This window comes from Vibrio sp. RE86 (assembly GCF_013114545.1).
In the GTDB taxonomy this organism is placed as follows: Bacteria; Pseudomonadota; Gammaproteobacteria; order Enterobacterales; family Vibrionaceae; genus Vibrio.
In genome coordinates this window covers 115,343-173,013 of the sequence record NZ_VTXI01000004.1, presented here as the reverse complement: position 1 = coordinate 173,013, position 57,671 = coordinate 115,343, and the positions used below count along the sequence as shown (strand labels likewise).

The 57,671-nt window shown below is 45.2% G+C and carries 52 protein-coding genes (2 of these 52 running past the window's edge); 42 read left to right on the top strand and 10 right to left on the bottom strand.

Annotation, left to right across the window (positions count from 1 at the left end; genetic code table 11):
* The 9 genes from F0231_RS05975 to F0231_RS05935 form a co-directional block, all read left to right on the top strand.
* Positions 1–699 carry the 3' portion of a response regulator gene (locus F0231_RS05975; RefSeq protein WP_171758807.1) on the top strand. Its footprint begins 24 nt before the window's first position, so the window shows 699 of its 723 coding nt (coding positions 25–723); its start codon lies off the left edge, out of view; its stop codon occupies positions 697–699.
* Positions 689–2,140: an ATP-binding protein gene (locus F0231_RS05970; protein WP_171758806.1), complete on the top strand. Its 1,452-nt coding sequence runs from the start codon at positions 689–691 to the stop codon at positions 2,138–2,140. Before F0231_RS05975 ends, F0231_RS05970 begins: the two co-directional genes overlap by 11 nt.
* A gap of 143 nt (positions 2,141–2,283) precedes the next feature.
* Positions 2,284–3,531 carry an ABC transporter substrate-binding protein gene (locus F0231_RS05965; protein ID WP_171758805.1) on the top strand — a complete coding sequence of 416 codons (1,248 nt, stop codon included), beginning with the start codon at positions 2,284–2,286 and terminating at the stop codon, positions 3,529–3,531.
* Positions 3,532–3,667: 136 nt separating this feature from the next.
* Entirely contained in the window at positions 3,668–4,591 is a 924-nt protein-coding gene (locus F0231_RS05960; protein ID WP_171758804.1) for a carbohydrate ABC transporter permease, read from the top strand.
* The gene (locus F0231_RS05955; protein ID WP_171758803.1) at positions 4,588–5,445 is read left to right on the top strand and encodes a carbohydrate ABC transporter permease; all 858 of its coding nucleotides are present in this window, start codon (positions 4,588–4,590) and stop codon (positions 5,443–5,445) included. Before F0231_RS05960 ends, F0231_RS05955 begins: the two co-directional genes overlap by 4 nt.
* A 5-nt stretch (positions 5,446–5,450) precedes the next feature.
* A complete protein-coding gene (locus F0231_RS05950; protein WP_171758802.1) occupies positions 5,451–6,566 on the top strand; it encodes an ABC transporter ATP-binding protein in 1,116 nt (371 codons plus the stop codon).
* Between the two features lie 440 nt (positions 6,567–7,006).
* Complete coding sequence (locus F0231_RS05945; protein WP_171758801.1) at positions 7,007–8,002, top strand: TRAP transporter substrate-binding protein; 996 nt, start codon at positions 7,007–7,009, stop codon at positions 8,000–8,002.
* A 97-nt stretch (positions 8,003–8,099) separates the two neighbouring features.
* Complete coding sequence (locus tag F0231_RS05940; RefSeq protein WP_171758800.1) at positions 8,100–8,771, top strand: TRAP transporter small permease; 672 nt, start codon at positions 8,100–8,102, stop codon at positions 8,769–8,771.
* A gap of 3 nt (positions 8,772–8,774) precedes the next feature.
* Positions 8,775–10,136 (top strand): TRAP transporter large permease, encoded by a 1,362-nt coding sequence (locus F0231_RS05935; RefSeq protein ID WP_171758799.1) that lies wholly within the window; start codon positions 8,775–8,777, stop codon positions 10,134–10,136.
* 87 nt (positions 10,137–10,223) lie between these two features.
* On the opposite strand, the gene F0231_RS05930 is transcribed toward F0231_RS05935, so the two are convergent.
* The 3 genes from F0231_RS05930 to F0231_RS05920 all read right to left on the bottom strand — a co-directional run bounded on the left by F0231_RS05930 (position 10,224) and on the right by F0231_RS05920 (position 13,770).
* Positions 10,224–10,562 carry a hypothetical protein gene (locus F0231_RS05930; protein WP_171758798.1) on the bottom strand — a complete coding sequence of 113 codons (339 nt, stop codon included), beginning with the start codon at positions 10,560–10,562 and terminating at the stop codon, positions 10,224–10,226.
* Between the two features lie 66 nt (positions 10,563–10,628).
* Positions 10,629–11,969, bottom strand: a complete 1,341-nt coding sequence (locus tag F0231_RS05925) for a sigma-54 dependent transcriptional regulator (protein ID WP_171758797.1) — start codon at positions 11,967–11,969, stop codon at positions 10,629–10,631.
* Between the two features lie 13 nt (positions 11,970–11,982).
* On the bottom strand, positions 11,983–13,770 hold the full coding sequence (locus F0231_RS05920) for an ATP-binding protein (RefSeq protein WP_171758796.1): 1,788 nt from the start codon (positions 13,768–13,770) through the stop codon (positions 11,983–11,985).
* Positions 13,771–14,276: 506 nt separating this feature from the next.
* Between F0231_RS05920 and tig the strand changes: the two genes are divergently transcribed.
* The 15 genes from tig to F0231_RS05845 all read left to right on the top strand — a co-directional run bounded on the left by tig (position 14,277) and on the right by F0231_RS05845 (position 31,108).
* Positions 14,277–15,581: a trigger factor gene (gene tig, locus F0231_RS05915; RefSeq protein WP_171758795.1), complete on the top strand. Its 1,305-nt coding sequence runs from the start codon at positions 14,277–14,279 to the stop codon at positions 15,579–15,581.
* 105 nt (positions 15,582–15,686) lie between these two features.
* Positions 15,687–16,313, top strand: a complete 627-nt coding sequence (gene clpP, locus F0231_RS05910) for an ATP-dependent Clp endopeptidase proteolytic subunit ClpP (RefSeq protein WP_171758794.1) — start codon at positions 15,687–15,689, stop codon at positions 16,311–16,313.
* 64 nt (positions 16,314–16,377) lie between these two features.
* Complete coding sequence (gene clpX, locus F0231_RS05905) at positions 16,378–17,661, top strand: ATP-dependent protease ATP-binding subunit ClpX (protein ID WP_171758793.1); 1,284 nt, start codon at positions 16,378–16,380, stop codon at positions 17,659–17,661.
* Positions 17,662–17,790: 129 nt separating this feature from the next.
* On the top strand, positions 17,791–20,142 hold the full coding sequence (lon, locus tag F0231_RS05900; protein WP_171758792.1) for an endopeptidase La: 2,352 nt from the start codon (positions 17,791–17,793) through the stop codon (positions 20,140–20,142).
* 193 nt (positions 20,143–20,335) lie between these two features.
* Entirely contained in the window at positions 20,336–20,608 is a 273-nt protein-coding gene (locus F0231_RS05895; protein ID WP_004414742.1) for an HU family DNA-binding protein, read from the top strand.
* 176 nt (positions 20,609–20,784) lie between these two features.
* Positions 20,785–22,644: a peptidylprolyl isomerase gene (gene ppiD, locus F0231_RS05890; RefSeq protein WP_171758791.1), complete on the top strand. Its 1,860-nt coding sequence runs from the start codon at positions 20,785–20,787 to the stop codon at positions 22,642–22,644.
* 179 nt (positions 22,645–22,823) lie between these two features.
* A complete protein-coding gene (locus F0231_RS05885; protein WP_253825736.1) occupies positions 22,824–23,069 on the top strand; it encodes a helix-hairpin-helix domain-containing protein in 246 nt (81 codons plus the stop codon).
* Between the two features lie 144 nt (positions 23,070–23,213).
* Positions 23,214–23,894 carry a (d)CMP kinase gene (gene cmk / locus F0231_RS05880; protein ID WP_171758789.1) on the top strand — a complete coding sequence of 227 codons (681 nt, stop codon included), beginning with the start codon at positions 23,214–23,216 and terminating at the stop codon, positions 23,892–23,894.
* Positions 23,895–23,996: 102 nt separating this feature from the next.
* Positions 23,997–25,667, top strand: coding sequence for a 30S ribosomal protein S1 (gene rpsA, locus F0231_RS05875; RefSeq protein WP_171758788.1), 1,671 nt, complete (start codon positions 23,997–23,999; stop codon positions 25,665–25,667).
* 211 nt (positions 25,668–25,878) lie between these two features.
* Positions 25,879–26,160, top strand: a complete 282-nt coding sequence (ihfB, locus tag F0231_RS05870) for an integration host factor subunit beta (protein WP_171758787.1) — start codon at positions 25,879–25,881, stop codon at positions 26,158–26,160.
* A gap of 139 nt (positions 26,161–26,299) precedes the next feature.
* The gene (locus F0231_RS05865) at positions 26,300–26,578 is read left to right on the top strand and encodes a LapA family protein (RefSeq protein ID WP_171758786.1); all 279 of its coding nucleotides are present in this window, start codon (positions 26,300–26,302) and stop codon (positions 26,576–26,578) included.
* Positions 26,579–26,606: 28 nt separating this feature from the next.
* Positions 26,607–27,776 (top strand): lipopolysaccharide assembly protein LapB, encoded by a 1,170-nt coding sequence (lapB, locus tag F0231_RS05860; protein WP_171758785.1) that lies wholly within the window; start codon positions 26,607–26,609, stop codon positions 27,774–27,776.
* Positions 27,777–27,866: 90 nt separating this feature from the next.
* Positions 27,867–28,562: an orotidine-5'-phosphate decarboxylase gene (gene pyrF, locus F0231_RS05855; protein ID WP_171758784.1), complete on the top strand. Its 696-nt coding sequence runs from the start codon at positions 27,867–27,869 to the stop codon at positions 28,560–28,562.
* 173 nt (positions 28,563–28,735) lie between these two features.
* On the top strand, positions 28,736–29,914 hold the full coding sequence (locus F0231_RS05850; RefSeq protein ID WP_171758783.1) for a hypothetical protein: 1,179 nt from the start codon (positions 28,736–28,738) through the stop codon (positions 29,912–29,914).
* Between the two features lie 15 nt (positions 29,915–29,929).
* Positions 29,930–31,108, top strand: coding sequence for a hypothetical protein (locus F0231_RS05845; RefSeq protein WP_171758782.1), 1,179 nt, complete (start codon positions 29,930–29,932; stop codon positions 31,106–31,108).
* A gap of 47 nt (positions 31,109–31,155) precedes the next feature.
* On the opposite strand, the gene F0231_RS05840 is transcribed toward F0231_RS05845, so the two are convergent.
* Positions 31,156–31,926, bottom strand: coding sequence for a tRNA isopentenyl-2-thiomethyl-A-37 hydroxylase MiaE (locus F0231_RS05840; RefSeq protein WP_171758781.1), 771 nt, complete (start codon positions 31,924–31,926; stop codon positions 31,156–31,158).
* A 76-nt stretch (positions 31,927–32,002) separates the two neighbouring features.
* Positions 32,003–32,767, bottom strand: a complete 765-nt coding sequence (locus F0231_RS05835; protein ID WP_171758780.1) for a DNA repair protein — start codon at positions 32,765–32,767, stop codon at positions 32,003–32,005.
* A gap of 297 nt (positions 32,768–33,064) precedes the next feature.
* Here F0231_RS05835 and cysB point away from each other — a divergent pair, with 297 nt between their 5' ends.
* From cysB to F0231_RS05805, 6 genes are all read left to right on the top strand, one after another.
* On the top strand, positions 33,065–34,039 hold the full coding sequence (gene cysB, locus F0231_RS05830; RefSeq protein WP_171758779.1) for an HTH-type transcriptional regulator CysB: 975 nt from the start codon (positions 33,065–33,067) through the stop codon (positions 34,037–34,039).
* A gap of 54 nt (positions 34,040–34,093) precedes the next feature.
* Positions 34,094–35,293 (top strand): methyltransferase, encoded by a 1,200-nt coding sequence (locus tag F0231_RS05825; protein WP_171758778.1) that lies wholly within the window; start codon positions 34,094–34,096, stop codon positions 35,291–35,293.
* 324 nt (positions 35,294–35,617) lie between these two features.
* Entirely contained in the window at positions 35,618–36,583 is a 966-nt protein-coding gene (locus tag F0231_RS05820) for an ABC transporter substrate-binding protein (RefSeq protein ID WP_171758887.1), read from the top strand.
* Between the two features lie 72 nt (positions 36,584–36,655).
* Positions 36,656–37,600, top strand: a complete 945-nt coding sequence (locus tag F0231_RS05815; RefSeq protein ID WP_171758777.1) for an ABC transporter permease — start codon at positions 36,656–36,658, stop codon at positions 37,598–37,600.
* Positions 37,597–38,391 carry an ABC transporter ATP-binding protein gene (locus tag F0231_RS05810; RefSeq protein WP_171758776.1) on the top strand — a complete coding sequence of 265 codons (795 nt, stop codon included), beginning with the start codon at positions 37,597–37,599 and terminating at the stop codon, positions 38,389–38,391. Before F0231_RS05815 ends, F0231_RS05810 begins: the two co-directional genes overlap by 4 nt.
* A 138-nt stretch (positions 38,392–38,529) precedes the next feature.
* Positions 38,530–39,990 (top strand): sensor domain-containing diguanylate cyclase, encoded by a 1,461-nt coding sequence (locus F0231_RS05805; RefSeq protein ID WP_171758775.1) that lies wholly within the window; start codon positions 38,530–38,532, stop codon positions 39,988–39,990.
* Here the strand turns inward: F0231_RS05805 and dusC are convergent.
* Together dusC and F0231_RS21120 are read right to left on the bottom strand one after the other, a co-directional pair.
* Positions 39,987–40,940: a tRNA dihydrouridine(16) synthase DusC gene (gene dusC, locus F0231_RS05800; RefSeq protein ID WP_171758774.1), complete on the bottom strand. Its 954-nt coding sequence runs from the start codon at positions 40,938–40,940 to the stop codon at positions 39,987–39,989. The genes F0231_RS05805 and dusC overlap by 4 nt on opposite strands.
* 54 nt (positions 40,941–40,994) lie before the next feature.
* Complete coding sequence (locus F0231_RS21120; protein WP_171758773.1) at positions 40,995–41,546, bottom strand: type II secretion system protein; 552 nt, start codon at positions 41,544–41,546, stop codon at positions 40,995–40,997.
* Positions 41,547–41,810: 264 nt separating this feature from the next.
* Between F0231_RS21120 and F0231_RS05790 the strand changes: the two genes are divergently transcribed.
* The 4 genes from F0231_RS05790 (at position 41,811) to serS (ending at position 45,869) form a co-directional block, all read left to right on the top strand.
* Entirely contained in the window at positions 41,811–42,425 is a 615-nt protein-coding gene (locus tag F0231_RS05790; RefSeq protein ID WP_171758772.1) for a YecA family protein, read from the top strand.
* Positions 42,426–42,519: 94 nt separating this feature from the next.
* Positions 42,520–43,116 carry an outer membrane lipoprotein chaperone LolA gene (lolA, locus tag F0231_RS05785; protein WP_171758771.1) on the top strand — a complete coding sequence of 199 codons (597 nt, stop codon included), beginning with the start codon at positions 42,520–42,522 and terminating at the stop codon, positions 43,114–43,116.
* A gap of 2 nt (positions 43,117–43,118) precedes the next feature.
* A complete protein-coding gene (locus F0231_RS05780; protein WP_171758770.1) occupies positions 43,119–44,465 on the top strand; it encodes an AAA family ATPase in 1,347 nt (448 codons plus the stop codon).
* Positions 44,466–44,561: 96 nt separating this feature from the next.
* On the top strand, positions 44,562–45,869 hold the full coding sequence (gene serS / locus F0231_RS05775) for a serine--tRNA ligase (RefSeq protein ID WP_171758769.1): 1,308 nt from the start codon (positions 44,562–44,564) through the stop codon (positions 45,867–45,869).
* A 130-nt stretch (positions 45,870–45,999) separates the two neighbouring features.
* On the opposite strand, the gene ansA is transcribed toward serS, so the two are convergent.
* On the bottom strand, positions 46,000–47,016 hold the full coding sequence (gene ansA, locus F0231_RS05770; RefSeq protein ID WP_171758768.1) for an asparaginase: 1,017 nt from the start codon (positions 47,014–47,016) through the stop codon (positions 46,000–46,002).
* A 158-nt stretch (positions 47,017–47,174) separates the two neighbouring features.
* On the bottom strand, positions 47,175–49,025 hold the full coding sequence (gene sppA / locus F0231_RS05765; RefSeq protein WP_171758767.1) for a signal peptide peptidase SppA: 1,851 nt from the start codon (positions 49,023–49,025) through the stop codon (positions 47,175–47,177).
* A 199-nt stretch (positions 49,026–49,224) separates the two neighbouring features.
* Here sppA and F0231_RS05760 point away from each other — a divergent pair, with 199 nt between their 5' ends.
* A complete protein-coding gene (locus tag F0231_RS05760) occupies positions 49,225–51,237 on the top strand; it encodes an NADPH-dependent 2,4-dienoyl-CoA reductase (protein WP_171758766.1) in 2,013 nt (670 codons plus the stop codon).
* 61 nt (positions 51,238–51,298) lie between these two features.
* Here the strand turns inward: F0231_RS05760 and purU are convergent, their stop codons facing one another.
* Positions 51,299–52,132, bottom strand: a complete 834-nt coding sequence (gene purU / locus F0231_RS05755; protein ID WP_171758765.1) for a formyltetrahydrofolate deformylase — start codon at positions 52,130–52,132, stop codon at positions 51,299–51,301.
* A gap of 197 nt (positions 52,133–52,329) precedes the next feature.
* Between purU and F0231_RS05750 the strand changes: the two genes are divergently transcribed.
* The 7 genes from F0231_RS05750 to fadD all read left to right on the top strand — a co-directional run.
* A complete protein-coding gene (locus F0231_RS05750) occupies positions 52,330–52,533 on the top strand; it encodes a hypothetical protein (RefSeq protein WP_171758764.1) in 204 nt (67 codons plus the stop codon).
* A 93-nt stretch (positions 52,534–52,626) separates the two neighbouring features.
* Positions 52,627–54,543 carry an ATP-dependent DNA helicase gene (locus tag F0231_RS05745; RefSeq protein ID WP_171758763.1) on the top strand — a complete coding sequence of 639 codons (1,917 nt, stop codon included), beginning with the start codon at positions 52,627–52,629 and terminating at the stop codon, positions 54,541–54,543.
* 24 nt (positions 54,544–54,567) lie between these two features.
* The gene (gene tsaB, locus F0231_RS05740; RefSeq protein ID WP_171758762.1) at positions 54,568–55,269 is read left to right on the top strand and encodes a tRNA (adenosine(37)-N6)-threonylcarbamoyltransferase complex dimerization subunit type 1 TsaB; all 702 of its coding nucleotides are present in this window, start codon (positions 54,568–54,570) and stop codon (positions 55,267–55,269) included.
* A gap of 32 nt (positions 55,270–55,301) precedes the next feature.
* The gene (locus tag F0231_RS05735) at positions 55,302–55,604 is read left to right on the top strand and encodes a chromosome partitioning protein ParA (RefSeq protein ID WP_171758761.1); all 303 of its coding nucleotides are present in this window, start codon (positions 55,302–55,304) and stop codon (positions 55,602–55,604) included.
* A 19-nt stretch (positions 55,605–55,623) separates the two neighbouring features.
* Positions 55,624–56,178 (top strand): Slp family lipoprotein, encoded by a 555-nt coding sequence (locus F0231_RS05730; protein ID WP_171758760.1) that lies wholly within the window; start codon positions 55,624–55,626, stop codon positions 56,176–56,178.
* Positions 56,178–57,032, top strand: coding sequence for an alpha/beta fold hydrolase (locus F0231_RS05725; RefSeq protein ID WP_171758759.1), 855 nt, complete (start codon positions 56,178–56,180; stop codon positions 57,030–57,032). Before F0231_RS05730 ends, F0231_RS05725 begins: the two co-directional genes overlap by 1 nt.
* Positions 57,033–57,142: 110 nt before the next feature.
* Positions 57,143–57,671: the beginning of a long-chain-fatty-acid--CoA ligase FadD gene (gene fadD / locus F0231_RS05720; protein WP_171758758.1), read on the top strand. Its footprint extends 1,166 nt past the window's final position; 529 of the gene's 1,695 nt are visible here — the first part of the coding sequence; the start codon lies at positions 57,143–57,145; the stop codon falls past the right edge of the window.

Sequence of the window (57,671 nt, the reverse complement as noted above, 5' to 3'; positions counted from 1 at the left end):
GATGACGATCAAGAGATTTGTGAGTTGCTTGAAGAGTACCTCACCAAGCAAGGGTATGTGGTAACCAGTGTTAATGATGGTGAGCAGATGAAATCTCACATTGATCAGCATGGCTATCCAGAACTGATTTTGCTTGATGTCATGCTCCCTGGGGATGATGGCTTCACCTTGTGCCAGCAAGTGCGCCGTCATTCATCCGTGCCGATCATCATGTTAACGGCGGTCTCTGATGATACCGACCAGATCATCGGCCTAGAAATAGGGGCTGATGATTACATTGCTAAGCCTTTTAATCCGCGTCATCTCAATGCCCGAATTAAAGCGGTCATGCGCCGCGTCAGTCAGTCGGAAGAGATCCCGGCCAGTGCGAGTGCCAAACATATTGTGTTTGGGGATTGGCAACTTGACCCATTGGCACATCGCATCACTCACCTTGAGAATCAGCAAAGCCATGATTTGTCTGGCAGTGACTTTGCTCTCTTGATGTTGTTTTTGAAAAGGCCGAACGAAGTGCTCGATCGTGACACGATTTCATTTGCAACAAGAGGGCGAGAAGCTCTGCCATTCGAACGGGGCATAGATGTGCAGCTTAGCCGACTTCGCCAGCGGTTAGGAGACAGTGCCAAGTTCCCTCATTACATCAAAACAATGCGTGGAAATGGTTACCTACTCGCGGTGCCGGTGAGCTATGAGCAGTAAAGGTTGGCGGTGGATCAAACCTAACTCTTTAGTTGGGCGAACCCTAGGGCTGACGTTGTTGGCCGTCATTCTGGCTCAAGGTGTGGCCACCAGTATTTGGTACACGGAATCAAAGCACAAAGAGCTAGCAGGAATACGTGACGCGTCGCAGAGCATGGCCAATATGTTTGCTTCAACTGTGACGTTCTTTCAATCGCTCCCGGTTCGATATCGTCATATTGTTTTAGACCAAATTCGTAATATGGGGGGAACTCGTTTTTTTGTCTCGTTCAACAAAGAGCAGCTGGTCGTCGACCCCATTACGGATACACCGTTAAAGCGTGCATCCATAGAGGCGATCGAGGGGGTACTAAACAGCAAGCTGACCAAAGTAGAGAGCATTTCAGTCGACTTCTCTCACGCAGATAATCTGCGCCTCCTCAAAAATGACATTTACCTGCACGATCTGCCGAGATCATGGGCTCATCATACGCTAACGCTAGATCCTATCGATCCGCCTATCTTGGTGGTGCAGATTGAATTAACCACTCATGAGTGGGTCTATATAGCGGCGCTTCTTCCTGCGCCTTATGTGACACTTGATGACACCTTAATTGGTCGAGAGCAAATTCTGTTTCTTATCTTCTCTACCGCGATTCTTCTTGTGCTCACCTACCTATTAGTTCGTCGGCAAGTCAAACCTCTCAAACGTTTGGCGAAAGCGGCCAATGAGATGAGTATGGACATTGAACAGGCGCCGTTAAAAGAAGAAGGCGCGAGCGAGCTTATTACCGCAACGCGAGCATTTAATAGGATGCAGCAACGTATTCGCCGTTATGTCGCGGATCGAGAACATCTTTTCTCCGCGATTTCTCACGATCTGAAAACACCCATCACTAGACTTAGGTTAAGAGCCGAGTTGCTAGAAAACGATGCCAAAAGAGATAAGTTTAATCGTGACTTGGATGAGTTGGAGATGATGGTAAAAGGCGCGTTGCAATGTGTTCAAGACACAGACTTGCATGAAAACAACACCTATATCGATCTCAATGAACTGATTGCTAGCATTATTGAGCCACTTAACCATTCTCAACAGCGAGTTCAGTTTGAACCTCAAACACTTGAGCCGATTGTTGCCAAACCACTGGCGATGAAGCGGGTATTAAGCAATCTAATCGACAACGCCGTAAAGTATGGGGTTCACGCCGAGGTCGAGATTATAAGCACTGAAGAGTGGGTCCAAGTGGTGATTTGCGACCAAGGACCGGGCATCCCAGAGGACAAGTTAGAGGCTGTGTTCGAGCCTTATTATCGATTGGCAAAGGATGATACCGGACACGGTTTAGGGCTTGGGATCTGCCGAAATATCTTACATGGGCACGGTGGAGATCTCATTATTGACAACTTACCGATTAAAGGTCTCAGAGCACAAGTCTATATCCCACAGGGGCTTGAGGTGTAATGTAACATTGTTGTTACATTGTCATTACGGTTTGTTTCAATCTAAAAATTCTATTTGGATAGACTCGATTAAGTACAAGCAAGAACGCTTGGGGTCATCAAGCAGTAGGCCTGAATGTCTAATCCAATACATGGAAGATAATAATGAAACTTAATAAAACCCTACTTACTCTTTCTCTACTTTCTGCTGCCAACCTAGCTAATGCGGGCGAAGTTGAAGTTCTTCACTGGTGGACTGCCGGTGGTGAAGCGAAATCGGCAGCTGTCCTTAAAGAGATGCTAGAGAAACAAAACCACACTTGGAAAGATTTCGCTGTTGCTGGTGGTGGCGGTGAGTCAGCGATGACAGTACTGAAAACACGTGCAGTATCAGGTAACCCACCTTCGGCGGCACAGATCAAAGGTCATGATATCCAAGAGTGGGGTGGGTTAGGCTTTCTGACATCCCTTGATAGCACAGGTAAGCAAGAGAACTGGGATGAGATCCTACCGTCGGTTGTGACTAACGTAATGAAGTTCGACGGTGAGTACGTTGCAGTGCCAGTGAACGTTCACCGCGTAAACTGGATTTGGGCAAATCCAGAAGTGTTAGAAAAGTCGGGTGTTGAACTGCCAACGACTTTGGATGAGTTCTTCGCAGCGGCTGACAAAATTAAAGCGGCGGGCTACGTTCCTTTAGCTCATGGTGGTCAGCCTTGGCAGGATGCGACGGTATTTGAAGCCGTAGCATTGGATGTACTTGGCAGCGAAGACTACAACAAAGCGTTTGTTGAGCTAGATATGGATACGCTGTCTGGCGATAAGATGGTGGAAGTGTTCACCAAGTTTAAGCGCATTCGTGATTACATTGATTCAAACTCACCAGGTCGTGACTGGAACGTAGCGACATCGATGGTTATCAATGGCGAAGCTGCAATGCAGATCATGGGTGACTGGGCAAAAGGCGAATTTACAGCGGCAGGTAAAGTGCCAGGTAAAGACTACATCTGTGCGCCAGCGCCGGGTACTAATGGGCAGTTTACGTTCAACATTGATAGCTTCGCGTTCTTTGAACTTAGCGATAAAAGCAATCAACAAGCACAGCAAGATCTTGCTCGTACCATCCTTACTAAAGATTTCCAAGAAGTCTTCAACCTCAACAAAGGCTCTATTCCTGTTCGTCTAGATATGGACATGGCGAAGTTCGACCAATGTGCACTGGACTCTATGGCAACGTTCAAAGCGAGTGCACAGTCGGGTGATCTTGTACCGAGTATGGCTCATGGTCTATCGACCACAAGCTACGCGCAGGGTGCGATCTATGACGTCGTGACTAACTTCTTTAACGATGATAAAGCGGATCCTCAGCTAGCGGCGCAGAAACTGGCTAAAGCAGTAAAAGCAGCCATCTAAATCGCTAGCAATGACCAGTCTATTCTCCGGCTGGTCTCTCACACCCCAAAGGGCGTTCAAGCTTGTGGGGAGCTTGTTCGCCCTTCCTTTACCTGATCCGGCGTGGGATCTGGGTGTTGTAACGTAAGGACTCGTTATGGAGCATGTTGTTAACCGGTACGAGAAGAAGTCGTCGTTTAAGCCCAACTTGGCTGACCGACTTCAGCTATGGCTACCGAAAATCGTTCTTGCCCCGACTGTACTCGTGACTGTGGTTTGTATCTACGGTTACATCTTTTGGACAGCGGCGCTTTCAATGACCAATTCTCGTTTTTTACCAAGCTTCAACTTTGTTGGCTTTGCTCAGTATGAAAAGCTGATGGAAAACGATCGTTGGATTACTTCAATTACTAACCTTGGCCTGTTTGGCTTACTGTTTATGATCGTTGCAATTGGTTTAGGTGTCGGCCTCGCCATTTTGCTGGATCAAAACATTCGTCAAGAAGGCGCGATTCGAACTATTTATCTCTACCCGATGGCACTGTCATTTATTGTGACGGGTACGGCGTGGAAATGGATTTTAAACCCAGGTCTTGGCATTGAAAAGTTAATGCAAGATTGGGGCTTTACCGACTTTAAATTTGATTGGCTCGTTAACTCTGATATGTCGGTCTACACACTGGTTATTGCTGCGGTATGGCAATCTTCAGGTTTCGTGATGGCGATGTTCTTAGCGGGTCTTCGTGGTATCGACTCTTCAATTATTAAAGCGGCACAGATTGATGGTGCTAATCTGCCAACCATCTACTGGCGCATTATCATGCCGTGTTTAAGACCGGTATTCTTTAGTGCCGTGATTATCACGTCACACATCGCTATCAAGAGTTTTGACTTGGTAACAGCAATGACTGCGGGTGGCCCTGGTTACTCTTCGGACCTTCCTGCGCTGTTTATGTATGCGCACTCATTTACTCGCGGACAGATTGGCTTAGGTGCAGCCAGTGCGATGATGATGCTTGCGGGTATTTTAGCGATTCTAGTGCCTTATCTGTACTCAGAACTTAGGGAGAAAAAATCATGATCAATGGTATAAATTTCTCTCGTCTGTTTATTTACTCAACCCTGCTGTTTTTCTGCTTGGTTTACCTAATGCCACTGTTTGTGATGGTCATTACCTCATTCAAAACATTGCCTGATATTAAGGCGGGTAACTTGATGAGTTTGCCAACAGAGTGGGTGTTTGATGCATGGTTTAAAGCGTGGGATAGCGCTTGTACAGGCGTTAAGTGTGAGGGCGTTAAAGGCTATTTCTGGAACTCATTCCAGATGGTGATTCCTGCGGTCGCAATTTCAACCTTACTCGGTGCATTCAATGGCTACGTAGTAACGAAGTGGCAATTCCGTGGTTCGAATCTGTTCTTTAGCTTACTGCTGTTTGGTTGCTTTATTCCGTTTCAAGTGGTCTTGCTACCAATGGCTACGGTTCTTGGCAAACTTGGACTAGCTAACACAACGGCAGGGCTTGTTATTGTTCATGTTATCTATGGCATGGCGTTTACTACGCTGTTTTTCCGTAATTTCTATATCAGCATTCCTGACGAGTTGGTCAAGGCTGCGAAGTTGGATGGAGCTGGCTTCTTTACCATCTTCTTTAAAATCTTACTGCCGATTTCAACGCCTATCATTATGGTCACCGTTATATGGCAGTTTACAGCGATTTGGAATGACTTCTTGTTCGGCGTCGTTTACTCCGGCTCTGAAACCCAGCCGATAACAGTGGCACTTAACAACTTGGTCAACACCAGTACCGGCGTGAAGGAATACAACGTCGACATGGCCGCGGCGATCATTGCTGCGCTGCCGACGCTGCTGGTGTATGTCTTAGCAGGAAAATATTTTGTTCGTGGCTTAACCGCGGGATCGGTAAAAGGATAATTATCATGGCAACACTTGAACTTAAACAAATCCGCAAAACCTACCCAAAAGCGGATCAAGAGACACTAAAAGGCATAGACATTGATATCGACTCAGGTGAGTTTCTTATCTTAGTTGGCCCATCGGGGTGTGGTAAATCGACTTTGATGAATACCATTGCGGGACTTGAAAACATCAGCTCTGGTGAAATCGTTATAGATGGTAATGATGTCTCTGATGTGGAGCCAAAAGACCGTGATATTGCGATGGTGTTCCAGTCTTATGCGCTCTATCCAAACATGACGGTGCGCGGCAATATCGAATTTGGCCTAAAAATTCGCAAGATGCCTCAACAAGAGATTGATGCGGAAGTCGAGCGCGTGGCGGCAATGCTGCAAATTGATCACTTACTTGACCGTAAACCTTCTCAGCTGTCGGGTGGTCAACGTCAGCGTGTCGCAATGGGGCGTGCATTGGCTCGTCGTCCTAAGCTTTATCTTTTCGATGAACCGTTGTCGAACCTAGATGCAAAACTGCGTGTCGAGATGCGCCACCAAATTAAGCGCCTACATCAACAACTGAACACGACGATTGTGTACGTTACTCATGACCAAATTGAGGCGATGACGCTTGCCGATCGAATTGCGGTGATGAAAGACGGCGAGCTTCAACAGCTAGGCACACCTCAAGAGATCTACAACAAGCCAAACAATATGTTTGTGGCAGGATTTATGGGTTCACCATCAATGAACTTCATCAAAACCATGGTGGATTTAAATGATGACGATAAGCCTGTGATCAAAGTAAAAGGCGGAAACGGGCAAGAGCACCATATTAATCTTCCTGCCTCGATGCGTGAGCAGGATGGGAAAGAGGTGGTTATTGGCCTTAGACCTGAACATATCACAGATGCGGAGAACCAAGAGTCTGTCGCGACAACGAAGTTGGATCTGATGCTAGAAGTGCTAGAGCCGACAGGGCCAGATACCATCGCGATGATTAAGGTTAACGAGCAGGAAGTCGCATGTCGTTTGTCGCCAGAATTTGAGGTGACGGCAGGTGAAATTGCTCCTTTGCACTTTGATTTGTCAAAAGCGGTGTTTTTTGATGCAGTGACAGAGAATCGCATTGAATTTCAGTAGGGTGGCAAATTACTGATATGTTTGTTAGTAAAATTGATATTCTCGGCTAAGCTTAAGGCATAGCATGAAGTGAGTTTCATGCAATGTGAGTGGAGGTGGGCAATCATGTCTCCTTATTGCTCACCTCATCTCTGTAACGAAAATGGCAGCTCAATGGGCTGCCATTTGTTTTATCTGAGCCCTTATCTATCCCGATTGAGGCTTTCTCCTCATCACTTCCTTAATTAGCGAAAAGTCACCCAAACCGTTTAGTTCAATGGGTGGATTCCTACCCAAATTAGATAGCGCATTTTGCGTCATATCACGTTAGGTTTTTTGGGGTATTCTAAGTTTATGATTTTATTTATTTAATTTTAGTTTGATTAGTTGGCCTACATATTGCCCTTATCAATGTATCAACGCCCAGTGATGGGGTTGTTCATTTAACAAGGAGAATAATAATGTTTAAGCCATTGACCCTACTATCTGCTTCGATTCTTGCTGTGACCAGTTTTAATGCAGCGGCGAACTGTGACCCTGGTGAAACGGTGATTAAGTTCAGCCACGTAACCAACACAGATAAACACCCCAAAGGTATCGCGGCTTCATTACTCGAAAAACGTGTTAACGAAGAGATGGATGGAAAAATGTGTATGCAGGTTTTCCCAAACTCGACGCTTTATGATGACAACAAAGTGCTTGAAGCGCTGCTAAACGGTGACGTGCAATTTGCTGCCCCTTCTCTTTCTAAATTTGAAAAGTTCACGAAGAAGTACCGTATTTTCGATTTGCCATTCCTATTTGAAGATGTTGAAGCGGTGGATCGTTTCCAAAACTCTGAGTCTGGTGAAAAGCTGAAAAATGCGATGCGTCGTCGTGGTCTGCAAGGTCTGGCGTTCTGGCACAATGGTATGAAGCAGATGTCGGCTAACAAGCCGCTACTGACGCCTGCAGATGCAGAAGGTCTGAAGTTCCGTGTTCAAGCTTCTGACGTGTTGGTTGCTCAGTTTGAGCAACTTGGTGCAAACCCACAGAAAATGTCATTCAAAGAAGTGTATGGCGGCCTACAAACTAAGGTTATCGATGGTCAAGAAAACACATGGTCAAACATCTACGGTAAGAAGTTCTTTGAAGTACAAGACGGCATTACTGAGACTAACCACGGCATCCTAGATTACCTAGTAGTTACGTCTAAAGACTTCTGGAAAGGTCTACCAGATGATCAACGTAATCAGCTAGCTAAGATCATTCAAGAAGTGACAGAAACACGTAATGCAGAGTCTTCACGCGTTAACCTAGCGAACAAGAACAACATCATCGAAGCGGGTGGTGAAGTACGTACGCTTACTCCAGAACAGCGTCAACAGTGGGTGACGGCTCTTCAACCTGTGTGGAAGAAGTTTGAGAAGGACATCGGTTCTGATCTGATCGAAGCGGCACTAGCTTCAAACAAATAATAACTATATCCCCCTAACTTTTGGCCCTCTTAATATCTGATTAACAGGTATATCGGGAAGAGGGCCTTTCTTTACCTGCGATAAAGCGAAGTAACTTATGGAACAGTCTATTTTTGCCAGAATTGGGAAGGTGACAGACGCAATTGAGGAGACCCTCATCGCGTTCTTTCTCGGAGCAATGACCTTGCTTACCTTTGCTAACGTGATATTTCGATATGTGTTCAATGACAATATCTTATGGGCGTTAGAACTTACGGTGTTTATGTTTGCGTGGATGGTGCTTGTCGGCGCATCTTATGGCGTGAAAAAGCATTTTCACATCGGTGTGGATGTCGTGATTAACCTCGCGCCTGAACAGCTCAGAAAAATTTATGCCTTGATTGCTGCCGCTTGTTGTCTTGCGTTTTCAATTCTTCTGCTTGTTGGTGCTTGGAACTACTGGTATCCGTTTGCGACCGATCGTGCTTGGTATGAGACTGACGATATTCCAATGCCTGAAATGCTTCAATTTATGGCAGATTGGCTCAATGAAGGTGAGCGATACGAAAAGCTACCTCGCTTCATCCCTTATATGGCACTACCCATTGGTATGGCGTTGCTGACGTTCCGTTTTGCTCAAATTACTGTGCAGATTATGACTGGTAAATTAGACCGCTTAATTGCGGGACATGAAGCAGAGGAAGAACTAGAAGCCCTAAAAGAGGAGCTCAAAGACGCAGGCGAGGCAATGGAGCCGAATAAAAACAACAACCAGAACAAGGAGAGCTAAGCCATGGAAATCCTATTCTTATTCGTCATGGTGATTGGCTTTATGCTGGTGGGCGTACCAATTGCTGTCTCTTTAGGTTTATCGAGTATTATTTTCTTGATGATGCACTCTGATGCGTCATTAGCTTCGGTGGCTCAAACGCTGTTCAACGCATTTGCTGGCCACTATACGCTGCTTGCGATTCCTTTCTTCATTCTAGCTTCAAGTTTTATGTCGACAGGCGGTGTAGCGAAACGAATCATCCGTTTTGCAATTGCAATGGTGGGTTGGTTCCGTGGCGGTTTAGCGATGGCATCGGTTGTGGCATGTATGATGTTTGCCGCACTATCAGGTTCATCACCGGCGACCGTTGTGGCAATTGGTAGTATTGTTATCGCGGGTATGATCAAAAACGGATACTCAAAAGATTTCGCAGCAGGGGTTATCTGTAACGCAGGTACGCTTGGCATCTTGATTCCGCCATCCATCGTAATGGTTGTGTATGCCGCTGCTACCGATGTTTCTGTAGGTCGAATGTTCCTTGGTGGTGTGATTCCTGGGCTTCTTGCTGGTGTGATGCTGATGATTGCCATCTACATTGCTGCGCGCGTAAAGAATTTACCGAAACAGCCATTTGTCGGTTGGGGTGAAATGTTCGCAGCTGCGAAAGACGCAAGTTGGGGTTTGTTGCTGGTTGTCATCATCCTTGGTGGTATCTACGGCGGTATTTTCACGCCAACAGAAGCAGCAGCCGTCGCAGCCGTGTATTCATTCTTGATTGCAAACTTTATCTACAAAGATATGGGGCCATTTGCGGATAAAGAGAACAAAAAGCCAGCTTTGGTGAAAATTGTCCAATCGTTCGTGCATAAAGATACCAAACATACGCTGTATGAAGCGGGCAAATTGACCATCATGCTGCTGTTTATTATTGCCAACGCTTTGATCTTAAAACACGTCCTGACTGAAGAACGTATTCCGCAAATGATCACAGAGTCAATGCTATCGGCTGGTCTTGGGCCAATTACTTTCTTGATTGTCGTGAACGTACTACTGCTGATTGGTGGTCAGTTTATGGAGCCGTCGGGTCTGCTGATTATCGTAGCGCCATTGGTTTTCCCAATTGCAATTGCACTGGGTATCGACCCAATTCACCTAGGTATCATGATGGTAGTGAACATGGAGATCGGCATGATAACGCCGCCGGTAGGTCTCAATTTGTTTGTGACCGCTGGGGTGGCGAAAATGTCGATGATGCAAGTGGTCAAAGCGGCACTACCTTGGGTGGCGGTGATGTTCCTTTTCCTCATCATTGTGACTTACGTGCCATGGGTATCGACTTGGTTGCCGACGACACTGATGGGACCAGAAATCATCACTAAATGATAGAAGCTGGTTAGATAGCCTATAACGAAAAGCCCAGATTGATTGTCAATCTGGGCATTCGGAAATTTAGGGCAGTGGTGTGTGAACTTAGCTACCGATGTCGTATTTTGCTTTCACCGGTCCACACACTTGTTGATAACGCTCTTGCGCCGCTTTAGCACTTTTGAATTCAATCATTGCTTCTGAATAGCCCATAGCGGTACCAAACTCTTCCATTACTTTTACATCATCTGTAAGTACATCTGTACGACCTTTGGCCAGTTCCGCCATGTATGAACCAAAGTCCGCATTTTCATCAATGCCTGCTGCCCAACCAAGGCAGTGAGCGACATCTTGCTTCTCAAACTCATTGAACCCTTCGTCAGCGAAAGATGCGGCAGAAAACAAAGAAACGATAATAGTGGCTGCGATAGATAATTTTTTCATGGGGAGTCCCTCTTAAATGCGATGAACTCAATTTACCGAACTGAATATGAATAAAATGTGAATGTTCTATTCACTTTTGTATTTACTCTTATCTAGGCCATATTTTTGCATTTTGTCGTAAAGTGTTTTTCTTGCCAACTGCAGGTGTTCCATAGTGTGTTTGATACTGCCATCACACTGGTCAAGCGCCTGTTCTAAGATGCTTTTCTCGAACTCCGCCACTTGCTGGGCAAGGCTATAAACTTCATCACTTGATTCACTGTCACAAAATTGCCCCAGTTTACCGAGCAGCACAAAGCGCTCTGCTGCATTTCTTAACTCTCTGACATTGCCGGGCCAATCATGAGTCATCAAGTTTTGGATCTGTTTGTTATCAATGGCAGGGGCTGATTTGCCATAGCGCGCAGCCGCAACCAATAAGAAGTGGTGAAAGAGGGTGAGGATGTCCTCTTTACGCTGCCTTAATGGTGGCAGGTCTAGCGTAACTACGTTGAGACGATAATAGAGATCTTCTCGAAATGAGCCTTCTGCAGAGGCTTGTTTTAAGTCGACTTTGGTTGCGGCGATAACACGAATATCAATGGGGATGAGTTCATTAGAACCGACACGCTCGATAACTCGTTCTTGTAAAACGCGCAGTAGGCGTATCTGAGCTTGCATCGGCATCGACTCAATCTCATCAAGAAAAAGTGTACCGCCTTGAGCATGCTCAAGCTTACCGATACGTTGGCTATCGGCCCCAGTAAACGCCCCTTTTTCATGACCGTAAAGCTCACTTTCAATCAAATTCTCCGCGACGGCACCACAGTTAATGGCAACAAAGTTATTGTCGCGTCTAGAGCTTTGCTCGTGAATAGAACGAGCAAATAGCTCTTTACCCGTCCCGGTTTCGCCAAACAGTAAGATATCAGCACTTGTATCAGCGATATGGATAATGGTGTCACGCAAAGCTTGGATAGAAGGTGTATCGCCAATGATTCTGGGACCAAGTGTCTGGCTGGCCTTTAAGCTTCGTTTTAGCGTTTGGTTCTCGAGGGTTAAATCACGCTTTTCTAACGCTCTGCGAGTAGTATCGATAAGACGGTCAATCGGAAAAGGTTTTTCAATAAAGTCATACGCTCCGTTTCTTAGCGCGTTAACGGCCATAGAAATGTCCCCGTGGCCTGTAATCAAAATAACAGGAATGTCTGGGTCTTGGTGCAAAATACTGGTGAGAATGTTTTCGCCAGACAAGCCCGGCAAGCAGATGTCGGTAATGACGACTTTAGGTAATCCGTCTTGCTTAATGGCGAGTAATGCCTCTTCCGCGCTAGCAAAAAAGCGTGCGGAGATCTCTTCCAGTTCGAAACTTTGTTCTATGGCAAGACGGATATCACTTTCATCATCAATGAATATTACATCGTACATCGACATTCCTTTTCTATTCTTGTTCTGCTTCGGTTGGCAACATTAACGTGAATCGCGCTCCGCCCAATGGTGCTTGATCAATGGACAGATCGCCGTTCATCGCTTGCATTATTTGGTGCGAAATGGACAACCCTAGTCCTAAGCCGTTTTTCTTCGTGGTGTAGAAAGGCTCAAACAGTTGGGTACGTTGGTCAAAAGGGATACCCGGTCCGTTATCATCCACATGTATTTGTAAGCTTTCAGACTGAAGAGTGACAGCAAGCGTTATCTGCTTGTCACTTTGTTCTTCGAGTGCTTGGATAGCATTCGTCAGTAAGTTAATTAACACTTGTTCAAATTGAATGGCGTTAATTCTTACTTTAGGTAACGTTGGCTCAATAGCGGTGGTTAGTCGGATTTGATTGGCTTTAAACTGCGGAGCAAGTAGCTCTTTTGCAGCAACGATAACAGGTTCGATGTCGAGCGCACTCACGTCATTGCTGTCACTTTTACGGGCGAATGAGCGAAGCTGATTACTGATCTTCGCCATGCGTTCAGTGAGCGCTGAAATTCGCATTAAATTGTCATCGACACGCTCGACGTGTTGCTTCTCAAGGAAACGTCGGCCGTTGTCGGCAAAACTACGAATCGCGGCCAAGGGATTGTTGAGTTCATGACTAATGCTGGCTGACATTTGGCCTAGTACCGCAAGTTTCGCAGCTTGAATCAACTCGTTCTGAGTTTGGCGTAAGGCGGTGTCGGTCTTCTCTCTTTCGCTTATCTCTGCTTGCAGTTCCGCAGTACGTTCCATTACCAAAAACTCAAGCTTTTGCTTAGCTTCAGATTGCAGCTGTTCGAACTGACGCTTTTTGAGCTGTCTTTGATAAGTGAGCTGAAGCGATAAGTAAGCAATAACGAAAACAAGCGTTACGATAAGAACAAAACTGAGGGTGGACCAAAGTAACATTACTTTTGAGGTCAGTACTCTAATTGTTAGATCGTGCTCATCCAATGTTTGCGAAGAGACTAAGTAGTCGTTTTCAAACCCTGGGATCGCGGGGTTACGCAGTTGAGTGTGCTTAGCATGTAGATCGCCGACCAAACGAAACGAGCGGATAGGTGTATCGAGGTACTGGCGACTATTGAGAATCGCTTGTCTTTGGGATTCTGACAGTGTGGCCAGACTGCGAAAAAGCCACTCTTCATTACTCGACATAAAAATCACATTATATCTATCGGTAGCGACAAAAGTGCTTGTTCGGTTTTGCCAGTTTGCCTCGAGGGCAGTGAGATCCATTTTAACCACGATGACGCCAATCACATCGGCGGCATAGGTAACCGGGTAAGAGAAGTAATAACCACGCTGCTTTGAACTTGAGCCCAATGCAAAGTACTGACTTGGCTTACCTTGAATCGCCTTAGAGAAATAGGGGCGCCAAGCGTAATTGCGAGCAATGAACGAACGGTCTAAATTCCAGTTGCTCGCGGCAATAGTGTTGCCAAATTCGTCTAGCAGGTAAGTGTCTGTAGATTGAATCGTGGTATTGATTTGTTGTAAGTATCGATTGGTTAGTTCGATTTGCGCCGAGTTATTTGGGTTTTGTAAGGCCGCAATGATCTCGGTGTCTTTAGCTATCAATTGAGGAAGGTGAGCGTACTTATCAAGCTTACTTGCAATGAACTCAGCAAAACGCTCAAGCTGTTCTTCATGCAGGGCAAATTGTTTGTCTTCACTTGATTGCCAAACCCAGCTAGACCCGCCAAAAATGATGACGAGATAAAGTGCAAAGAGATACAACTTGCTACGACGAAACGCCAACATCACTCACCCTGTGAAACTTCATTGAACGTTAATAGCGTAAAGGCTTTTGTTATGAATGTGTTGATTGGTATTGATAAAGTGAGGGATAAAACCGGACTTAGATCTACTTTTGATCTTTAATCGAAAAAAAACGTTAGTTTCTCTTGAAAAAGGCATTAATGTCCCCATTTCTGGAAACAAAGCAGTCATTATTGACGCTTTTTTTAGCAGTTAAGTGAGTTTTTAGGTGAATCCCGTAGCGATCGTGGGGCTAGACTCGACAGCTATCGTTCTGGTCGGTAGAATGCTGCGTCTAAATTTTTATCCTGAGGCTAATCGGAGATACCTTTTGACCGAATTTAATTCGTAAGGATATCGCTAATTAGTCCGATGATTGACTCGTCAGTTATCGATACTCGATTTATAGAAGAGTACTCATAGAGTACAAACAAGGATGGGTCTTACCTCCTTTACGGAGTAGGGCACATAAGCTCAGTTATCTGAGCCAGTTTTGAGGTTAAAGAATAATGCAAGTTACTGTTGAAACGCTAGAGGGCCTAGAGCGCCGTCTAAACATTACTGTTCCTGCTGCAAACATCGAAGATGCTGTAACAGCTGAACTACGCAACATCGCAAAAAACCGTCGTTTCGATGGTTTCCGTAAAGGCAAAGTGCCTCTAAAAATGGTTGCGAAGATGTACGGCAAAGCAGTACGTCAAGACGTGATGGGCGAAGTAATGCAACGTCACTTCATCGAAGCGATCGTTAAAGAGAAGATCAACCCAGCAGGCGCACCTACTTTCGCACCAGTTGAAGGCGCTGAAGGTCAAGACCTAGTATTCAACGCAACTTTTGAAGTTTACCCAGAAGTTGAGCTGAAAGGTCTAGAAAACATCACTGTTGAAAAACCAACAACTGAAGTTAACGACGCTGACGTTGAAGAGATGATCGACACTCTACGTAAGCAACAAGCGACTTGGACTGAAGTTGAAGAAGCTGCAGGCGAAGGTACTCGTGCAACTATCGACTTCGTTGGTTCTATCGACGGTGAAGAGTTCGAAGGCGGTAAAGCTGAGAACTTCCCACTAGAAATGGGCGCTGGTCGCATGATTCCTGGTTTTGAAGACGGTATCGCAGGTAAGACTGCTGGTATGGAATTCGAAATCGACGTGACTTTCCCAGAAGATTACCACGCTGAAAACCTAAAAGGTAAAGCAGCGAAATTCGCTATCAAACTAAGCAAAGTTGAAGCTCGTGAGCTTCCAGAACTAAACGACGAGTTCGTTTCTAAGTTCGGTGTTGCTGAAGGTGGCGTTGACGCTCTTAAAGCTGAAGTTCGTAAGAACATGGAGCGCGAACTTAAGCAAGCTATTAAGAACCGCATCAAAGAGCAAGCTATTGACGGTCTAGTTAAAGAGAACGACATCGACGTGCCAGCTGCACTTATCGATCAAGAAATCGGTACTCTACGTCAACAAGCTGCACAGCGTTTCGGTGGTAACCCAGAAGCTGCTGAGCAACTTCCACGTGAGCTGTTCGAAGAGCAAGCTAAGCGTCGCGTAGTTGTTGGTCTTCTACTAGGTGAAGTAATCAAGTCTGAAGAGCTAAAAGCTGACGACGAGAAAGTGAAAGCACTTATCTCTGAAATGGCAACTGCATACGAAGATCCAACAGAAGTTATCTCTTACTACGAGCAGAACGAGCAAATGATGAACAACATGCGCAACGTAGCTCTAGAAGAGCAAGCGATTGACGCAATCATCGCTAAAGCACAGGTTTCTGAAACAGAAGTTAGCTTCAACGAGCTAATGAACCAACAGCAGCCTGCTTAATAAGCAATAAATTGCTGAGAAGGTTGACTTAGCGTTAACTATTCTGCTAACAATGGTCCGTATGATATGTATCATACGGGCCATTTATTTTAGGGACATAAGAATATGAGCTACCAAGAAAAAAATACAATGCCATCGATTATGGACGCACTAGTACCAATGGTGGTTGAACAGACTTCCCGTGGTGAACGTTCTTACGATATCTATTCTCGTTTGCTGAAAGAACGTGTGATTTTCTTGACTGGTCAAGTGGAAGACCACATGGCAAACCTTGTCGTGGCACAGCTACTTTTCCTAGAGTCAGAGAACCCAGACAAAGACATTTTCCTATACATCAATTCACCGGGCGGTAGTGTAACAGCAGGTATGTCCATCTATGACACCATGCAGTTCATCAAGCCAAATGTAAGTACAGTGTGTATGGGTCAAGCGTGCTCAATGGGTGCCTTCCTGCTTGCTGGTGGTGCACCAGGTAAGCGATACGTACTACCTAACTCACGTGTAATGATTCACCAACCACTTGGCGGTTTCCAAGGGCAGGCGTCTGATATTCAGATCCACGCGCAAGAAATCCTAACGATCAAACAAAAACTAAACACTCTACTTGCTGAACATACTGGTCAGCCTCTAGAAGTGATTGAGCGTGACACTGATCGTGATAACTTTATGGCTGCTCAACAAGCGGTTGACTATGGTCTAGTGGATGCGGTTCTCACTCATCGCGGTGAATAACTAGCAACATTGCCATATATTGATATACACTCAAAACATATGAGTAAGGCTAAGAGGTTAGCGAATGACAGATAAAAGCAAAGAGAGCGGTAGTAGTAAGCTTCTTTACTGCTCTTTCTGCGGTAAAAGCCAGCACGAAGTTCGCAAGCTAATCGCTGGTCCGTCAGTCTATATCTGTGACGAATGTGTCGACTTATGTAACGACATCATTCGTGAAGAAATTAAAGATGTTCTACCGAAAAAACAGTCTGAAGCACTGCCAGTGCCTCGTGACATTCGAGAGCACCTAGATGACTACGTGATTGGTCAAGATTACGCGAAGAAAGTGCTAGCAGTAGCCGTTTATAACCACTATAAGCGTTTACGTAACGGCGATACGACAAGCGAAGGTGTAGAACTTGGTAAAAGTAATATCCTTCTTATTGGTCCTACTGGTAGTGGTAAAACACTATTGGCAGAGACGCTTGCTCGTTTCCTAGATGTACCGTTCACAATGGCTGACGCAACAACGCTAACTGAAGCGGGTTATGTTGGTGAAGACGTAGAAAATATCATTCAGAAACTTCTACAGAAATGTGACTACGACGTAGCGAAAGCAGAACGTGGTATCGTGTACATCGATGAAATCGATAAGATTTCTCGTAAAGCTGAAAACCCATCAATCACACGTGATGTGTCTGGTGAAGGTGTTCAGCAAGCGCTTCTAAAACTGATTGAAGGCACAGTCGCTTCTGTACCACCACAAGGTGGTCGTAAGCATCCTCAGCAAGAGTTCCTGCAAGTAGATACGTCTAAGATCCTATTTATTTGTGGTGGTGCTTTTGCTGGCCTTGATAAAGTTATCGAGCAGCGCGTTGCTACAGGTACAGGTATCGGCTTCGGCGCAGAAGTTCGTTCTAAAGACGAAACCAAAACAGTCGGTGAGCTATTCACTAAAGTTGAGCCAGAAGATTTGGTTAAATATGGCCTAATCCCTGAGTTCATTGGTCGTCTTCCTGTTACGACAACACTAACAGAGCTGGATGAAGACGCACTTATCCAGATCTTATGTGAGCCAAAGAACGCACTGACTAAGCAATATGCAGCGTTATTTGAACTAGAAGATGCGGAGCTTGAGTTCCGTGAAGATGCACTACGCGCAATCGCTAAGAAAGCGATGGAGCGTAAAACAGGTGCTCGTGGTCTACGTTCAATCCTAGAAGGTGTACTTCTAGAAACAATGTATGAATTGCCATCGATGGACGACGTAAGTAAGGTTGTGATTGATGAGTCAGTGATCAAAGGCGAATCTGATCCGTTGCTAATTTACAGCAATTCAGATAATCAAGCCGCAGGCGCTGAATCTTAATCCGATTCACATAAATCGATACTAATAGAAAGGGAGTAATCAATTACTCCCTTTTTTTTATTCTTTCATTGAATCCAAGTAATTAAGCCCCATATACTCCAAATAGGACTAAGCGGAAGAGAGAATAATATGAACTTGGAACGTTCCGAACGTATCGAGATCCCAGTACTACCTCTAAGAGATGTAGTCGTTTACCCGCACATGGTAATTCCACTGTTTGTTGGCCGAGAAAAGTCGATTGCTTGCCTTGAAGCGGCGATGGACAACAACAAGCAGGTACTATTAGTAGCGCAAAAAGAAGCGGATACTGATGAGCCAACTCAAGCGGATATGTTTGGTGTTGGTACCGTTGCGACCATCCTTCAACTACTTAAGCTACCAGACGGCACAGTGAAAGTGCTAGTTGAAGGTCAGCAGCGTGCAAAAATCAATCATTTCATTGAAAACGATTTCTTCCTAGCTGAAGCGCAATATCTAACCACAAGTGAATTAGATGAGCGTGAACAAGAAGTAATTGTTCGCAGCGCAATCAACCAATTTGAAGGCTTCATTAAGCTTAATAAAAAGATTCCACCTGAAGTGTTAACTTCGCTAAGTGGTATCGACGAAGCTGCTCGCCTTGCTGACACGATTGCAGCGCACATGCCTCTAAAACTAGCTGAAAAGCAAAATGTCCTTGAGATTCTTGATGTTACCGAACGTCTTGAGTTCTTGATGGGGCAGATGGAATCAGAGATTGACCTACTGCAAGTCGAGAAGCGTATCCGCACTCGCGTGAAGAAGCAGATGGAAAAATCTCAGCGTGAGTATTATCTGAATGAGCAGATGAAAGCGATCCAAAAAGAGTTGGGTGAAAGCGAAGATGGTGTAGATGAGTTCGAAACTCTGAAACAAAAAATCATCGACTCTAAAATGCCTCAAGAAGCACGCGAAAAGACAGAGCAAGAGCTACAAAAGCTTAAAATGATGTCACCAATGTCAGCAGAAGCGACAGTGGTACGTGGCTACATTGATTGGATGCTAGGTGTTCCTTGGACGAAACGTTCAAAAGTGAAGAAAAACCTAGCGAAGGCAGAAGAGATCCTGAACGAAGACCACTACGGACTTGAGCGCGTCAAAGAGCGCATCCTTGAGTACTTAGCGGTACAAAATCGTATCAACAAGCTGAAAGGGCCTATCCTATGTCTTGTTGGGCCTCCTGGTGTCGGTAAAACATCTCTTGGTCGCTCTATTGCGGCTGCGACTGGTCGTAAGTACACACGTATGGCGCTTGGTGGCGTTCGTGATGAAGCAGAGATTCGCGGTCACCGACGCACTTACATTGGTTCAATGCCAGGTAAGCTTATCCAGAAAATGTCGAAAGTTGGCGTGAAAAACCCACTCTTCCTTCTTGATGAAATCGACAAAATGTCTTCAGATATGCGTGGTGATCCGTCATCAGCACTGCTTGAGGTTCTTGACCCTGAGCAGAACAACGCATTCAATGACCACTACCTAGAAGTGGACTACGATTTGTCTGACGTTATGTTTGTTGCGACATCGAACTCAATGGATATCCCAGGTCCACTGCTTGACCGTATGGAAGTGATCCGCCTTTCTGGTTATACCGAAGACGAAAAACTGAACATTGCGAAGCGTCACTTGGTTGATAAGCAAGTTAAGCGTAATGGCCTGAAAGCAAACGAGATTCAAATCGAAGACTCAGCAATCATTGGTATCGTTCGTTACTACACTCGTGAAGCAGGTGTTCGTAGCCTAGAGCGTGAAATTTCTAAGATTTGTCGTAAAGCAGTGAAGAACATTTTGCTAGATGCAGATCTGAAGTCAGTGACCGTAACTATGGATAACCTAAAAGACTACTTGGGTGTTCAGCGTCATGACTTTGGTAAAGCAGACGATAGTAACCGCATCGGTCAAGTGACTGGTCTAGCATGGACTCAAGTTGGTGGTGACCTACTGACGATTGAAACGGAATCTATGCCAGGCAAAGGGAAACTGACTCAAACCGGCTCTCTTGGCGATGTAATGAAAGAGTCAATCCAAGCGGCAATGACCGTGGTACGTTCTCGCGCTGAAAAACTGGGTATCAACTCAGACTTCTACGAGAGGCGTGATATTCACGTACATGTACCAGAAGGTGCAACACCAAAAGATGGCCCAAGTGCGGGTATCGCCATGTGTACTGCTTTGGTTTCTAGCTTAACGGGTAACCCTGTGAAAGCGGAAGTAGGCATGACAGGTGAAATTACCCTTCGCGGTGAAGTTCTACCGATCGGTGGCTTGAAGGAAAAACTTTTAGCAGCGCACCGTGGTGGCATTAAAACGGTACTGATTCCAAAAGACAACGAACGTGATCTGGAAGACATTCCTGAAAATGTTATTGCTGATCTTAAAGTAATTCCAGTGCAGTGGATTGATGACGTGCTGAAGGTTGCTTTGGAAAAAGACCCATCAGGTGTCGAATTTGCTGCAGTAAAATAGTGATATGTAGCAAAAATAAGTAAAAGATTACGCTGATACGCATAAAAAGGCTTGTCAGCGTTTTTTTTGGGCGCTAACGTTAGCGACTATAGCTTCGAGCCTTACTACACAAGGGTTTGTCGCTGATTTGAAATAAAATGGAACGTAAAGCCATCTATAAAAAAATGAACAGATGGCACAAAGGGGAATCACAGTGAATAAAACACAATTAGTAGAAAAAATTGCAGAAAATGCAGACCTATCAAAAGCTTCAGCTGGCCGTGCTCTAGACGCATTCATCGAAGCAGTGGGCGATACTCTGCAGTCTGGTGATCAAGTTGCTCTAGTTGGCTTTGGTACGTTCAGCGTACGTACTCGTGCAGCACGTACTGGTCGTAACCCTAAGACTGGCGAAGAGATCCAAATCGCAGAAGCTAAAGTACCAGCATTTAAAGCAGGTAAAGCTCTTAAAGATTCTTGTAACTAATCAAAAATTCGCCAGTTAGGCTGAATTTTTCGAACCTTTTTAAATTATGCGCATCTTACTGATGCGCATTTCTTTTTCTGGTATTATCGCGCTAATCGATTTTGTTTTAATTTTGAATATACCGTACTCAATCCTATATTTGAGATGCGATATATTGAGCGGAGAGTAATTTAAGTATGATGGACCGATTACGCGAAGGCGTTAACAGCATCGCGGTAAAAATTATCCTAGGGCTTATCATCCTATCTTTCGTGTTTGCAGGTGTTGGTAGTTACATTGTCGGTGGCTCTAACAACGCAGCAGCAAAAGTAGGCAATGTGGAAATTGGTCGTGGCGAGTTTGAGCAAGCGTATCAAAACGAACGTAATCGTATGCAAGCGCAGCTTGGTGATTACTTCTCTACCTTACTTGCAGACCCTACTTACGTAGAATCTTTCCGTAAGTCTGTACTCGATCGAATGGTCAATGATGTACTTTTAGAGCAACATGCTGAAGCATTGGGTCTACGTGTTAGCGATACGCAGGTACGCACACTGATTCTAGAAATGCCTCAGTTCCAAGTTGATGGTAAGTTCGATCAAGAAATCTACCAATCAGCACTACGCCGCGCAGGTTTCAACGCAGAAAGTTTTGCAGAATACCTTCGTCGTGACCTAGTTCGTAACCAACTTCTAACCGCGATTCAAGGCAGTGACTTTTCACTACCTGGCGAAGTAGCAGCACAAAGCAAGCTTCTGACGCAAACGCGCGAAATTAAGAAAGTTACTTTGTCTCTTGATGATTTCGCAGCGAAAGCTGAGTTGTCTGAGCAAGAGATCAACGAGTACTACACGCAAAACCCTGAGCGTTACACTCGTCCAGAACAAGTAAAAGTGGCTTACCTCGAACTTTCTGCGCAAGCATTGAAAGAAGGTATCGAGGTTAGCGACGAGCAGGTAGAGCAATACTACCAAGAGCATCTTGACAAATATTCTTCAGAAGAGCAGCGTCGCGTAAGTCATATCCTTATTGAAGGTGACGATGAAGCAAAAGCACAAGCTATTCTTGATGAGTTGAATGGTGGCGCTGATTTTGCAGCCCTAGCTGAAGAGAAATCAGATGACTTTGGTAGCGCATCAGAAGGTGGTTCTTTAGGCTGGATTGAACGTGATGTTATGGACCCTGCATTTGAAGAAGCGGCGTTCGCTCTTAAAAATATTGGTGAAACAACTGAGTTGGTTAAATCTGACTTCGGTTACCACATTATTAAGCTTGATGAGCTGAAAGCATCAGAGTCTATGCCTCTAGCTGAAGTTGCTGTAGAAATTAAGCAAGAGCTTAAAGATCAGCAGGCAATTGATCAGTACTACGAGCTTCAAAGTGAGTTAGAGACGATTGCATTCGAATACCCTGATTCACTAGATGACGCAGCAGCGGCGATCAATGCAAAAATCCATACAACAGACTTCATTTCTCAACTGGATGCTCCTGAGTTGCTGAAAGCACCAGCCGTTTTACAAGCGATTGTTAGCCCTGAAGTGAAAGAAGATGGCCTTAACTCTGAGGTGATTGAAATCGCACCAGAGCATGTGATTGTTGTGCGTGTAGAAGATGCTCGTGATGAAATGGTTCTTCCATTAGCAGATGTTCGTGAACAAGTAATGACGACACTATCGAAAGTGAAAGGCGAACAAAGTGCTATTGAGCTAGCAGACCAATTGGTTAAAGAGCTTAAAGATGGTAAGCAAGACCTTCTAGTTGATAACGAACTGGCGTTTAGCGAAAGCGAAACGGTAGATCGTAGTTCTCCACTTGCTGATGTTGTTTTTGCAATGACTAAACCTGCAGAAGGTGCTGTTGAATTTGCTCAAGCAAAAGACCTAAATGGTGACATTGTGGTTGTTGAGCTTACTGAAGTCGCTTCTATGTTCAGCACGCAGTATAACGAGCAAATTGCTCAGCAAATGGCACAGATGAGTTCTCAGCAAGACCTTTCTGGCTTGATCAGCATTCTGCGTAAGACGATTGATATTGAATATTACGTTGTGACACAGTAAGTGCTCTTCGTGTAATTGATACATAAGTTAAAACGGGCTGCATTTGCAGCCCGTTTTGTTTTGCTCTTTGAAGTCTATTCGTTTAAGCGTTGGCAGTTTACGCTAGCGGAAAAGATTGAAAGGAGATCAATATGTTGAAACAGCTAATGATGGTATTTGCTCTAGCTTTGTTTGCCTCTATGGCAATGGCAAGTGATGTGACACCAAACCCCAAATATGAAGGAATAGATATCACGGTTAATATTAATCAAGCGAGTGCTCAAGAACTGGCGGATTTATTGATAGGTATTGGGTTGAAAAAAGCGCAAGCGATTGTCGAATACCGCGACACTCATGGCAAATTTGAAACCGCCAATGATATGGTCTTAGTGAAAGGAATAGGGGTTTCGACGGTTGCAAAAAATCTCGAAAGAATAGAGCTTTAACTGATGTAAAGAGTGCTAATGCGCTCTTTTTTTTATTTACCCCCAATCCTACCTAGAACCTCTGCAGTTTTACCTCTATAATTTCACGCCAAAATAAAGGTCAAAGCGCATCAGCATTGATCAGCAACTAACGTGGAGTTAAACATGTCGTCTCATACACCGGTCGTTACCGTTGATGGACCAAGTGGTGCTGGTAAAGGCACACTTTGTATGCTTTTAGCAAAAAAGCTAGGTTTTCACTTACTTGATTCTGGCGCTATTTACCGAGTATTAGCACTTGCTGCAATTCATCATGGTGTTGACCTAGAGTCTGAAGAGGCTTTAGTTCCACTAGCGACACACCTTGACGTTCAGTTCATTGCAGAAGGGGACTTAGTTAAAGTTATCCTAGAGGGTGAAGACGTATCAGGTGAACTTCGCAAAGAAGAGACTGGCATGGCAGCATCAAAAGTTGCTGCACTTCCACGCGTTCGTGAGGCGTTACTTCGTCGTCAGCGCGCATTTGCGGAAGGTAAAGGTTTAGTTGCTGATGGCCGTGACATGGGAACGGTCGTTTTTCCACAAGCGGAAGTGAAGATCTTCCTTGATGCTAGCGCTGAAGAGAGAGCGAATCGTCGCCTTAAACAGTTGCAAGGCAAAGGCTTAGATGTTAGATTTGACGACCTTTTGAGCGAGATCCAAGAGCGTGACGACCGAGATCGTAACCGCCCAGTGGCGCCACTACGCCCTGCAGAGGATGCGCTTTTGCTAGATTCTACCTCGATGAGTATCGACGAAGTGGTAGAAAAGGCACTACAATATATCGAATCGAAGCTAGTCGCTTAGGCGGCTAGGTAAGAGCGTTGGTCGCAAGGATGATGACTGGCGAATTTAATAACCCCATGCGGTAGGATACCCGTGGACGTTTAATTTATTGAAGATTAAATAATGACTGAATCTTTTGCTCAACTCTTTGAAGAGTTTCTAAACGAAACAGAATTCCAACAAGGCAGCATCGTTAAAGGTACTGTAGTAGCTATCGAGAACGGCTTCGTTCTTGTTGACGCTGGTCTTAAGTCTGAATCTGCTATCCCTGCTGAACAGTTCAAGAACGCTGCTGGCGAACTTGAAGTTGAAGTTGGTGCTGAAGTAGATGTAGCTCTAGACGCTGTTGAAGACGGTTTCGGTGAAACTCAACTTTCTCGTGAGAAAGCGAAGCGTCACGAAGCTTGGATCGTACTTGAGAAGGCTTACGAAGAAGCTGAAACTGTTGTTGGTATCATCAACGGTAAAGTTAAAGGCGGTTTCACTGTTGAACTAAACGGTATCCGTGCTTTCCTTCCTGGTTCACTAGTTGACGTACGTCCTATCCGTGACACAGCTCACCTAGAAAACAAAGAGCTAGAGTTCAAAGTTATCAAACTTGACCAGAAGCGTAACAACGTAGTTGTTTCTCGTCGTGCAGTTATCGAGTCTGAGAACAGCGTTGAGCGTGATGAGCTTCTAGAAACTCTACAAGAAGGCGCAGAAGTTAAAGGTATCGTTAAGAACCTTACTGACTACGGTGCATTCGTAGACCTAGGCGGCGTTGACGGCCTACTACACATCACTGACATGGCTTGGAAGCGCGTTAAGCACCCTTCTGAGATCGTTAACGTTGGTGACGAGATCCAAGTTAAAGTTCTTAAGTTCGACCGTGAGCGTACTCGCGTATCACTAGGTCTTAAGCAGCTAGGCGAAGATCCATGGGTAGCAATCGCTAAGCGTTACCCAGAAGGTCACAAACTATCTGGTCGCGTTACTAACCTAACTGACTACGGCTGTTTCGTTGAAATCGAAGAAGGCGTTGAAGGTCTAGTACACGTTTCTGAAATGGATTGGACTAACAAGAACATCCACCCATCTAAAGTTGTTAATGTTGGCGACGAAGTTGAGGTTATGGTTCTTGAGATTGACGAAGAACGTCGTCGTATCTCTCTAGGTCTGAAACAGTGTAAAGCTAACCCATGGCAGTCATTCGCTGAAGCACAAGCTAAAGGCGACAAAGTTACTGGTAAGATCAAGTCTATCACTGACTTCGGTATCTTCATCGGTCTTGAAGGCGGCATCGACGGTCTAGTTCACCTATCTGACATTTCTTGGAATGTAGCTGGTGAAGAAGCAGTACGCGAATACAAGAAAGGCGACGAAATCTCTGCAGTAGTTCTTGCAGTAGACGCTGAGCGTGAGCGTATCTCTCTAGGCGTTAAGCAAATGGAAAATGACCCATTCAATGCTTACGTTGCTGACAACAAGAAAGGTGCTCTAGTTAACGGTACTGTTATTGCAGTAGACGCTAAAGGCGCAACTATCGAGCTAATCGAAGGCGTAGAAGGTTACATCCGCGCTTCTGAAGTTGCTCGTGACCGCGTAGAAGACGCTTCTCTAATCCTAAGCGCTGGTGACAGTGTTGAAGCTAAGTTCACAGGTGTAGACCGTAAGAACCGCGTAATCAACCTATCTATCAAAGCTAAAGATGAAGCTGAAGAGCAAGAAGCAATGGCTTCACTGAACAAAGCAGACGATGCTTCATTCGGTAACGCTATGGCTGACGCTTTCAAAGCAGCTAAAGGCGAATAATTAAATCGCTTTTAAGAAAAAGGAGCCGAAAGGCTCCTTTTTTATGTTCAACGTTAAGCTAGTGGTAATACCAATCTCTTCAAACTACTCTGAAAAAAGCACTTTTTCATTTCACACATTGTTCAATTATTGTCTAAAATTGAAAGCAAGTGTTTGTTGGAACTGGTATTACTTACTATAATAAGTGATAAATTACTCTATGAGGGCAACTATGACTAAGTCTGAATTGATCGAAAGACTGTGCGCAGAGCAGACACACCTTTCAGCGAAAGAAATAGAAGATGCTGTAAAAGACATTTTAGAGCATATGGCGTCAACTCTTGAGAGCGGCGACCGCATAGAAATTCGTGGCTTCGGCAGCTTCTCATTGCACTTCCGCGAACCTCGTGTGGGTCGTAACCCTAAAACGGGTGATAAAGTGGAATTGGAAGGTAAGTACGTACCTCACTTTAAACCAGGTAAAGAGCTACGTGAACGCGTAAACCTAGGTTAAGACTTTATAATTCATTATCAAAAAAGCGGCATACTGTAGTATGCCGCTTTTTTATAACTCGAATTGCAGAGATAACCATGGTTTGTTTGGAGCTTTTACTGCATAATCGAACGGCAGAACTTATCTTAGGTGATGGACTATGAAAATTATAAAAATCGTTCTTGTACTGGCCCTATTCTTAATTGCACTGGCATTAGGCTCTCAGAACCAGGTTGTCGTAACCTTTAACTATCTACTAGCCCAAGGTGAATTCCACCTATCGACGCTGCTTGGCGTTGTATTTGTTGTCGGCTTCGCTCTGGCGTGGTTAGTGTTTGGTAGCTTGCACTTTAAATCACAACTTCAGGTACGTAAATTGAAGAAGAAACTGAATAAGCTTTCTCCTCCAGCAAGCGAGCCTGCTCAAGAAAAAGCATAAAACGAAAGTGTAGGTAGGCTGTTACTCGATGTTAGAAATCCTCTTCTTGTTATTACCAATCGCCGCGGCGTATGGTTGGTATATGGGTAATCGAAGCGCCCAGCAGGACAAGCAGAAACAATCTAATCAAATATCTCGTCAATACGTGACGGGCTTAAACCTGCTTTTATCCGATCAATCGGATAAAGCAGTGGATCACTTCATTGAACTTCTTCAAGTCGATAATGAAACGATCGATACGCATCTAGCTCTTGGCAATCTGTTCCGCTCAAGAGGCGAAGTCGATCGCGCTATACGTATTCACCAAAACTTAATCTCGCGCTCTGGTCTCACGATTGATCAGAAAAATATCGCTCTCCAACAGCTCGCCAAAGACTACATGGCCTCTGGCTTTCTTGACCGAGCAGAAAAGATCTTCGAACAGTTAGTGGATGAACCGGATCACCGTGAAGGTGCGCTTCAACAACTCGTCGCGATTTACCAACAGACACGTGAGTGGAATAAAGCTATTCATTACGCATCGCTTTTAGTCAAGATGGGACGTAAACGCATGCGTACCAGTATTGGCCATTTCTGGTGTGAACTTGCGATGCAAGAGAAGGCGGATGGGAATCATTCTCTAGCGATCCAAAATTTTAAGCGCGCACTGTCTGAAGACCCTAAGTGTGTTCGTGCAAGTATCGCGTTGGGTAAACTCTACCTAGATGACGAAGATTACAAGAACACCATCAAATACATGGAGATGGTGCTTGAGCAGGACAGTGACTTCATTAGTGAAGTTTTACCAACCTTAGCAGATTGCTATCATCATCTTGACCAAGAAGATGAGCTGCTCAATTTCTTACGTAACTGCATCGTTAACAAGGCTGGCGTATCCGCTGAGCTGATGTTGGCTCAGATGGTCGCTAAGCACGATGGCGCAGGCGCAGCTCAAGAGCTTTTGACTCGTCAATTAGTTAAGAACCCGACAATGAAAGGGTTCTATCGTTTAATGGACTATCACTTAGCTGAGGCGGAAGAAGGGCGAGCAAAAGCCAGTCTTGGTACGCTTCAGCAATTGGTAGGTGAACAGTTAAAAGTTAAACCTCACTATCGCTGCCGCAAGTGTGGTTTCTCGACCCACTCGATGTATTGGCATTGTCCATCATGTAAAGGGTGGGGGACTATTAAGCCGATTAGAGGGCTTGATGGTGAATAATCTATTTCCGATTGGAAATTCCAATCATTAATGAGCAGCGGTGAGCCCGCTGCTTTTTTTCGACTTGTTTATAGTATGTTAGGAGATGAAATGATCGACCAAAAAGTTATTGTTGCACTGGATTACGACAATCAAGCTGATGCACTTGCTTTTGTAGATAGAATTGACCCAAGCTCATGCCGACTCAAAGTTGGTAAAGAGATGTTTACGCTGTTTGGTCCTGATTTCGTTAAAGAGCTCCATAAACGTGGTTTTTCAGTTTTCTTAGACCTTAAGTTCCACGATATTCCTAACACGTGCTCGAAAGCGGTTCGTGCGGCTGCTGAAATGGGCGTTTGGATGGTGAATGTTCACGCAGGTGGTGGTGAGCGCATGATGACCGCTTCACGTGAAATTCTTGAGCCATACGGGAAAGACCGCCCTCTACTGATCGGTGTAACGGTATTAACAAGCATGGAACAATCTGATTTGGCGGGTATTGGCTTAGATATTGCTCCACAGAAGCAAGTTATTCGTCTGGCTAACCTAACAAAGAACGCAGGCCTTGATGGAGTGGTATGTTCTGCGCAAGAAGCGTCAATGTTGAAAGGTGAGTTAGGTAAAGAGTTTAAGCTTGTTACTCCGGGCATTCGTCCAGCCGGTGCAGCGGTTGGCGATCAAAAGCGTATTATGACACCAGTGGATGCTATCCAAGCGGGCTCAGATTACCTGGTTATTGGCCGTCCAATTACACAAGCGCCAGACCCAGCTGCAGTGCTGGCTGAGATTAACGCAACCCTTGCTTAATCCAATCTAACCAACCAACAAAGCCAGCGTATGCTGGCTTTTTTATCCGTAGTAAGTAAGTGGTTACTAGCTTATAAGTTGATCAATATCTCAAATGAATTATTAAATTACACGATATTTATAATGCTCTCTTAAATTAGATTGTAGGCTTACGCAATCTATTTAGGGAGTGAATGATGGACGGATACGAATCTCGCCCAAAACATGTTAGTAAGTTAACGCCTGATGAGTTGAAACTAGAGAAGGAATTGGTCCGCAAGAAAAAGGCCAAGGTGTTACAGTACATTGACCAGACCAAGCACCTCTCCCAAGGCTTTCGCTTGGTCAATCAAAAAGACTACCATTCAGAATTAGCAAGACTTAAATCGGAATTGACGTCGAAACAGTTTCTTTCAACGGAAGAAGGAAGAGTATGCAAACTGATGTACGACATCCTAACCGATGATGCACATTTGGTTGAGTACTTAGATGATGACCTCAAATCCTACTTGACTAAACCTTCCACCGGCAAAGCCACTCTTAATACCAAGTCGATGAGCCAAGCTCAGCGTAATCAAGTCGCGAACACAAAACTTAAGCGAAAACAGCTGTTTTTGATGTACAGAGAAATTATTCAAGCTCAAGTTGAGTTAAGGACTTTTGCTAAGACCGTTGCATCGGCTTTTAATGGTGAGTTGAGTGAACCACCAGGTGCGTTCGGGGGGATTAAAAGTTTTAGCGGTGCTTTAGCTAAAATGACTACCCGTGATAGAGATACCTACGTTGGTGAGCTGAAAGATTGCGCTCGAATGACGGTGATGTTTGACTCTTTAACTGCATTACACGCAGCAAAGCTCTTTATTTGTCGTACTGAAGAGTTTCGAAAAGTCGCACACAATCAAAATGCATTGAAAGACCGTTATTCGTTTGCAGGGGGTAAATCGACTCTGGCGAAGTATAATAAGGGTGCAACTGGTTCCGGCTATCGAGATATTAAGTTCTTCCTGAAGCTTTCGAATGGTCAAATTGCGGAACTCCAACTCAACATACCTGGCATGCTTGTAGCGAAGGCCAAAGAGCACATTATTTACGATATTACTCGAACCACTAAAGACTTATCTAAAGAGTTCAAAGTTTCTAGCCAAGAAGTGCTGGATACGGTGAAACGGAAAATGGATAAAAACTGGTTTAGCTTTATTCATGATAATGTCCCTAAAGCCCGTGATGAGTTAAAAGTTGCTCAGAACATGATTCACCGTCTCCATCAATCAGGAAGTTTGATTGTCTCTCCTAAGGAAGCTGAGGCACTAAATAAAATTGGTAGAGAGCTCTACGCTCAGGGGATGAATGGTAGAGCTTTACTTGGGCATTGAGTTGGAGATGTTTTAATGACAGATACATTATCAGCTTCAGTTGGCAGTGACGCGCTTTCTGGAGTAGCAAATAAAAAAGTGAGCGTGGGCGATGTCGCTAAGATCAAAGCCGAAGTGCTTAAGCGGATAAATCAATCAGCGCACCTTTCTCAGGGTTTTCGCCTAGTTAATCAAAATGAGTACCAATCGAGCTTAGCGGAGCTGAGAAGCAAGCTGAAGTCAAAAAGCTTTCAGAAAACTGATGAAGGCAAGATGTGTAAGTTGATGCACGATATCTTAACGGATGATGCTCACTTAGCAGAATATCTAGATGCAGATGTTGCACAGCATCTGGAAACAAATGCAGCGGGAAAGAAAGTACTCAATACGAAAGCGATGGACTTCCATGGCAAGAATCAGGTCGCGAATGCTAAATTAAAACGCAAGCAGTTGTTTTTAATGTTCAAAGAGATCATCCAAGCACAAGTTGAACTCAACACCTTTGCTGAGCGTCTCAAAGTAGCTTTCGGTGCTGAAGTGAGTTTTCCTCCAGGCGCCTATGGTGGAATTAAGAGTTATAGCGGTGCATTGGCTAAGATTACCACTCGAATGCGAACCAACGATGTCGGTGACTTAAAAGATTGTGCTCGTATTACGGTCAAAGTGAAGAAATTCAAAGATCTGCAGGCTGCTAAGTTATTTATTTGTGGCACAGAAGAGTTTAAAGCCGTTGCTAAGCATCAAAAGTCACTTAAAGATAGATATCAACTTGCTAGCGGCGGAAGTGCTTTACAGCAGCATAACGTAGCTCCTGACAGCAGTGGCTATAAGGATATCAAGTTCTTTTTGAAAATGAGTGGCGGTCAAATAGCTGAGCTTCAGTTGAATATCCCAGGAATGCTAATTGCTAAGAAGAAAGCACATATCGTTTATGATATTGCACGAACAAATCAGAATGCCTTTGATAACCGTCAACAGTTTCAGGTCACAAGTCCTGAAGTGATTGAAAAGGTTAAAAAGAAAATGGACGACGATTGGTTTGGCTTTATCAGAGCGAAACTCGATGGAATTGCTGCTGAAGCCGATTGTGTCGAAGCCATGATGGATGTATTGAAAAGCAAAGGGACGCTAGTGATTGAAGCTAACCAAGCTGAAGCACTTAATCGAATCAGTAAGAAGCTCTATGCCGCTGGGCTTGGAGAAGCGTTGCTGTAATAGAATGCAGAAGAGTAAAAAAGGATGCGCGACGCATCCTTTTCTGGTTAAGCGGGTACACCACTATGAAACTTAAAATCATGATCTGGAGATGAAATTAGCTCTGCTTCTAACTGACCAAAGTACTCGATACGTTGCGTGATATCTTCTCCAGCGATCTCTTCGGCAAGGGTTAAGTAATCTTGATAATGCCTCGCTTCGGAGCGAAGTAACGACACATAGAACTTAGCAATGTCTTCATCCATGTGTGGAGACAGTTTTGCAAAGCGTTCACATGAACGCGCTTCAATGTAAGCCCCAATAATGAGCTTATCGATTAAGGTTTGAGGTTCATGTGTCGCCATTTTACCAATAAGCCCTTTCGCATATCGGCTGGCTTGCACAGGTTCATAATCAATGCCGCGTGAGTCCATAATTTCAAGCACTTGGTAAAAGTGGTGAAGCTCTTCTTTAATCAGCAGCACCATTTTGTCAATTAAGTCTTGGCTGTAAGGCGAATTAGATTTCGCCATGATGGATTTCGAGATATTGCTTTTACCTTTTAACGTCTCGAGGTTTCCCGTTTTACGGTAAGCAAAATCTTCGTAAGGTTTGAACCAATCTAGAAGGCTATGAGCACTCGACTTATCGACGGCATATTTACGAATTAAATACATCGCTGATTGACCCGCTTTCAATTCACATAGCAGGTGATCGATCAATACTACTTTGAGGTTCTCGGGCTTTCGAGCCTCCTCTACCCAAGCATCAGGTGTTGGGCATTGTAAGAATTCATTTATAGGTTCAAGCAGGGATTGATATTGGTCTAGTTCGATCATCTTGGGTATTACTTAACTTTGGAAAAAGAAAAGGCCGCAATAGCGACCTTTTAAACTTGTGTATATAGCAGCTAGTTTACCACTTTTTCTTCTCACCGAAGAGCGCATCCATATCATTTTTACGTTGATTTTCTTCGAGCTGATGAAGCTCTTCTGCATTTTTAGTCTGGCGTTTGGACTCTAAGTCGTCAAACATTGATTGCAGCTTTTCGCGTGCTTGGTTTGAGTACGCATCATTCTTAGTACTAAGCGCGTCTAAGCCTTTTTTTAGTAATTGAATTGCAGTACCTGGTTGGCCACGAACAATCGCGTCGTTTGAGCGTTTGATAACGTTTTCGATGTTAATTCGAATCTGGATAGTTTCAAGGCGCGCATTCTCAGCAACATAGGCTTGCGTTTCAAAACGACCCTTATTGTGTTCGCTGCGGATGGTGTCACGAAGGCGCTTAACCAGTTTAAGCATCATGATCGCTTGCTTATCACTACTTGGCACCTTAAAGGTAGTGCTCTCACCACCTTTATAATTATCATCTAGCTGTTTGATTTGATCCTTTACGTTTTCAACACGTTGCTGCAACTGCTTGTTCTTGGGGTCAAGCTCATACATGTTCTGCAAAGCATCCAAGATACGGGTGTTTAAACAGACGAGAAGATCTTTACTGTATGGCATGTGATGGGCGTGACCGATTAGCTCTTCAGTCGCATCGATGATCTGCAGGTAACGCGAACTTTCCTGTTTGCGCGCAGTTTCAGCTTTCACCTTGTACTGAAGCATAATGTTATACCCCAGAACCAGCACGAGTAAGATGGCAACTAAAGCTATGATTAACCCAATATTCATAAATTCCGTATCTTATGTTTTTTAATAGCTAGCCAGTAAGCATACACGATTCTGCTATACGGCTGTATCTCTTTTGCATTATTGCTCAACTTAGTAATTTTATTAACGAAAATACACTTTGCAAAGCTCATTCTGAGTAATTGGTTGCAAAATAAACGCTGCCCAGAAAATTTGCCCCCAATTTGTCAGGCATATACTAGATCGGACTATCAATTTTCCCCTATAGGCGTTATAACTAAATATTATAAACTACGTGTGCTCGCTGTGCGGCGTCGATAAGGGATTACGAGGTCAAGAATGAAATTACAACAATTGAAGTATATTGTTGAGGTCGTCAACCATAACTTAAATGTATCGGCTACTGCCGAGAGTCTTTACACTTCTCAGCCGGGCATCAGTAAACAGGTTCGTTTGCTTGAAGACGAACTGGGCATTCAGATTTTTGAACGCAGCGGTAAACATCTCACTCAAGTGACGGGCGCGGGCGAAGATATTATCCGTATCTCTCAAGAGATCCTAGCTCGTGTTGAGAGTATTAAAGCCGTCGCCGGTGAACATACTCACCCCGAGATGGGCACGCTGAACATCTCGACGACACATACTCAAGCGCGTTATGCATTGCCTGACGTGATTAAAGGCTTTACTGCGCGTTACCCGAAAGTGTCACTGCATATGCATCAAGGCACGCCATCACAAATGTCGGAGGCGATTGCTAAGGGTACTGCAAACTTTGCTATTGCAACCGAAGCGCTACACTTGTACCAAGATGCGATAATGCTGCCTTGCTACCACTGGAATCGTTCGATTGTTGTACCAAAAAACCACCCGTTAGCGCAGAAAGAGCAAGTGACGATCCAAGACCTTGCTTCGTTCCCACTGGTTACTTATGTGTTTGGTTTTACTGGGCGCTCAGAACTTGATACCGCGTTCAATAAATATGGCTTGACGCCTCGCGTTGTCTTTACCGCGACAGATGCAGACGTGATCAAAACCTACGTTCGTATGGGCATAGGTGTTGGTGTTATCGCAAGTATGGCTATTGACCAGGAACAAGACACGGATTTAGTCGCAATCGATGCAAGCCACATCTTTGGCGCGAGTACGACTAGTATCGGCTTTAGACGAGGCACTTTCTTACGCTCTTACATGTTTGATTTCATGGAACGCTTTGCTCCGCACTTAACTCGCCCTGTGGTTGAGCAAGCATTATCACTAAAATCGAACGCTGAAATTGAAGAGATGTTTAAGGATATCGACTTACCCGTGCGTTAATCCGCTACCATCTCACTAGACTTCCCTCTACACTACGCTTTTAAGGGGGAAGTCATGTCACGTCAGTTCCAATCTCTGGATTCATTCCTAATTGCCAATCAAGCCCTTTGGCGATTCGAACCATTCTTTGCAAGCCAGCAAATTGACCTGCCATGGCGCGGCTCTGAGCCACAATTATGTGCTTGGTTAAACGCCCTCTCAGAAACCGAAATCGATGCCTTCAAGCAAGATAATGCTAAGTTGCTTGAAGCGATGTCGGAGTATTTACCTCAATTAAGTCAAATCTCGCAGTGGGTATCTTCACTTCCTCAATTAAAATGTGAGGGGTTGACCTTGGACCGTGGCGTAGAAACAGGCGTACCGGGCAGAAAACTTGAGCAAATCCTGTCAATGGGGGAGGCCGTTCTTACTGCCCATAACGGGAGCGAGTGGCTTGAGTGGTGTTCAGGTAAAGGATTTCTGGGGCGCATCTTAGCCAGTCAGTCTTCACAACCTGTGACAAGTTTCGAGTATCAGCAAGCGCTGTGTGATTCTGGCCAAGCAGAGGCAGATAAACAGCAGTTACCAATGACATTTGTACAGGGTGATGCGTTGTCTGAGGAGTCTTTAGAGGTCTTTAATGAACGTCAGCATGCTGTTGCTTTGCATGCGTGTGGTGATCTTCATGTCTCTCTTTTGATTAAAGGGGTAGACAGGCAACTGCCTGCTATGACGATTTCCCCTTGTTGCTATCACCTCATTGAGGCTGAGACTTATCAACCGCTTTCCAAGGTAGCCCAGACGTCTCAGTTAGCGTTGACCAAGTCCGAGCTTCGTATTCCCCTTCAAGAAACGGTGACCGGTGGAGAGCGTGTTCGCCGACATCGAATGCAAGAGATGACCTATCGGTTAGGCTTTGATGCGTTGCTAAGGGAGTGTTTGTCTATTGAGCAATACCAACCTGTCCCTAGTATCAAAAAATCACAGCTATCGGATGGCTTTGAAGCGTTTTGTCAGTGGGCTTGTGAACGTAAAGGCATTGAGTTGCCAAAGGTAGATTTCGATCGGTTTGAAGCAAAGGGAATCAGCCGATACTGGCAAATGGAGCGAATCAGTTTAGTTCAGCAGCCTTATCGCCGTCTTCTCGAATTATGGTTAGCTTTCGATAAGGTGCTTTACCTTGAAGACAATGGATATGAAGTCGAACTATCTGAGTTCTGTTCTAGAGAAACAACACCACGTAATCTTTTGATTCATGCGAAAAAAGAGAATTAGCTAGATGGATCTCCTTTTGTTATTTAAATGTTAAATCTTGCTTTTCTTTTACACATCTAACTGGTAATAATTAATGTGTTCACAAAATGAACAGATTTATAAAAATAAGATATTCGTTCAAACACAACATTAATATTGCTTAAAACAGTCTGCTGATAGTTAACTCGATGTGACGATGTTCAGTGCCATAAGTCAGGAAGTATGTGGTGTTCATCTCTCTTTTTCTCATTGATTGCCAATTACTCAGCGTTGATGGCGGGTATGTCGCCGTTGATGCTGTGGCGTCTTGGTGTCGGCAGGTTGCTTTACCATCAAGGAGTTAAGATGAAAGCAGCAAAAGTCATTGCTACTGTTGCCCTAGCAGGTGCAGCATTACTCACTTCCGTGTCAATCATGGCAAAAACAGCCAAAGTGGCTGTTTCTCAAATCGTTGAGCACCCAGCTTTAGATGCGACTCGCCAAGGGCTGATCGACGGCCTAAAAGCAAAAGGGTATGAGCAAGGCAAAAACCTCGATTTTGATTACAAAACGGCTCAAGGCAACCCGGCTATTGCGGTTCAAATCGCGCGCCAATACGTCGGTGAAAAGCCCGATGTTCTGGTGGGGATTGCAACGCCAACTGCGCAAGCCTTGGTTTCCGCTACTCGCTCCATCCCAGTTGTTTTCACCGCAGTAACGGACCCTGTGGGTGCTAAGTTAGTAAAGACGCTTGAGCAACCAGGAAAAAATGTAACAGGTCTTTCGGATCTCTCTCCAGTAAACCAACACGTGGCGCTGATTAAAGAGATCATGCCAAGTGTTAAATCAATCGGCGTGGTATTCAATCCAGGTGAAGCAAACGCGGTAACACTGGTTGATCTGCTCAAACAAAGTGCTCAGGAACATGGACTTGAAGTGGTTGAAGCGACGGCACTAAAAAGCGCGGATGTTCAATCTGCCACACAAGCGATAGCAGCGAAGTCTGATGTGATTTATGCACCAACGGATAACACTGTTGCTAGTGCGATTGAAGGGATGATTGTCGCGGCAAACCAGTCGAAAACTCCAGTGATGGGTGGCGCCACGTCTTACGTTGAAAAAGGTGCGATCGCAAGTCTTGGTTTTGACTACTACCAAGTAGGGGTTCAAACCGCAGAATACGTTGCAGCGATTATCGAAGGTGCTCAGCCTGGTTCTCTGGATGTAAAAATCGCACAGGGTTCAGATCTCGTTGTTAACAAAACAGCAGCAGCAAAGCTTGGTGTTGATATCCCTCAATCTGTCTTAGATCGAGCGACAAGCGTGAAGTAATCATGTCTGCCTCAAACATGGGCTAAATACGTATGTTTGAGGCGCCTATCTTTTACAGACAGGGAGTATTACATGTCTGCTTTTGCATTTTTTGGCGCGCTTGAAATTGGCTTGTTGTATGGATTGGTCGCTCTTGGCGTTTACCTTACATTCCGCGTACTTGATTTCCCAGACCTTAGCGTAGATGGCAGTTTTCCTATGGGAGCAGCGGTGGCAGCAACGGCTATTGTGGTGGGCATCAACCCTTGGATCGCGACACTGATGGCTATTCTAGCGGGGGCTGCCACAGGTTGGGTAACGGCCTTTTTGGCGGTTCGATGCGGGATTTTACATCTGCTAGCGTCGATCTTAACCATGATAGCTGCCTTCTCGATAAACATTCGTATTATGGGCAGACCCAATATGGCGCTGCTCGGTGAAGAGACAATCTTAACGCCATTTGAAGCGATTGGTGATCCGATGCTTGTGCGTCCTTTGGTTGTTGGTGCCCTTGTTTTATTCTCAGCTTGGCTGGTGGTTCGTTTACTCAATAGTGACTTTGGGCTTGGACTTCGAGCGACAGGGGTGAACGCTCGAATGGTGTCTGCTCAAGGTGCAAGTACCGCATTCTACACTTATTTTGGCTTGGCTCTTTCCAATGGTTTTGTTGGGTTTTCTGGGGCACTGTTCGCGCAAACCAACAGTTTCGCCGATGTCACTTCCGGGGTTGGTACGATTGTAGTTGGTCTAGCCGCTGTTATCCTCGGCCAGACTTTAATCCCAGGACGTAAAATTTGGGTTGCGGTTGTGGCGGTTATTGTCGGTTCTGTACTGTATCGCTTGGCTGTTGCGTTCGCGCTTAGTTCAGGGATGTTCGGGCTACAAGCATCTGATCTCAACCTCGTGACTGCTGTTTTGGTTGCGGCAGCATTGATTGCACCGAAGATCAAAGGAAACCTCAAGTCAAAAAAGCGCAGTGACCCAAGTCATGGGAAGAAATCATTAAGGCAAGGGAAAGACTCGGGAGAAGTGGCATGATTCGTCTTGAAGATATTCAGGTGACCTTTAATCCTGGCACCATTCTCGAGAATAGAGCATTGCGTGGTGTAGATTTAGAAGTGCCAAAGCATCAGTTTTTAACCGTGATCGGCTCAAATGGTGCTGGCAAATCTACACTGCTTGGTGCGGTAACCGGTGAAACACCAATGGTCGGTGGTCAAGTGATTATCGATGAACTGGACGTGACAAAGCAGACTGTTGATCAAAGAGCGAAGCAGTGTGCTCGGGTATTCCAAGACCCCCTAGCAGGGACATGTGGGGATTTGACCATTGAAGAGAATATGGCATTGGCCTATATGCGTGGAAAGCGCCGCGGTTGGAGCTTATCGCTATCATCAAAAAGGCGTGAACTGTTCAAAGAGCGCATTAGCATTCTTGGCCTTGGTCTAGAAGATCGTCTTGGAGACAGTATTGGCCTGTTATCCGGAGGGCAACGGCAAGCCGTAAGCTTGGTCATGGCAACGTTGTCGGACAGTAAACTCTTGTTACTTGATGAACATACTGCTGCACTCGACCCACGCATGGCGGCCTTTATTATTGATCTGACGAAAACCATTGTCTCAGAGTTTAATTTAACCGTGATGATGGTAACGCACTCGATGAAAGATGCACTCGCTTGTGGAGACCGCACTGTCATGCTTCATCAAGGTGAAATTGTTTTGGACGTTGCAGGAGAGCAAAGGGCCAATATGGGTGTTCCCGACTTACTGGAAATGTTCTCTAGAGTTAGAGGAGAAGAGCTTACTGATGACAGTCTTCTGTTAAATTGATTCCAAAACGAGTTAAACTTAATGAGTATTTAATCTATTGAGTGCTGTGACTTTTGTGTAATAATCGGCGCGGTTATATTATTTAGCCTATCTTACAATGATTGTAGAGATAGGCTTTTGCTTTTTCAGAGGGAACTGATGCAAGTCCAAAGGCACTTCAGCTTAAAATTTGTTTTTCTCATGCCTTTGTTTCTCGTTCTGCTCGTATTTTTACTCACAACAAGAAACTACTACGACTCGCTGATCAGAGATGTTGACGATGAGTACTCGCGCATATTCGCCGCGATGGAGCGCGCGTCAAAAGTAATCACCGCGATTGACTATAGTTTTTCCAATTACGCTAAATCTCACTACATTATGATGCTTGAGCACAATCGTCAGGTTGTGGATGGTCTGTGTCAAATGTGGCCTATTGATTTGATGCTCCTATCTGAAGGACGCAATCACGACATACCTGCTGTCGACATCAACTATATGCTGATAGGCGATGAACAGTTATGTGACCCTGAAAGCGAAGAATTCCAACGTATTTCTGGGCAAGTTTCCCTCGCACCTGTCCTCTCTTTTTTGCACGATATTGACTCTTACTTACTTGGCATTCATTACATTGATCGTGAAGGCTACTTTATGTCTTCCCCTGATACGTATGCAAAAAATGTCACCAAGGAGCTGCTTACCACGCTCAAAGCTCGACCTTTCTGGCAAGAAACCGCCATTAACAAAGATCATGTTACGCTTTCTGGTCCTGCTCCCGTAAATGCTTCGAACACGGAAGTCATGAGCCTAAGTATGCCAATTTATAGTGAAGGTGTGCATCAAGGCATGCTTTCATTAGATATCTCTTATGGGGAACTTTTAGACACGAGCGGCAAGCTAACGGGTCGTTTGCATATCGTCGACACAGACTATTTGACCCCTTCTAGTCATACGTTACTCATTCGCCCGTTGAGTATTGAAGGTGTGGTTGGTTCTCACTCTATCTACTACCAATTTGATTGGATGACTGAGGTAAAGAGCTTCTTCTACTTCGAACGCTACAGTTTGATGGTTATCGCACTGATTTATCTCTTTTCAGTGATTGTGTTGTTTTTCATTAACACACGTGTTGAGCATGATTACTTTAAAGACTTAGCAGCAAAGGATCCAATGACGGGGTTACTTAATCGGAGGGGGTTAGAGGCGTTTTTAAGTAATGCGGTGCATGGGCAGTATATCGCGATTGCCGTATTCGACATTGATAACTTTAAATCGATCAACGACCGTTTTGGCCATGATGTGGGTGATAACGTCATAATCTACATGGCGGACCAAATTGACGTCAGTATCCGACGCAATGATGCTGCGGCTCGTGTCGGTGGGGAAGAGTTCGTTATCTACATGACTGGTAATGATAAGGCGATGCTACAAAAGGGTATGTTGCGCGTGCAAAATGCGATCAATGAAGATTCCGCCAGAGCGATTGATGCTGGCTTTACCATTTCTGGTGGCGTAGAAATTGTTGAAAGCAGTGCTGGGTGCAGCTTCGAACGTTTATTCAAAGCTGCGGATGAAAAACTCTACCAAGCCAAAACCACAGGTAAAGATAAGTTGGTGTTTTAAGCGGTGATTAAGTCATCTCGATAGCGAGTAATGTGTTCGACAATCGGCGCGGCTTTGTTGAATGTACGAATCTCTCTGAACAACGCTGCCGCTTCGGGGTATTGCGGTCTTAGGTAAGAGAACCACTGTTTCACGCGGTTAGGGTAGTAAAGGCCTTTGTCACCTTTCATTTCATACTGAGAGTAGACTAAAAGTAATTCAACCACTTCAGCCCAAGGCATGACGGTCGCGTTGTGTTTAACGACGTTTCCTAGGTTCGGCACGTTGAACGCTCCGCGGCATACCATCAACGAATCCACACCTGTGGTCGCAATACACGCTTGTCCATCTTCGTAGTTCCAAATCTCACCATTGGCGATCAGCGGAATAGAGAAGCGCTGACGAATTTGGTTGATGTAATCCCATTTGATTTCACTGGCTTTGTAGCCGCCGGCCTTTGTTCGTGCATGAACGGTCAGCTCATTTGCACCTGCGCTCTGAATAGCATCAACAATTTCAAAACAGTCATCTGGGTTCTCCCAGCCTAGACGTATTTTAGCGGTTACAGGAGTGCCTTGAGGAACGGCATCACGACACGCTTTGACCACATTGTGGATTAGCTCAGGATGTTGAAGTAGAGCTGCGCCGCCTTTACTCTTGTTAACCAGTTTTGCAGGGCACCCAAAGTTAAGATCAATCCCTTTGGCTCCCAGTTCTGCCGCGCGAATGGCATTTTCTGCCATCCATTTCGGATCTTGACCAAGCAGTTGAACATGTACAGGTACACCAGACTTAGTTTGGGATCCTTGCAGTAGCTCTGGACACAAGCGATGGAAGACGTGATCTGGCAAAAGCTGATCAACCACACGAACAAATTCAGTGACACAGAGATCGTAGTCATTGATGTCTGTCAGAATCTCTCGCATCAAATGGTCTAATACGCCCTCCATAGGGCCCAAAACTACTCGCATAAAAAACGCCTCCAATTAGGGAGGCGTGATTTTAGAGGTATGAACAGAAAAAGTCTATGGCGTAGGTTGTGGCCTAGGCAGACTGTTATTGCGCACCACTTCGTAGCTTCCGTCTTGAGGGAAATAGTTCATTGTCCAAATATCCGTATCGTAATCATTAATGTCCGATACGTAATAGAAGTAACATGATGCACTGTCTCCCGAACCGCGATACCAACTCACGATATCTGCATCGGTCGGTAATATTGGATCGGAATGCACTTCGATAGTGAGATCGGTGTCGAGCAGGTTACGCCACAGCTCAGGGCAGTTCGGTATCGTGGAAGTTGATGCAATTGTGCGAGGAAAGCCCCCGACAGAAGGTACGATGACACCATTGGCATAGCCAGTGACTGCGGTTGTCGGTTCACCTTCAACTAGCCACATCGAGTGATACATCTGGCTAGCACTGATAAATGAAGCGAAAGCGGCTTGTGCGCGGTTGTTATGGGCATCTCCTTGATAGTTCAAAAACTTTGGAGCTGCGGTCACGGCGAGTATGCCAAGAATAACGATAACGACCACGAGTTCGATTAGCGTAAAGCCTTGCGTTTTTATTGTTTTCATTTCAACTGCTGTATTTAATAAAATGAATGTAACAAAATGTTTTCAGCGGGATAGTGCGCCCAAAATTCAAATTTTCAAAGTGAAATAAGTGTTCACAAAGAAAAAGGCTAGTTATTAAGTCCATATAAGCTAGCCGTGACGGGAAAGTTGTCGAAACATTACAAGGAGGAGGATATCGAGTCAGGGAGGAAAGTCTCGAAGTGACCCAAGGCCTTGCATAGGGTTATAATGCGCCCAATATATGGTTAACACTAGAAATCTAAAATGAAGTATCAATTACTGGCACTCCAAGACTCACTTACTGATGAAACGCCTTTTTTTGTCGAAGGTTTAACGCTAGCTGCGAACATGGCGACAAAACCGTTGGCACCAGAAACATGGCTACCTTCTGTGTTTGCTGACAATGCAATTGAGGTCAAAGCTGGCATCGAAGGGCATATTCATCAGCAGTATTCGTTCTTAAAGCGCAATGAATATTCACTTCTTGATCTGCTCAATGATGAAAATCAGCGAGAGCAATTCGCAGATTTTGCTGAAGGCTTTATGACCTTATGGCCTACCATTGAAGAGCAATGGGCGGAAGTGAGTGTCGGCGATGGCACATTACGCATGCTTCAAGCTTTACTGACCACCTTTATGTTGGCGATTGATGAAGTGCAGACCCAAGAGCAGATGAAAGCATCGGGTATTGCGAACCCACCTGCGTTGTCTGACTTTATTGATCAAGTTGATTTAATGATTTCAGAAGTTGCACAAGCCGCGGATGAAGCCATGAGTGGTGCGAAATCTCAGAGTGTTAACCCATACAAAGAGATTGGTCGAAACGACGCTTGCCCGTGTGAAAGCGGCAAAAAGTTTAAGCAGTGCTGCGGTAAGTAATCGCATCGAAGCGAACAAACTTAACCTTCTCCGGTCAAAGGTTGAATGAAAGCACGCTATAAACAAGGGCTGAGACCCAAAAGGAATAAATCAAATGAAAAAAATTGCTGCGCTACTTTTTATGAGTTTCTCTGTCTTTGCTGCCCCTAAAGATGAACTAAGCCAACGCCTGCAGTTGACGGATGGCTTTAGTGCTGACTTTGCTCAACAGCTAGTTAGCCCTGAAGGGGAGTTAGTGATGGAAGGTGAGGGTAAGGTTGAGATTGCAAGACCGAGCCTTTTCCGCTGGACGACAGTGTCACCGGATGAAAATGTTTTGGTGTCTGATGGTGAGTCACTTTGGTATTACAGCCCGTTTATCGAGCAGGTAAGCATCTACTGGCAAGAACAAGCCACTGAGCAAACACCTTTTGTTCTTTTGACGCGTAATCGAGCGAGTGATTGGGACAACTACGATGTTGCACAGCAAGGTGATACTTTTACGTTAACACCAACAGCGGTGGAAAGTAACCAAGGTCAATTTAAGCTTCAAATTGATGAAAAGGGCGCAGTCCAAGGGTTTAGTGTTATTGAACAAGATGGCCAGCAGAGTACCTTTACGTTTAATAACGTGAACCTCACCAAGCCAAATGCCAACCGTTTCACCTTCGTCATCCCTGAAGGGGTTGAAGTGGACGACCAAAGGAACTAAGCGTGAGTAATTTCTCATTCGACTTTTCAGGCGACGAAGATTTTCGTCCCCTCGCTGCAAAAATGCGCCCAGAAAAGATAGAGCAATACATTGGCCAGCAACACATTCTTGGTGTGGGTAAACCGCTAAGACGTGCGCTTGAAGCTGGACATATTCACTCAATGATTCTTTGGGGGCCTCCTGGCACAGGAAAAACGACACTTGCTGAAGTGGCGGCAAATTATGCCAATGCGGAAGTCGAACGAGTTTCAGCGGTAACTTCTGGGGTAAAAGAGATTCGTGCCGCCATTGAAAAAGCGCGTGAGAACAAATTGGCAGGGCACCGCACCATCTTATTCGTTGATGAAGTCCATCGTTTCAACAAATCACAGCAAGATGCCTTCTTGCCACATATTGAAGATGGAACGGTGACTTTCATTGGCGCAACCACTGAGAATCCTTCGTTTGAACTCAACAACGCTTTGCTATCACGAGCTCGAGTTTACAAGCTCACTTCACTGGCGACTCAAGATATTCGCTTGGCGCTTGAGCAAGCGATCCAAGATGAAGAGCGAGGCCTTGGTAAGGTATCCGCCAAGTTTGAAGACAATGTCTTAGACAGGCTATCGGAGCTTGTGAATGGCGATGCTCGGATGTCATTGAACTATCTTGAGCTGCTCTATGACATGGCTGAAGAAGATGCTCAAGGCGACAAAGTGATTACCTTGCCTTTGCTTGCGGAAGTGGCGGGAGAAAAGGTCTCTCGATTCGATAATAAAGGTGATATTTGGTACGACTTAATATCAGCGGTGCATAAGTCGATTCGAGGCTCAAACCCTGATGCAGCTTTGTATTGGTCTGCCCGTATGATAGCGGCAGGGTGCGATCCACTCTACATTGCGCGTCGCTTGCTGGCGATCGCTTCTGAAGATGTTGGTAATGCTGACCCTAGAGCGATGCAAGTGGCACTTTCTGCATGGGACTGTTTTACGCGTGTTGGCCCAGCCGAAGGCGAACGAGCGATAGCGCAAGCCATTGTCTATCTAGCGTGTGCGCCGAAAAGTAATGCGGTTTATACGGCTTGGAAGCAAGCATTAACGGATGCTCATAACTTGCCAGAGTACGAAGTGCCGGTGCATTTGCGCAACGCGCCAACCAGCTTAATGAAAGATTTAGGTTATGGCCAAGAGTATCGTTACGCACATGATGAGCCCGGAGCTTACGCGGCTGGTGAGAACTATCTTCCGCCTGAAATGGGCGAAACTCGCTACTACAAACCGACAAATCGTGGCTTAGAAACCAAAATTGGTGAAAAGTTAGATTACTTGGCTAGTTTAGACGCAAAAAGCCCACTAAAGCGCTATGAATAGGCGAGCATTTTAGATACATTTACTCGGCTAATATTTTTAGCGTTTGAGCAAGACGCTTGAGCGCAATTTCACAACTAAAAAAGCATAGGATTAACAATGCTGGATTCTAAATTACTTCGTACAGAGCTGGATGAAACAGCTGCAAAACTAGCGCGTCGTGGCTTTAAACTAGACGTAGAGGCTATCCGTGAACTTGAAGAACAACGCAAGTCCATTCAAGTAGAAGTTGAAAATTTACAATCCACTCGTAACTCCATCTCTAAGCAAATCGGCCAAAAAATGGCTGCAGGCGACAAAGAGGGTGCTGAAGAGATCAAAAAGCAAATCGGTACACTAGGTAGCGACCTTGAAGCGAAAAAAGTCGAGCTGGCTGAAGTTCAAAGCAAGCTTGAAGATATTACGCTTTCAGTGCCTAACCTACCTGCTGATGAAGTGCCAGATGGTAAAGACGAAGACGACAACGTAGAAGTTTCTCGTTGGGGTACACCGAAGTCTTATGACTTTGACGTGAAAGATCACGTTGATCTTGGTGAAATGGGTGACGGCCTAGACTTCGCAAGTGCTACGAAAATCACAGGCGCACGTTTCATCGTGATGAAAGGTCAATTCGCTCGTCTACACCGTGCGATCGCGCAGTTTATGCTAGACCTTCACACGGACGAGCACGGCTACACAGAAATGTATGTGCCTTACCTAGTGAACGCAGACAGCCTATACGGTACTGGTCAGCTACCAAAATTTGGTAAAGACCTGTTCCACACTGAGCCGCTAGAAGAGAAAGTGAATGACGAAGAACCACGTCGTCTATCTCTTATCCCAACAGCAGAAGTGCCAGTAACGAACATGGTTCGTGACACGATTTCTGACGAAGCGGATCTGCCACTGAAAATGACGGCGCACACACCATGTTTCCGTTCTGAAGCGGGCTCTTACGGTCGTGATACTCGTGGTCTAATTCGTATGCACCAGTTCGACAAAGTTGAGCTTGTTCAAATCACACGTCCAGAAGACTCAATGGATGCCCTAGAAGAGCTAACAGGTCACGCTGAGAAGGTTCTTCAGCTGCTAGAGCTTCCTTACCGTAAAGTGGTTCTATGTACAGGTGATATGGGCTTCGGCGCTCGTAAAACTTACGACCTAGAAGTTTGGGTTCCTGCACAAGAGACTTACCGTGAGATCTCATCTTGTTCAAACATGTGGGACTTCCAAGCACGTCGTATGCAAGCTCGCTTCCGTCGTAAAGGTGAGAAGAAGCCTGAACTAGTACACACGTTGAACGGTTCTGGCCTAGCAGTTGGCCGTACTATGGTTGCTATCCTTGAGAACAACCAAGAAGCGGATGGCCGTATCGCAATCCCTACTGTACTTCAGAAGTACATGGGCGGCGTAACACACATCGGTTAATCGAAAGATTCGTTTAGCGGAAGCTAATAAAGAAAGGCGACTCAGTGAGTCGCCTTTTTAGTCTCTAGACTTTGAGTTTCAGGCACAAAAAAGCCAGCGTCGATCGCTGGCTTTTACAGTCTGGCTTCAGTTAGATACTCATCTCACCACGTAGGACTTGCTGCATCTTAACTTTTACTTGGTCGTAGCTTAGCCCTTGGCTTAACAAGAAGTGCAGTTTCGCTAGTGCGGCTTCTGGCGTCATATCGTAGCCACTGATCACGCCAGCTTCAGCCAGCGCACAACCTGTCGCGTAGCCACCCATGTTCACTTTACCCGCTAAACATTGAGTTAGGTTCACCACAATCACACCGCGTTCTGACGCGTCTTTTAAGTGACTCAGCAGTTCTGGGTTTTGCGGGGCATTACCTACACCAAATGTCAGAAGGATCATTGCATTGACTGGCTGAAGTAGCGTGTTGCGAATGACTTCATGGGAGATACCTGGGTACATGGTAATAACGCCAATCGGTTGAGGCGTAATATCGTGTACTTTGAACTCTCCTTGAGGAACCTTTCCAACTTCAATGTCATTGCTGATTTGGATGTTGATACCCGCTTCAAGTAAAGGAGGTAGGTTTGGTGATGTAAATGCATTAAAGCCGTCAGCGTGTGATTTTGTGCTGCGGTTGCCGCGCATAAGCTTGTTATTGAAAAACAGCGTCACTTCGTTGATTGGGTAGTTTGCAGCAATATGCAGGGCATTTAGCAGGTTCGCTTGACCGTCAGAACGTAGTTCAGCGAGAGGGATCTGCGAGCCAGTAACAATAACGGGTTTGCCTAAGTTCTCCAACATGAACGAAAGTGCTGACGCCGTGTAGGCCATTGTGTCAGTACCGTGCAGAATAACGAAACCGTCGTATTTATCATAGTTGTCACGGATATCGTCAGCGATCTGCTGCCAGTCAGCTGGCGTCATATCTGAAGAGTCGATCAGAGGATCGTACTCATGAATGGTGAACTCAGGCATTTCTGGGCGATGAAACTCCGGCATGCTCGCAAGCTGCTTTTCCATAAAGCCAGCAACAGGCACATAACCGTGATCATGTGACTTTTGCATACCGATGGTACCGCCTGTGTATGCGATATAAATATGTTTTCTAGCCATTGCTTTGAAACCAGTTAATTGTAGGGGGAACAGAGCGTGGGATTATATCTAAATCTAGCCCAATAAAAAGGGGGATCCCGCACAGGAATCCCCCTAATTATTAGTGTTTAAAAACGATGTGCTATTTAATGATTAATCAGTTGTGAGCTATCGTTCGATTATTGTACTTGGCAATTCAAACAGAATGCATAATGCCCTTTTGGATCATTAAAGCTTTGCAGCATGTTCGTATCTTCAATGACTTGGGTTGCGATTGGTTGAAGCGTTTCAGGTAGCATGGCCGTCGCATCGATGCCTAAATGTACGCTGACTTGGTTCATAAAGTCTTGGATGAACTGCTGTGCTGGTGATAGCGGCTCTTCTACCCAATAGAGATTGTATTGCTCAAGTTTCGCCAGCTCGGCAGCCAATTTAACCGCATCATCAAAATCACCGATTTTATCGACCAGACCAAACTCTAACGCATCTTGACCTGTCCACACGCGGCCTTGTGCAACGCTATCGACGGTATCAAGAGGAATGTCACGAGATTGACTAACTAGACCTATAAAGCGGCTGTAACCGTGTTCGATACCCATTTGGAACGCTTGAGACGCACCGTCAGATAGGCCTGTCGTAATGCCAACATTGGAAAATGGTGATGTACCAACGCCGTCAGTGTAAATGCCCAGTTTGTTTAAACCTTTCTCAAAGGTGGTAATAACACTGAAAATACCGATTGAACCTGTTAGGGTCGTTGGCTGAGCGACGATGCGGTCAGCACTCATAGAGATCCAATAACCGCCAGATGCAGCTAGACTCGACATCGAAGCAACAACAGGTTTTCCTGCCTCTTTAAGTGCTTCGATTTCATTTCTAATCACCTCTGATGCAAATGCGCTGCCGCCAGGGCTGTCGACACGAAGCACGACAGCTTTCACTTTGTCGTCATTGCGAGCTTGGCGTAGCAGGGCTGCTGTTGTATCGCCGCCCACCGTTCCACGAGGCTGAGCACCATCCATGATAGCACCACTGGCAACGACAACGGCAATGTCATCTTGGGCTAAGTCAAAGCTTGGCGCCATTTTAGATTGGTACTCGTAAAAACCAATATGGTTATAGCTGTCTTCGCCGTTGCTACCGAAGACTTCAATCAACTCTTTTCGCACTTGTTGACGTGTTGCAAGTTGATCAACCAATCCTTCGTTGAGAGACAGTGCTGCTAGGTCGCCATTGTTTTTCTTCAATAGCGCTAAAAAAGCGTCCATGTCTGGAGTGAGTAGAGCAGGGTCAAGTTGACGGTTCGATGCGACATCATCAATGTACGCGCCCCAAAGTTGACTTAACCAACGAGAAGCCGACTCTTTGGCTTCGTCCGACATATCATCACGAATAAATGGCTCGATTGCAGATTTGTAGGTACCAACGCGGAATACGTGTGTATTAACGTCTAGCTTTTCTAACAGCGTCTTATAGTAGAGTGAGTATGCGCTGTAGCCTTTTAGCATCACTGCGCCATCGGGTGCGAGATAGATTTTGTCCGCATAACTGGCCAAGTAGTATTGGCTCTGGTTGTAAATATCGCCGACCGCATACACTGGCTTACCAGACGCTTTAAACTCGTTCAGCGCTTTGGCGATGTATCTTAGTTTCGTTAGGTTTGTCTCTGGCATATCACGCAGTGCAAGCACAAGCCCGCTGACATTGCTATCGTCTTTTGCGTGGCGGATGGTATCGATGATATCAAACAAGACATTTTCCTTCGGCAAATTCTTACCAAAGAATGAACCTGTTAAAGAGTCCATCGGGTTTACATAAGTGGACTGCTCCACAATAGGGCCCGAAATATTGACAATCAGTGCCGACTCTTTAGGTGCACTAGGAACAGGCGCGTCTGCACTGGTGTAGATAAAGTAGATGATGCCGACACTGGCTAAGAAAACGAGGTTGACGAGAGCAAGGCGAATAAAGGTGATGAGTTTCCAAATCCCTTTAAAAAACATGCCAACAAATTTAAATATTTTTTTCATTCTATCTCCGCTGCGCTACCCGCAGGTTAAGGCTTATTCGCTGTAAGACCTTATAAATTCGAATAAGTTACATCCTACTTAAACTAGTATACCCAAACAACCGTAAGATTGATCGGTGTTACAAAAATGTAAACGGTTGTTTGATTTTTTATTGAGTGCAACATATTCTGGTCAGACCACAATAATAAAGAGTAAAGTGATGTCTACCATGTACCCAAACCTACTAAAACCACTAGACCTCGGTTTTACCCAGCTTAGAAATCGAGTGCTGATGGGTTCGATGCACACAGGCCTTGAAGAACATAAAGAAGGGCTTGGAAAGCTTGCCGCATTTTATGAAGAGCGTGCTAAAGGCGGTGTTGGTCTGATTGTGACAGGTGGATTTTCACCAAACCTACGTGGACGTTTACACCCTTTTAGTGCCGAATTTAGTAAGTCTAAGCACGCCAAAGCGCACAAAGTTGTAACCGAAGCCGTCCATCGTCAAGGTGGTAAGATTGCCCTCCAGCTTCTTCATGCTGGCCGTTACGCCATGCACCCATTCTCGCAAAGTGCGTCGTCCATTAAGGCGCCTATCGCAAAATTTGCGCCTAGCGAAATGAGTACTCGCCAAATTAATAATACCGTCAGTGCATTTGCTAACAGTGCGTCGCTTGCCAAAGAGGCGGGCTATGATGGTGTCGAAGTAATGGGTTCAGAAGGTTATCTACTCAACCAGTTTATCTGTAAGCGTACTAACATGCGTTACGATGAGTGGGGAGGAAGTTACGAAAATCGTATTCGTTTCCCTTTGGAAGTGGTGAAGGCGATTCGAAAAGCGGCAGGTGATGACTTCATTATTATCTTCCGTCTCTCAATGCTCGACCTAGTGGAAGAGGGCAGCACATTTGAAGAAGTCATTACTTTAGCCAAAGAGCTAGAAAAAGCCGGTGTAACCATCATCAACACGGGTATCGGTTGGCACGAAGCTCGTATCCCAACTATCGCTACACAAGTGCCGCGCGGTGCATTTACTTGGGTAACCGAGAAAGTACGCCCTCACGTTAGTGTTCCTATCATCACTTGTAACCGAATCAATACGCCAGAAGAGGCAGAAAACATCTTATCGAGTGGCCAAGCTGATATGGTCTCTATGGCACGACCATTCCTCGCTGATCCCCATTTTGTGATTAAAGCGGAACAGAACCAATCGCAAATGATCAATACCTGTATCGGCTGTAACCAGGCGTGTCTCGATAATGTCTTCAAAGGTAAACGTGCAGGTTGTTTAGTTAACCCACTAGCGTGTCGTGAGACGGAATTGGTCATTGAACCTTCAGCGCAGAAGAAAAACATTGCTGTGGTGGGCGCCGGACCTGCTGGCCTTGCGTGTGCGACGACTTTAGCCGAACGTGGACATCATGTGGACTTGTTTGAGCGTAATGATCGCATCGGCGGGCAGTTCCGTCTGGCGATGCAGATACCAGGCAAAGAAGAGTTCCGCGAGACGATTCGCTACTTTGCTAACCGAATTGATGAAACAGGTGTGAAGCTTCATCTTGAAACAGAAGCGAACTACGATCTGTTGTCTGAATATGACGAAGTGGTCATGGCGTCAGGCGTAGAACCGCGTAAAGTCGAGATTGAGGGTATAGACACACCAGAGAAAGTCATTGATTACCAAACGCTTATCAAAGAGAAAACCTATGTCGGTAACAATGTAGCGATTGTGGGTGCTGGTGGTATTGGTGTTGATGTGGCGACTATGCTCACAGAGCCAGTAGGACACAATCTTGATGATTGGCTGCACGAGTGGGGCATCGATAAAGAGATCGCACATCCAGGTGGTTTATATCCTTACCCTGAGTCACTCAGCGAGAAAAATGTTTGGGTACTGCAGCGTCGTAAAGGCCGAGTAGGTAAAGGTCCAGGTAAGACAACGGGCTGGATCCATAAGCGCACACTTGAGAAGCGTGGTGTGAATCTGTTGGGTGGTGTGAGTTATGACAAAATTGACCAACAAGGTCTGCATATCAGTATCGATGACAACAAGCAGCTACTTGAAGCAGACACGGTGATCATTTGTGCTGGGCAAGAGTCTGTTCGTCCATTTGAGAACCAATGGCACTTGTTAGGTGACAAACTGCATGTTATTGGCGGCGCTCACTTTGCGGGTGAACTTGATGCCGTTCGCGCAATAAAACAAGGTGTTGAACTCGCTGCAAAGCTATAGCAGTTCATTACTTCAACAAAAAAGGCTTCCATGGGGAAGCCTTTTTTGCATAGGAGTGAGACTAAAGAATCACAGTCTTGTTGCCATAAACAAACACGTGATCATTAATCACCTTGTTTAACGCTTTGCTCAATACGTTCTTCTCTACGTCTCGGCCAGCTTGCGCCATATCCTGCGCACTGAAGTTGTGGTCAACCGGGATTACGTCTTGCTTGATGATCGGACCTTCATCTAGATCGTTAGTCACAAAGTGGGCAGTAGCACCGATGATTTTTACACCGCGCTCGTACGCTTGTTGATAAGGTTTTGCACCGATGAAAGCAGGCAAAAAGCTGTGGTGGATATTGATGATCTTATGGTTGTACTTCTCAACGAAAGAAGGCGTCAATACGCGCATGTACTTAGCCAGTACTAGGTAGTCAGCATCGTATTGGTCGATGACTTTAAGCATCTCTTTCTCATGTTCTTCACGATTTAACCCTTCGTGAGAGACATGGTGGTAAGGGATATCAAATTTTTCAGTTAAGCTTTGCAGGGTATCGTAGTTACCCACGACTGCTGCAATATCAACATCTAAACTGCCATCGTAATTCTTCATCAAAATATCGCCCAAACAGTGCGCCTCTTTGGTAACTAAAATTACGATACGTTTTTGATTTGAACCGATCAGTTTACGCTTTGCACCCTCAGGAAGGGCTTGATCCAGGTCTGCTAAGAAAGTTTCATCATTGAAGTAACCTTCTAGCTCGGTACGCATAAAGAAATGGCCGCTGGTGTTATCAACAAACTCATTATTGTGGACGATATTAAGTTGGTGTTTGTAACAGATGTTGGTGATCTTTGAAATAAGACCAGGGGCGTCAGTACAATGTGTCAGTAGTGTTTTCTTTTCCATTAGGTTCAAACTTCCGTGAATTATTTTTTTTGTATTGTGAATTTTCTACGGGGTTTCGAACGGTGAACTCACCCGCAGTATTGAAGCTACAATTAAACTAATATCGATTTGGTTTCAACAAATAATCTGAGGTAACCGTTTGGCTCAGGTTATTTGATCAACTTATCGTTTCTTAGATGTGTCTTGAGGTGATGTTTATGGATAAAGAACTCTTAGCGCGTAAATTATATTGTGAACGAGTCAGTGCCTTGTCTGGCGGGAAAGAGCTAGATGACAACATATTGGACGAGATGTGGGAAAACCGCGCTTCTCCAGCGGATGCCGCAAAAGCAATGCATGAACAAGATGACTCTCAATTTTCTGGGCCAGCCTGGCTTGATCGCTACTTAAATAAACGTTAACCCTTTCAAAAGCCAAGGCAAGAAATTCCCATTCGCGCCTTGGTTTGAAAACTGCCATAATCTCCATCTCTAAATTTTAACCCCAAGCTTTTCATGATCTCTAAAACCTTCTCTTCTGAAGGAGCTCTAGGCAAAGCCATTCCTGGGTTCCAACCTCGTCAGCCCCAGCTAGACATGGCGGAAGCCGTGTATAAAGCGATACAGTCACAAAGTCAGGTTGTGGTTGAAGCAGGAACAGGTACGGGAAAGACGTTTGCTTATCTTGTGCCAGCCCTACTCAGTGGTAAGAAAACCATCATTAGTACTGGATCGAAAAACCTCCAAGAACAGCTTTTTCATCGAGATCTACCTTTGATGACGAACGCGCTCGGTTTTTATGGCCAAGTGGCGTTGTTAAAAGGGCGAGCAAACTACCTCTGCTTAGATCGATTGAGCCGACAAATGGTCGAGAGTCATAATCAAACCGCCGATCCTACCTTGCTCAGCCAACTGGTTAAGGTACGCAGCTGGGCGTCTGAAACGAAAAGCGGAGATTTGGGCGATTGTGATGCCATAGCTGAAGATAGCCCAGTCATTCCGACCATTACATCGACCAATGACAATTGCTTGGGGAAAGAGTGTCCAAGTTATCAAGATTGTTTCGTTCTTAAAGCGCGTAAAAAGGCGATGGATGCTGATGTCGTGGTGGTGAACCACCATCTATTTCTAGCCGATCTTGCGATCAAAGAGACGGGGTTTGGTGAACTGATCCCTGAGGCGGAAGTGTTTATTTTTGATGAAGCTCATCAGCTGCCAGATATAGCCAGCCAGTACTTTGGTCAGTCACTGTCGAGCCGTCAGATTCAAGAGTTGAGTAAAGACATTGAAATTGCCTATCGCACTGAAGCAAAAGACATGCGTCAGCTACAAAAAGCGGGAGAAAAACTCTATCAAACCGCGATGGACCTGCGCATTGTGCTCGGTGAACCGGGCTTTCGCGGCAACTGGCGAGAAGCTATAATGTCACCGTCGATTGGTCGTGAGTTACGCCGATTAGAAGATGCGTTGGATTTCGTCATTGAAGTGCTCAAGCTAGCACTTGGCAGAAGTCAGTTGCTCGATACGGCATTTGAGCGAGCTAACACAATTAAGGCGCGTCTCGATCGTGTGTGTGATGTTTCTATCACGGGCTACTCCTATTGGTATGACACGACACCCCGCCATTTCAGTTTACATATCACACCACTTTCTGTGGCAGATAAGTTCCATGAACAGATTGAGCTTAAACAGGGGGCATGGGTATTCACCTCTGCGACCTTAGCTGTAAATGACGACTTCGGTCATTTTACCTCTCGGTTAGGGTTAAAGCCTCAGTCGCAAATGTCTCTGCCAAGTCCATTTGACTATCAAACACAAGCTAGACTTTGTGTACCGCGTTATTTGCCAGAGCCGAACAGCCCAGGTATGGCGGACAAACTGGTCAATATGCTGACTCCTGTGATTGAACAGAACCAAGGTCGGTGCTTTTTCCTGTGTACCTCGCACAGTATGATGAAAGAGTTAGGCGAGCGCTTTAGAGAGCGTTTGACGGTGCCGGTTCTGATGCAGGGTGAAACAAGTAAGCAAAAGACCCTTGCCGAGTTTATGGAGCTTGGTAATGCTTTGCTAGTAGCAACAGGTGCATTCTGGGAGGGCATTGACGTTAGAGGTGATGCACTGAGCTGTGTTATCATCGACAAACTGCCATTTACAGCCCCAGATGACCCTTTGTTAAAAGCTCGTATTGAAGATTGCCAATTGAAAGGTGGTGATCCATTTGCTCAAGTGCAAATTCCCGATGCGGTGATTACCCTGAAGCAGGGGGTAGGGCGTTTGATTCGAGATAAGAAAGATAAAGGTGCGCTGATCATTTGTGATAATCGATTGGTTACTCGCGAATACGGTGGCGTGTTCCTATCTAGTTTGCCTCCTATTCCACGTACACGTGATTTAGGCATTGTGCGTGACTTTCTCGAACAAGTTACGAATTAAAATAAACCAAAATTTGAGATATCAATGAGTACTAAGATCCTTGCTCTAGATACAGCAACAGAGAACTGCTCGGTTGCTCTTTTAGTTGATGAAAAAGTATATGTGCGCAGCGAAGTCGCACCGCGTGACCACACAAAGAAAATTCTACCTATGGTAGACGAAGTGCTAAAAGAAGCGGGTGTAACCCTGGCTGAACTTGATGCGCTAGCGTTTGGTCGTGGCCCAGGCAGCTTTACAGGCGTGCGAATTGGCATTGGTATTGCACAAGGTTTAGCATTTGGTGCAGATCTGCCAATGGTTGCTATCTCAACTCTAGAAGCGATGGCACAAGGCGTTTACCGTAAGCACGGTGCTAGCGATGTAGTGTGTGCTATTGATGCTCGTATGAGTGAGGTCTATTGGGGGCGTTTTAGCCGTCAAGAAGATGGCACTTGGAATAAAGTTGATCAGGAGTGCGTGACGCCTCCTCAGCTTGCAGCAGAAAATAGCCAAGCGGATGATAAGGTATGGCTGACAGCAGGAACGGGCTGGGATGCATATTCAGAGGCGCTTGCAAAGGTTGCATTTAAGACAGAGAAAAGCGAAGTTCTTTTCCCTGATGCTGAAGACATCGTGCAGTTGGCGAAGCTTGAGTTTGCGAAACGTAATACTGTGGATGCAGAAGAGGCAAGCCCAGTCTATCTTCGAGACACCGTTACTTGGAAAAAGCTTCCAGGTCGCGAGTAAGTTAACGATATAATATAACGTGAACGGATTGTATGGTTTCAATTAACGGATTACCTCCTTCGCTTCCAGGTCCAAATAAGACCAATAAGACGAAGAAAAATGAGGTAAAGAAAACTGAAGGCAAAACGCCGGTTGGGCAACCCTCTAAGGTCGCTAACGCTGTCGCGCATTCGATCCGTCACGTTAATGAGTCAGATATTCATAAAGCCCAAGTTCAGTATGATCTCCCTCCTGAAGGGCGAGGTCGAAAAGCGATGGAAGAGTATCTACAGGTCATGACTCAAGCTAAGCGTGATGAACTTTCTCAGATGATGGGTGTCGATATTTATATATAACTTTCAAGTGTATAATCTTATGTTTAGACGCCTTATTCGCCCCCTCTTTGCCTCTACCAGCTTACTTGTCCTATCCGCATGTAGCTCTCTTCCAGAGAATCTAGCGTCAGATAACCCGAATATCATTACTGACTATCAAGTTTGGCAAACGTCTAGCATCGATAACAGCGAAGTCCGCTTAGGTGGCCTCATCGCGAATGTGCAAAATCTTGAAGATAAAACACGTATCGAAGTCGTCAACCTGCCGATTAGCTCATCAGGCAAGCCAGACATCGGTGAAGAGCCTCAAGGTCGTTTTGTCGCTTATGTTGATGGCTTTGCTGATCCTGTCATGCTCTCTCAGGGCAGGCTTATTTCGTTAATTGGTAATACTGGAAAAGAAGAGACTGGGAAGGTCGGTGAATACGAGTATGATTTCCCAGTGATGAACGCTCGTGGTTACCACTTATGGCGTATCGAAGAGAGAGTCATCATTCATGACTTTGACAGCTACCTAACCCCTTGCCGAGGTTTGTACTGCAGAGATGCACGTTATGGCACTCGCCAAGGGAAAGTGATTCAAGAAGTGAAGTAATGCGTAGTGAAAAAGAGTGTGATATCGCTAATGGCCATATCGCAACGATAGAATATGGACACAAAGAAACGGCCGAATTATCGGTCGTTTTTTTACATGGCTGGCTCGATAATGCGGCCAGCTTTGACACAGTGATGGAGGCGCTACATTCACTCAACCCTGAGTTGCACCTCTGCGCAATCGATTTACCTGGTCACGGCCGCTCTAGTGCCAAAAGTGGCGGCAATTTCTACCCATTTCATGACTATATAGACGATGTTTACCAGTTTTTGGCTAACTATTCACCAAACAGACTGGTGTTAGTGGGTCACTCTCTTGGTGCTTTGATTGCAAGTTGTTATAGTGCCGCCTTTCCTGAACAAGTCAGTGGATTAGTTCAGATTGAAGGGTATGGACCATTGGCTGAAAAACCTCAAGAGACGGTTACCCGTTTACGTGAGGGAGTACTTAGTCGCCAAAGGATCCGAAGAAAGCCTACTCGTGCAATGCAATCCGCGCAGGAAGCGATAGAAAGACGAGCAAAAGTGAATCAGATAAAAGCCTCACTGATTGCTCCGGTAGTGGAACGTGGTTTGATCAAAACAGATTCAGGCTATGTATGGCGACATGACGTTAAGTTACAAAGTCAGTCTCTCTACCGAATGTCACTCGAACATGCCGAGCAGTTTCGCCAGCATATTACTTGTCCACAACAAGTAATCTTGGGGGAAGAGGGCTTTTCTTATTTGCAGTCTTTTCAACATGATGCTTCAAAGTCCAATTACATCGAGATGATCGAAGGTGGTCATCATTGTCATCTGCAAGCCCCAATTAGAGTCGCTAACCTAATTTTTGGCTTAGTTAACAAAATTTAAACAAGTGTTTGAGTGTTTCGTGCTCAAGCGCTGCGCCTGTGCTGTAATAGTCGTCATTCAAGATAGAGCGTCTTTTAGATGACAGCCAGTTAATTTCGAGGAGTTTTACCGTGGATAAACCTTGGTTATCACGTTATCCAAGTGATGTGCCTGAGCATATCAACCCAGATCAATACCCATCTCTTGTGGAGATGTTTGAGCAGTCTGTACAAAAGTTTGCTGACCAACCAGCATTCGCCAATATGGGCTCGGTAATGACGTTTCGCAAACTCGAAGAGCGTAGTCGCGCCTTTGCTGCTTACTTACAAAATGATTTGAAGCTGCAAAAAGGTGACCGCGTTGCACTGATGATGCCTAACTTGCTGCAATACCCTGTTGCATTGTTTGGTGTTCTGCGCGCTGGTTTGATTGCGGTGAATGTTAACCCACTGTACACGCCACGTGAATTAGAGCATCAACTAAACGATTCTGGCGCGAAGGCGATTGTCATTGTGTCTAACTTTGCCAACACGCTTGAGCAAGTTGTTGAGAATACCCCAGTTAAGCACGTGATCCTGACCAGTCTTGGCCAAATGCTGCCACGTGCGAAAGGGACGATCGTCGATTTTGTGGTTAAGTACGTAAAAGGCATGGTGCCTA

Excerpts from the sequence above, each read along its gene's own strand:
- F0231_RS05970 (WP_171758806.1), top strand. The coding sequence starts at position 689 with ATGAGCAGTAAAGGTTGGCGGTGGATCAAACCTAACTCTTTAGTTGGG.
- F0231_RS05965 (WP_171758805.1), top strand. The coding sequence starts at position 2,284 with ATGAAACTTAATAAAACCCTACTTACTCTTTCTCTACTTTCTGCTGCC.
- F0231_RS05960 (WP_171758804.1), top strand. The coding sequence starts at position 3,668 with ATGGAGCATGTTGTTAACCGGTACGAGAAGAAGTCGTCGTTTAAGCCC.
- F0231_RS05955 (WP_171758803.1), top strand. The coding sequence starts at position 4,588 with ATGATCAATGGTATAAATTTCTCTCGTCTGTTTATTTACTCAACCCTG.
- F0231_RS05950 (WP_171758802.1), top strand. The coding sequence starts at position 5,451 with ATGGCAACACTTGAACTTAAACAAATCCGCAAAACCTACCCAAAAGCG.
- F0231_RS05945 (WP_171758801.1), top strand. The coding sequence starts at position 7,007 with ATGTTTAAGCCATTGACCCTACTATCTGCTTCGATTCTTGCTGTGACC.
- F0231_RS05940 (WP_171758800.1), top strand. The coding sequence starts at position 8,100 with ATGGAACAGTCTATTTTTGCCAGAATTGGGAAGGTGACAGACGCAATT.
- F0231_RS05935 (WP_171758799.1), top strand. The coding sequence starts at position 8,775 with ATGGAAATCCTATTCTTATTCGTCATGGTGATTGGCTTTATGCTGGTG.
- F0231_RS05930 (WP_171758798.1), bottom strand. The coding sequence starts at position 10,562 with ATGAAAAAATTATCTATCGCAGCCACTATTATCGTTTCTTTGTTTTCT.
- F0231_RS05925 (WP_171758797.1), bottom strand. The coding sequence starts at position 11,969 with ATGTACGATGTAATATTCATTGATGATGAAAGTGATATCCGTCTTGCC.
- F0231_RS05920 (WP_171758796.1), bottom strand. The coding sequence starts at position 13,770 with ATGTTGGCGTTTCGTCGTAGCAAGTTGTATCTCTTTGCACTTTATCTC.
- tig (WP_171758795.1), top strand. The coding sequence starts at position 14,277 with ATGCAAGTTACTGTTGAAACGCTAGAGGGCCTAGAGCGCCGTCTAAAC.
- clpP (WP_171758794.1), top strand. The coding sequence starts at position 15,687 with ATGAGCTACCAAGAAAAAAATACAATGCCATCGATTATGGACGCACTA.
- clpX (WP_171758793.1), top strand. The coding sequence starts at position 16,378 with ATGACAGATAAAAGCAAAGAGAGCGGTAGTAGTAAGCTTCTTTACTGC.
- lon (WP_171758792.1), top strand. The coding sequence starts at position 17,791 with ATGAACTTGGAACGTTCCGAACGTATCGAGATCCCAGTACTACCTCTA.
- ppiD (WP_171758791.1), top strand. The coding sequence starts at position 20,785 with ATGATGGACCGATTACGCGAAGGCGTTAACAGCATCGCGGTAAAAATT.
- F0231_RS05885 (WP_253825736.1), top strand. The coding sequence starts at position 22,824 with ATGGCAATGGCAAGTGATGTGACACCAAACCCCAAATATGAAGGAATA.
- cmk (WP_171758789.1), top strand. The coding sequence starts at position 23,214 with ATGTCGTCTCATACACCGGTCGTTACCGTTGATGGACCAAGTGGTGCT.
- rpsA (WP_171758788.1), top strand. The coding sequence starts at position 23,997 with ATGACTGAATCTTTTGCTCAACTCTTTGAAGAGTTTCTAAACGAAACA.
- ihfB (WP_171758787.1), top strand. The coding sequence starts at position 25,879 with ATGACTAAGTCTGAATTGATCGAAAGACTGTGCGCAGAGCAGACACAC.
- F0231_RS05865 (WP_171758786.1), top strand. The coding sequence starts at position 26,300 with ATGAAAATTATAAAAATCGTTCTTGTACTGGCCCTATTCTTAATTGCA.
- lapB (WP_171758785.1), top strand. The coding sequence starts at position 26,607 with ATGTTAGAAATCCTCTTCTTGTTATTACCAATCGCCGCGGCGTATGGT.
- pyrF (WP_171758784.1), top strand. The coding sequence starts at position 27,867 with ATGATCGACCAAAAAGTTATTGTTGCACTGGATTACGACAATCAAGCT.
- F0231_RS05850 (WP_171758783.1), top strand. The coding sequence starts at position 28,736 with ATGATGGACGGATACGAATCTCGCCCAAAACATGTTAGTAAGTTAACG.
- F0231_RS05845 (WP_171758782.1), top strand. The coding sequence starts at position 29,930 with ATGACAGATACATTATCAGCTTCAGTTGGCAGTGACGCGCTTTCTGGA.
- F0231_RS05840 (WP_171758781.1), bottom strand. The coding sequence starts at position 31,926 with ATGATCGAACTAGACCAATATCAATCCCTGCTTGAACCTATAAATGAA.
- F0231_RS05835 (WP_171758780.1), bottom strand. The coding sequence starts at position 32,767 with ATGAATATTGGGTTAATCATAGCTTTAGTTGCCATCTTACTCGTGCTG.
- cysB (WP_171758779.1), top strand. The coding sequence starts at position 33,065 with ATGAAATTACAACAATTGAAGTATATTGTTGAGGTCGTCAACCATAAC.
- F0231_RS05825 (WP_171758778.1), top strand. The coding sequence starts at position 34,094 with ATGTCACGTCAGTTCCAATCTCTGGATTCATTCCTAATTGCCAATCAA.
- F0231_RS05820 (WP_171758887.1), top strand. The coding sequence starts at position 35,618 with ATGAAAGCAGCAAAAGTCATTGCTACTGTTGCCCTAGCAGGTGCAGCA.
- F0231_RS05815 (WP_171758777.1), top strand. The coding sequence starts at position 36,656 with ATGTCTGCTTTTGCATTTTTTGGCGCGCTTGAAATTGGCTTGTTGTAT.
- F0231_RS05810 (WP_171758776.1), top strand. The coding sequence starts at position 37,597 with ATGATTCGTCTTGAAGATATTCAGGTGACCTTTAATCCTGGCACCATT.
- F0231_RS05805 (WP_171758775.1), top strand. The coding sequence starts at position 38,530 with ATGCAAGTCCAAAGGCACTTCAGCTTAAAATTTGTTTTTCTCATGCCT.
- dusC (WP_171758774.1), bottom strand. The coding sequence starts at position 40,940 with ATGCGAGTAGTTTTGGGCCCTATGGAGGGCGTATTAGACCATTTGATG.
- F0231_RS21120 (WP_171758773.1), bottom strand. The coding sequence starts at position 41,546 with ATGAAAACAATAAAAACGCAAGGCTTTACGCTAATCGAACTCGTGGTC.
- F0231_RS05790 (WP_171758772.1), top strand. The coding sequence starts at position 41,811 with ATGAAGTATCAATTACTGGCACTCCAAGACTCACTTACTGATGAAACG.
- lolA (WP_171758771.1), top strand. The coding sequence starts at position 42,520 with ATGAAAAAAATTGCTGCGCTACTTTTTATGAGTTTCTCTGTCTTTGCT.
- serS (WP_171758769.1), top strand. The coding sequence starts at position 44,562 with ATGCTGGATTCTAAATTACTTCGTACAGAGCTGGATGAAACAGCTGCA.
- ansA (WP_171758768.1), bottom strand. The coding sequence starts at position 47,016 with ATGGCTAGAAAACATATTTATATCGCATACACAGGCGGTACCATCGGT.
- sppA (WP_171758767.1), bottom strand. The coding sequence starts at position 49,025 with ATGAAAAAAATATTTAAATTTGTTGGCATGTTTTTTAAAGGGATTTGG.
- F0231_RS05760 (WP_171758766.1), top strand. The coding sequence starts at position 49,225 with ATGTCTACCATGTACCCAAACCTACTAAAACCACTAGACCTCGGTTTT.
- purU (WP_171758765.1), bottom strand. The coding sequence starts at position 52,132 with ATGGAAAAGAAAACACTACTGACACATTGTACTGACGCCCCTGGTCTT.
- F0231_RS05750 (WP_171758764.1), top strand. The coding sequence starts at position 52,330 with ATGGATAAAGAACTCTTAGCGCGTAAATTATATTGTGAACGAGTCAGT.
- F0231_RS05745 (WP_171758763.1), top strand. The coding sequence starts at position 52,627 with ATGATCTCTAAAACCTTCTCTTCTGAAGGAGCTCTAGGCAAAGCCATT.
- tsaB (WP_171758762.1), top strand. The coding sequence starts at position 54,568 with ATGAGTACTAAGATCCTTGCTCTAGATACAGCAACAGAGAACTGCTCG.
- F0231_RS05735 (WP_171758761.1), top strand. The coding sequence starts at position 55,302 with ATGGTTTCAATTAACGGATTACCTCCTTCGCTTCCAGGTCCAAATAAG.
- F0231_RS05730 (WP_171758760.1), top strand. The coding sequence starts at position 55,624 with ATGTTTAGACGCCTTATTCGCCCCCTCTTTGCCTCTACCAGCTTACTT.
- F0231_RS05725 (WP_171758759.1), top strand. The coding sequence starts at position 56,178 with ATGCGTAGTGAAAAAGAGTGTGATATCGCTAATGGCCATATCGCAACG.